Genomic DNA, 57,671 nt, shown 5'->3' on the forward strand with positions numbered 1-57,671 from the left:
CTTGGTGGCCCCGATGAGGGGGATTGCGAACCTACGTTCCCAACCCCCTCATCGGGGAATTCTAAGAATTTCTCCCACAAACATTTTACTCACACTCCATTCAGAAAATACGAAAGCGGATGTCTTGAAGCAAGTCATCCAACTCTGTATTACCTTCCACAATGTTTTGCCTTCGCTTTTAAACGCTTTAACTCTCTTTTTCGCTTGATGAGAGCTTCGCGAAAGCTCCTTGCGCAAAACTTTTCTCTCTTTTTTACGATGCTCCAATTCTAGCTGAAGAGCTGTTTGTGCATATGTGGAAAGCGGCCTTGTTTTCATTTCCTTTGCAGCTTCACGCTGCAGTGGCTTCGGATTTTTGCGCTTTTTCATTTCAAGCGGCACGGCGGTTGTTTTACGGCACTTGTGCAGTATCGATAGCATCGGGCCATTCGCAAATGCCAAAACTTCATCATCTTTTGGCTCTGGACGAAATACGTAGCGAACCGCTTTTAAAGCTTCACCTTCCTTTTGCTCAACCACACCGATCCAGAATTGTCCATCGTAAAAAAAAGTCAACTTCATGAAAGTCCCTCCTTGTAAAACGTAACGACAGCGATGGACATCCCAAGGAGGGGAAGGATACTGACACTCTTTCGGAGTGAGCCCGGACTGCCAACCGGGACTGTGTTTTTATGCTGTCTATGTTTTTATTATATGTTTGTTTATTGGCAATAAGAAAATATTTACACATCGTCTAGGCTATGATTTTGTGTGCTTTGAGCTTTAATTAAAAAAGGTCTAACCAAATAACTCGGTTAGACCTTTTCATAGATAGTGTTATTTTTTCAAGTTATAGAAAGATTTAATTCCTTGGTAAATTGCAGTATCGCCAAGTTGATCTTCGATGCGAAGCAATTGATTGTATTTCGCAACGCGGTCCGTGCGGGAAGGTGCGCCTGTTTTAATTTGGCCTGCGTTTGTTGCCACAGCAATGTCTGCAATGGTGCTGTCTTCCGTCTCGCCTGAGCGATGGGAGATGACCGCTGTATAGCCGGCGCGTTTTGCCATTTCGATCGCATCAAACGTTTCTGTTAACGTTCCGATTTGGTTAACTTTAATCAGAATAGAGTTGCCGACTCCTTTTTCAATGCCTTCCGCTAATTTTTTTGTATTTGTTACAAATAAATCGTCTCCGACAAGCTGAACTTTTCCGCCTAAACGTTCTGTTAACAGTTTATGGCCTTCCCAGTCGTTCTCATCAAGTCCGTCTTCAATCGAAATGATCGGATATTTGGAGACAAGCTCTTCATACCATTGCACCATTTCTTCCGACGTTTTTACAACGCCTTCTCCTTCTAGGTGGTACTTGCCGTCTTCTTTATTAAACAGTTCAGAAGAAGCAACATCCATCGCAAGCTTAACTTGTTCGCCAGGTTTGTAGCCGGCTTTTTCAATTGCTTCGATAATAGTTTGCAAAGCTTCTTCATTTGATTGTAAATTTGGAGCGAATCCACCTTCATCACCAACAGCTGTATTATATCCTTTTCCTTTTAATACAGATTTTAATGAATGGAAAATTTCCGCTCCCATCCGCAGTGCTTCCCGGAAGCTTTCCGCGCCGACCGGCATAATCATGAATTCTTGAATATCAACATTGTTGTCTGCATGAGCGCCGCCGTTTAAAATGTTCATCATCGGCACAGGAAGAGTTTTCGCATTGAAGCCGCCGAGATATTGATACAGCGGAACACCTAAATAATCAGCTGCAGCACGAGCAACGGCCATAGAAACACCTAAAATTGCGTTTGCTCCCAGCTTTCCTTTATTTTCTGTTCCGTCAAGTTCAATTAATAATTGATCGATGGCATTTTGTTCCGTCACATCAAAGCCTAACAGTTCTGGGGCAATAATTTCGTTCACGTTTTTAACTGCTGTTAAAACCCCTTTTCCAAGGTAGCGTTCTTTATCACCGTCACGCAATTCAACAGCCTCGTACTCACCTGTGGATGCACCGCTAGGTACAAGCGCCCGTCCAAATGCACCCGATTCTGTATACACCTCTACTTCAACTGTCGGATTTCCTCTTGAATCAAGTACTTCACGTGCATAAACATCAGTAATAGCTGGCATATTGCTTCATCTCCTTTATTTATGATTTAATAAGACTTTTCCCTGTCATTTCTTTCGGTTTTTCCAGCCCGAGCAGCTCGAGCATCGTTGGTGCTAAATCGCCTAAAATTCCGTCTTCTCTCAATTCGATTCCTTTTTTCGTTATAATAACCGGCACTGGATTTGTCGTATGTGCGGTTTGCGGTTTTCCGTCAAGTGTGACGACTTCGTCCGCATTTCCGTGGTCAGCAGTTATAATAGCTGTTCCGCCTTTTTCGAGAATCAAATCCACCACTTTTCCGAGACATTCATCAACCGCTTCGACTGCCTTTATCGTTGGCTCAAGTTTGCCGGAGTGGCCGACCATGTCCGGATTGGCAAAATTCAATATGATCGCATCATGCTTGTCAGCCTCAATTTCTTTTAAAAGCGCCTCAGTTACTTCATATGCGCTCATTTCCGGTTTTAAATCATACGTGGCTACCTTCGGTGAATCAATTAAAATCCGTTCTTCGCCAGGAAACTTCTCTTCCCGGCCTCCGCTCATAAAGAACGTAACATGCGGATATTTTTCTGTTTCTGCTATGCGCAGCTGCCTCAATCCGGCTTGGGAAATGACTTCGCCAATTGTGTTGTCCAAGTTAACCGGCTTGAAGGCAACATATCCTTTCACCGTTTCGCTAAAATGCGTCAAACAAACGAAGAATAAACGTTTTGGATGTTTCGGTCCCCTATCAAAGGAACGGAAATCTTCATTTGTGAATGTATTCGAAATTTGAATAGCGCGATCCGGACGGAAATTATAGAAAATGACCGCGTCATCATCTTGAATGGTTGCAACAGGACTGCCGTCTTCTTTTGTCATAACAGAAGGGATGACAAACTCATCATAAATCCCGTGTGCATAAGAATCTTCAATACATTCGTATGCGTTTTTATAAGCTGGTCCTTCGCCATACACCATCGCTCTGTATGCTTTTTCTACTCGATCCCATCTTTTATCTCTGTCCATCGAGTAATAGCGGCCTGAAATCGTTGCGATCTGTCCTACTCCGTATTCATTGATTTTTTCATTCAGCTCATCAATATATTGCTTCGCCGTTTGCGGACCAACATCGCGTCCGTCCAAAAATCCATGAATAAACACATTTTTCACTTGCTGATCTTTCGCCAATTTTAACAAGGCGAACAAGTGGTTAATGTGGCTGTGAACGCCGCCATCCGATAATAAGCCGAAAATGTGAAGGTTCGTTCCTTTTTCTTTCACGTGGTTCATAGCTGAAAGAAATGTTTCATTTTCAAAAAATTCGCCTTCACGAATCGCTATGTTAACGCGTGTCAAACTTTGGTATACAATTCTGCCTGCACCGATGTTTAAATGTCCAACTTCAGAATTTCCCATTTGACCTTCCGGCAAGCCGACAGCTTCTCCACATGCTTTTAATGTTGCATGCGGGTATGTATTCCAAAATCGATCAAAATTCGGCTTGTTCGCTTGAGCCACAGCATTTCCTTTCACTTCGTCACGCAGAGCAAAACCGTCTAATATAATTAACGCTACTGGCTTTTTACTCATTTTGGCCTGCCTCCAATAGCTGCAAGAAAGAGCGTGGTTCTAGGCTTGCGCCTCCGACTAATGCTCCGTCAACTTCCGGCTGGTTTAGAAAATCTTTAATATTTTCCGGTTTAACACTGCCGCCATATTGAATGCGAACTTCGTTTGCAACATCATCGGAATAAATATCGGCAATTACACCCCGAATATGGGCACATACTTCATTGGCATCCTCAGGAGAAGACGATTTTCCTGTGCCAATCGCCCAAATCGGCTCATAAGCAATCACGATGTTTTTCACAGCCGACGCATCGACTCCAGCCAACGCTTTTTTGACTTGGTCGCCAACAATTTCATTCGTTTTTCCAGCTTCCCGTTCAGCTAATGATTCGCCTACACATACGATCGGAGTTAATTTGTGTTTGAAAGCAGCCAACACTTTTTTGTTCACGGTTTCGTCTGTTTCGGCAAACATTTCCCGGCGTTCGGAGTGTCCAATGATCACATAATCAACACCGATATCCGCCAATGCAACAGGGCTGATTTCCCCTGTATAAGCTCCGCTTTCTTCAAAATGCATATTTTGAGCGCCAATTTTTAGTTCAGAGCCTTCAGCCAATTCCACAAGCTGACCTAAAAATAAGGCAGGTGCACATATAACGGAATCAACTTTATCCTTTGGGGGAACGAGTGATTTGACTTCCTTTACAAAGCTTTTTGCTTCTTCCAACGTCTTATGCATTTTCCAATTCCCTGCAATAATCGGCTTTCTCATCTTTACACCTTCCTTTTTACAGAAATGGTTGTGGTTATTTGTCTTCCAATATTTGAACTCCCGGAAGTTTCTTTCCTTCCATGAACTCTAAAGATGCTCCGCCTCCGGTTGAGATGTGGTTCATTTTATCCGCAAGGCCGAATTTTTCTACTGCTGCTGCTGAATCACCGCCGCCGATGACCGTATAAGTATGTTCTGCTTTCGCCAAGCTTTCCGCTACAGCTTTTGTTCCCTTTGCAAAAGCATCCATTTCAAAAACGCCCATCGGTCCGTTCCAAACAACAAGCTTTGATTGTTGAATGACATCCGCATAAATTTCAGCCGTTTTAGGTCCAATGTCAAGTGCTTCCCAATCAGCCGGAATGCTGTCAATATCCACTACTTTTGTATTGGCATCATTTGAAAAATCATCTGCTACCACAACATCTACAGGCATATAAAAGCGAACGCCCTTTTCTTTGGCACGTTCCATAAACGATTTTGCCAGTTCTATTTTATCTTCTTCAAGCAAAGACTTGCCGATTTCGTGACCCAGCGCTTTTACAAACGTATAAGCAAGTCCTCCGCCGATAATCAAATTATCTACACGTTCTAATAAATTTTCGATAACTCCGATTTTATCTTTTACTTTTGCACCCCCGATAATCGCTGTAAATGGGCGGTCAGGATTATCAAGCGCTTTAGATAAAACATTGATTTCTTTTTCCATTAAAAATCCTGCAACAGATGGTAAATATTCCGCAATGCCTGCGGTGGATGCATGTGCGCGGTGAGCGGCGCCAAAGGCATCGTTAACATATAGATCAGCCAATTCAGCAAAAGCTTTAGCTAGCTCAGGATCATTTTTTTCTTCGCCAGGATAAAAGCGTACATTTTCCAGAACGAGAATGTCGCCATTGTTTAACTTGTCTACTTCCGCTTTTACAGCCGCACCGTAAGCTTCATCTACTTTGACCACCTTTTTGCCTAACAGTTCTTCTAAACGCTGCGCTACAGGCGTCAATCGAAGCTCTTCCACAACCTGTCCTTTTGGTCTGCCAAGGTGGCTGGCAAGCAATACTTTCGCTCCTTGATCCGCCAAGTATTGGATCGTTGGGAGTGCAGCTCGAATGCGTGTATCATCGGTTATTTTGCCATCCTGCATCGGTACATTAAAATCAACTCGGCAAAATACCGTTTTCCCTTTCACATCGACATCTTTTATCGTTTTTTTGTTCATGGCTCAAGCTCCTCCTTCACAATAACGATCAGGAAAAAATTCTTCCTACATGTTGAAAGGGAAAGGGGAATGTAAACGTCCCCTTCCCCTTCCCGCTTTTCATTATAGCTTTTTAAACAGGCAAGCTACAAGTCCGTATTTAAAGATTATAAACCTTGTTTTGCAATGTAAGCCGCCAAATCTACCACGCGGTTTGAGTATCCTGTTTCGTTATCGTACCAAGAAACAACTTTCACCATGCGGTTTTCAAGCACCATAGTAGAAAGCGCATCAATCGTAGAAGAATGAGTATCACCATTATAGTCTCTGGATACAAGCGGCTCCTCGCTGTACGCTAAAATACCTTTCAATTCTCCTTCAGCTGCTTCTTTAAGCGCAGCATTTACTTCTTCCACTGTTACGTCTTTTTCAAGCTCAGCCACTAAGTCAACGATGGACACATTTGGTGTCGGAACACGCATTGCCATACCGTTAAGTTTTCCTTTTAATTCAGGCAATACGAGCGCAACTGCTTTAGCCGCACCAGTTGTTGTCGGTATGATAGATTCTGCTGCAGCGCGAGCGCGGCGGTAATCTTTGTGAGGCAAGTCTAAAATTTGTTGGTCATTTGTATAAGCGTGCACAGTTGTCATCATGCCTCGAACAATGCCAAATTTTTCATGCAAAACTTTTGCAAACGGAGCTAAGCAGTTTGTTGTACATGAAGCATTGGAAATGACATGATGATTGCTTGGATCATATTTGTCTTCGTTTACGCCCATAACAATTGTGATATCTTCTTCTTTAGCCGGCGCAGAAATGATTACTTTTTTCGCACCTGCTTCAAGGTGTTTTGCTGCATCTTGACGGTTCGTGAAGCGACCAGTAGATTCTACTACAATGTCAACGCCAAGGTCTCCCCAGCCTAATTGAGCTGGATCGCGCTCGGATAATACTTGAATTTCTTTTCCATCCACGACCAAGTTATTTCCGTTTACCCCGACTTCCACATCGAGTTTTCCATGAACAGAATCGTATTGTAAAAGATGTGCAAGCATGTTTGCATCTGTTAAATCGTTTACTGCTACTACTTCTACTTCAGGATTTTTTAATGCTGCGCGGAATACATTGCGTCCAATACGACCAAAACCATTAATACCAATTTTCACTGCCATCTTTAAGTCCTCCTTCAATTTTAGGAATGATGTTTATATTGAGGGAGCTTTACAGTTCCCTTAATAACTCTTTAGCTGCCACTTCGTCAGTTACTAAAATCGTGGCTAATGATTGATTCATATACGCTTTGATCGCTTTTGCTTTAGAGGCTCCTCCAGCAACCGCGATCACATTTCGTATGTTTTTTAAGTCCTCCAGCTGCATTCCAACCGTTTGAACTTTATGGACGACTTCACCTTTTTGGTTGAAGTAATAACCGAAAGCTTCGCCTACTGCTTTTCCTTTTTTAATTTTTTCGAAATCTTCCTTCGGAGTCTTTCTTCGCTCCGCCATTGTTTGAGCATCCCCGATGCCATGAACAAGCATTTTCGCTGAACGTATAATTTTTAAAAGGTCTTTTATTTCCGGTTCTTCGATAATGGATTCATATGCTTCCTTGCTTAGCTGGTCAGGAACATGGAGCAGCCTGTATTTCCCATGTGCACGTTCAGCTATTTTGGCGCAAATCGTATTCGCCTGGTTTTCAACATTTTCCCCTAGTCCGCCTCTTGCAGGGACAAATAAAACATTTCGGCGATGACCTAACGGAATCATCATTTCAGCAACAGCTGCCAGCGTTGTGCCGCCTGCCACAGCAACAACCTCGTCATCCTGCAAATGATTCATAATGCATTGTGCACAAGCTCTTCCCATTTCTTTTTTCACGAGGGGCGAATGGTCGCTGTCACCTGAAACAACAATCACTTCGTCTAAATGAAGCTTCTCTTTTAATGTAGTTTCCAAAAAAGTTAAACCTAAAACATCTTTCATCATTTCTTCCAATGATGAAAGAAGATCATCCCCTTCTTTCGTTAAGGTCATTCCCGAGGGGTGAATATGAATTAAATTTTGTTCTTTTAAAAATTGCACTTCTCCACGCAGAATTCTTTCACTGATGCCTAAATTGTTTGACAAGCTTCGTCTTCCTACAGGCTGCATCAGTCGAATGGACTGCAAAATTTGATAGCGCTTTTGCATAGTTTGGAGAAGATCAGGCAATAATTTTTTTTGAGCTTCAATTAATGATTGCATTTTCAAAACCCTTCAGCTCTTTCTTTCCGGGACTTTTTTTGTCCCTGTAAGACAAATTATGTCCCAATTATAGCAAAAAAATTCACCCCTTGCTACATATATTATTTTAGCAGGAGCGCAAATGTTAATCAACAGAAACAAGTTCCAGCAAACGTTTTCTTAAAGAATTTTCTTCAATTTTCCCAAAAATAACAATCTTTCCATTCACTTCAATCACTGGAATCATTAGTTGATATTTTTCCAGCAGCCGGTCATCTTGATAAATATCTTTTTCTTTCAGATCAAAGGGTATTTCAGCTTGCAGCTTATACAGCAATTCCTTTGCTTCATCACATAATGGACATGTTTGCTTCGTATAAAGAACCACTTGATTCACGAATCCAATTCCTTTCTAATTATATCTTTTTCGCAAATTGGACGAAGGGATATTGAGCTGATCGCGGTATTTGGCCACTGTTCTTCTCGAAACATTCATATTATAATTCTCTTTCAACAGGTTGGCAATTTTTTGATCTGAAAGCGGTCTTTGCTTATTTTCTTGATCAATTAATTGCTGAATGACCTGTTTAACATTCGCACTTGATGTATCTTCTTCTCCCACTTTGTTAGTGAAAAAATATTTCAACTCATATAAGCCGAAAGGAGTTTGAACAAATTTATCATTGACCGCTCTGCTTACAGTCGACTCGTGAATGTTAAGAGAATCAGCGATATCTTTTAATGTTAGCGGTTTCAAAACGTTGTTTTTCAAATAGAAAAAGTCTTTCTGAAATCGTATAATTTCCTGCATAACTTTGACAAGCGTTTCCTTCCGCTGCTCAAGCGATTTTAACAGCCAGCGTCCTTGATGGAGTTTAGTCTGTACATAAGATTTTACATCTTTTTCTGTTTGTACAATCGGTTCATAGTCCCGATTGATTTTAATTTGCGGCAAAAGATCTTCATTATAATATACAATCCAATCTCCATTTCGCTCTTCAATCATTAAATCAGGGATGATATAATTCGGGGTTTCCTCATCAAATTGCAGACCAGGTCTTGGATTCAATGTTTGAACAAAATCGAAAATTTGCTGAAGAGCATTCAGCGACAGACCTGTCTTTTTGGAAAGATCCTTCCAAGCTTTTGTGGCAAACAGATGAAAATGCTCTTTTAACACGAACTCGGAGCCTTCAGGTTTTTCCTCGATTTCTTTAGCCTGCAAAAGCAAGCATTCTTGAAGCGAACGTGCCCCGACGCCAATTGGATCTAATGATTGCAGTACAGACAGCTGTTTTTCCAAAAGATCGATCGAAATTTGGAACTTTTCCGATAGGCGGGATAAGTCTTCTGACATATAACCATTTGAGTCCACTGCATCGATTAAAATATGAATAGCACGCCGTTCGTTTTCGGTAAAACGAAATTCTACGAGCTGATTTCGCAAATGATCTTTTAGCCCCATCCCTTTTTTCGGCATATTTTCGATCCAGCGGCCATCCTCCTTGTTTGCCCTCTGCTGCTTTCTTTGATTATGATAAAATATCGTTGGATGGGATTCTTCCAATTCCACAAAGGGGTTTTCAAGCGTAATTTCCCTCAAGTAAGATACTAAATCGATTGTAGAATATTGCAAAAGCCCAATGGCTTGCTTCAGCTCTTTCGTCATCGCCAATCTCAAGGATTGGTTTTGGACTAAGTCCATTTTTATATGCATCAGAACTCCCCCCCTTTAGTTCTATTTTACATGAAGAATTTAAAAAAAGAATCTAAAATTTTGGAGGAACGAAAATGACACAGCTTTTTTCTGTTTCCTATTTTAAAGAAAACTTTAAACAGTACATTGAAATGAATAAAGAAAAATCTTCAAAGATTGATGCCATGAACAGCTACTACCGATCTGTCGTCTCAACTTTAATTTACGACCAGCTAACCAAAAATGCTGAAATATTGAAAAGACTGCAAAATCTTGATCAAGCATATAATCAAGTAAAAAACGAGGAATAAAAGGACTTTTAAATTTTAATGTATGAGATCAGTTTTTGAAGTCGGCATATAAGCCGATTTCTTTTTTTTGCAGTAAAACTTTTGGCTAAAACAAAAACTGAGCAAATATAAGCTGCCCAGCTTTCGTTTTCGTTTTTATTTCGATTCATGTTTTGGCAAATATTCTGTCGTAAAAATTTCCTTTGCATCAAATGTTTTTTCTAATAAACCGAGATCGTGCAATTGTTTAATTAATGTTGCCCAGCGTTCTTCCGTCATATATCCGACTCCATGCTCTGCTGCATCTCCTCCATATACAAAATCCACTTGTGTTTCGGCTTCAAATTTTAATGATTCTAATTCCATATCAGCGTTGTCTTTCTGAATCACTTTATTAATCTCTTCGTAAGAATCTTTGTATAAATACCATCCTTCGACAAAGGCATCCACAAATGCTTTGACAGTTTCTTTATTTTTTTCTAAATAGTCTTTTGTAACATATAACACAACGTTATAAGGATTATAACCTGCATCAGATATGAGCTTCGTTTCTACATCTACTCCATCTTTTTTTAAGAAAAACGGCTCTGAAGTCACAAAGGCTTGGCTTACGGATTCGACATCGCTAATAAAATTCGAATGCTGTCCTGTATAAGCCAATTCTTGTACATTACTTAAATTATATTTAGATTTCAAAAAGTCCCAATACGTAATACCAGGCTGAATATATACTTTTCTTCCATTTAATTCATCAAAATCGTCAATTCCCTTTCCTTTATGGAACATTAATGCCTGCGGGCTTCCTTGCATGGCAGCAGCTACAGCGACTAATTCAATTCCTTGATTTCTAGCAATAACCATTTGGTCAGCATGTGCAAGCCCAAAGTCAGCACTTCCAGATGCAACCATTTGAATAGACGAGACTTGCGGCCCGCCCGGTTCGATCGTGACTTTTAAACCTTTTTTTTCAAACAATCCGTTTTCTTGTGCTGCATACAAACCGCCATGCTGCGCCTTCGGAAACCAATTTAATACAATTTTTACATCTTTTAAGTCTTTTTTCTCTTCATTCGAAGCGCTGTCTCCCTCGTTTGTTGAACTGCTCGACTCTTGTCCGCCGCAGGCGGTGAGGAAGAACATGAATATAATCCCGATTAATAGAAAACTCGCTTTGCACCATGCTTTCAATTCTTTTTCCCCCTTTTTTCACTTTGTTTCCGCAAAATTAATTTTTTATTGAAGCTGCAGCCTAAACTCAGCAAGGTAATCTTTTGTAAAAAAATCGTTAATTCAAATTGGATCCAAACAGCATCTTTATTTTTTATGCAAAAAAATGGCACAATTCATTCGGATCATGCCAGCAACAGCGATTATGTCGAGTTAAAAATTGAATAGCTTCGTTTTTTATTTTTCTCCCTTCATCGCGGATTCGTGCCATGATCTCAGCATGAAATGAGAAAACAAACTTACGAGTAAGTAAAAGACAATCCCAAAAATAGCAGCGGCAATTCCGCAAGCAAATAAATATGGTGTTTTTAATTGAACGGCTGCTACCGTAATGGCATACCCTAAACCGCCTTTTCCTCCGCCAATTCCAGCTATATATTCACCCGTAATAGCTCCAACGATCGATAGCGTGCTGGATATTTTTAAGCCGGTCATCATGTAAGGCATAGCAGCCGGAATTCGGAGCTTCCACATTTTTTGCCATTTTGACGCATTATATAAAGTAAATAATTCGCTCATATTTTTATCGACTGAATTCAATCCCATTAACGTATTTGAAATAATCGGAAAAAATCCAATTAAAAATGAAATCATCACAATCGAATTGAAGCCCGAGCCGAACCAGATAACAACGATCGGTGCAACAGCTACAACCGGTATCGTTTGTAAAATAACCGCATACGGGTAAATGCTTATTTCTAAAATTTTTGAGCTTGCTAATAAAACCGCAAAGCCAATTCCAATGATGGCGCTTATTACAAATCCGATCACAGATTCAGCCACCGTTATTTGTATGGCTGGCCATAATAACTCCCAATCTTCAACCGCCGCTTGAAGGACGTCCGTCGGTTTTGGAAGTATAAACGGCTGCACGCCAACCATAATCGGTACAAACTGCCATAAAGAAAGAAAAACAACAAGCGCAGCAATCGGACCAATAATCTTCCATTTTGATTTGCTCCATATTTTCAGTTTGCCAGTATTATTTGATTGAGCGACAATTTCCTTTGTTTGAGTGGTTGCTGTTTGTACAGACATTTATACCAACTCCCTTCGGGTTGAACTATTCTCAAGACTTTGCGAGGAAATATCGACATATTCTGTAAACCGTTCATCTGTCCGCTCCCTCGGATAAGGAAGATCGACATCGATGATAGATGATAATCGTCCGGGCCGAGCTGACAACACTGCAATTCTAGTAGAAAGATAGACAGCTTCAAATACATTATGAGTAACGAACAAAATTGTCATTTTCTCCCTTTTCCATATTTCAAGCAGCTCCGTCTGCAAGGTCTGTCTTGTAATCTCGTCTAATGCAGCAAACGGTTCATCCATTAACAGCAATTTAGGTTTTGCAGCCAACGCTCGAGCTATAGACACCCTCATTCTCATTCCGCCTGACAACTGCCTAGGATACGACTTTATATGATCCTTTAGTCCAACCATCTCCAATACTTTGATCGCATCCTCTTTGCGGCTTTTTTTATCCGAACCCCTTAATTCTAAAGGCAGCATCACATTTTCCAGCACCGTTCTCCATGGAAGCAAATTGGCATCTTGGAATACAAACGCAACATCATTTGTATTTTTTATAACTTCTTTCGGATTTTGCCCAAATACCTCTACCTTGCCCTCAGTAGCATCGCCTAAACCTGCCACCATTCTTAATGCCGTTGATTTCCCGCAGCCAGACGGACCGAGGAAGCTTATAAATTCTCCTTCTGTGATGGAAAAATGGAATTGGCTTAAAGCGACTGTGCCGGTATTGTAAATCTTACTAACATGATGAAATGCGACAATCTCGTTTTGAATTGCTTCCACTGCTTATCCCCCCTTACCTAAGTTAGAATAGCTGAGTTTCTTATTCTTGTTTTTTTATAATTGACTTTTGTATGCTCAAGAGCCTCTTCCAGCATTCTTTCAGCAGCTTTTTGCGCCCGCATGGCAAATGATTCTTCATCGATATTGACAAGACGCCCTTTATCTACAACAATCTGTCCGCCAACGATAGTCATATCGACTGTCGGTGTGCCCGCTAGAATCGGAAGTGCCGTATCGTTGAAAAGCGCACCAGCAAATTCTAATCGATTCGTATCAATCATAAACATATCTGCAGCCTTGCCGACTTCCAATGAACCAATGGCATCTTCCCAGCCAAGCACTTTAGCTGAGCCTCTCGTTGCAATCGACAAACAATCTTCAGAACTTAGCGCTGTCGTTCCATGCTGAAGATTATGGAGCAGGTTCATAATTTTTAAATCTAATAATAGATTGGAAGAATCATTAGAAGCTGAACCATCAACACCAAATCCCACTTTTACCCCTGCCTGCAGCATGTCCATAATTCGCATCGTTCCGGATGCCATTTTCATATTGCTGCTCGGACAATGAGCAACTCCGCAGCCACAAGCACCCAGCTTGGCAATTTCTTTGTCATCAAACCAGATTCCATGCGCATACCACACGTCTTCGCCGACCCAACCTGTTTCTTCCATTAGTTCGAAAGGACGCATGCCAAACTTTTCTCTGCAAAAATCCTCTTCATCTATCGTTTCCGCCAAATGGGTATGCATCCGAACGCCATAACTGCGTGCTAAATCCGCTGATTCACGCAGCAAGTCTTTGCTAACCGAAAATGGTGAACAAGGCGCAACACCTACCCGCAGCATCGAATATTTACTAGGATCATGATAGGTTTCAATAATTCTCATGGTATCTCGAAGAATAACATCCTCCGGCTGAACGATTTCATCTGGCGGCAATCCCCCTTTTGATCGTCCTAAACTCATAGAACCTCTAGTTGGGTAAAAACGAATTCCGATCTCACGTGCTGCCCGTATTTCCTCATCAATTAATTCACAGCTGACTCCATTCGGAAAAACGTAAAAATGGTCAGCTGATGCCGTACAACCGCTTTTAAGTAACTCACCTAATCCGACAACAGCACTTAAATACACATCTTCCGGCCTTAGATGGCGCCAAATATCGTACAAAGCGATTAGCCAATCAAACAGCTCAACATTTTGCACCCAAGGGATATTGCGGGTGAAAGTCTGATACAAATGATGATGCGTATTGATTAACCCCGGATAAACAATTTTTCCGCGCGCATCAATGACAATATCCGCTGACTCACAAGGTAAATCATAGCCGATCGCTTTAATCTCTTGACCGACAACATACATGCTGCCGCCTGGATATTCCGTTCGATTTTCATCCATCGTAATAATATTTTTGGCATTTTTTACGAACAACGTCTTCATTCATTCACCCCTTTATAATACGATCAATCCCCTTTATGTTAATTTTTATAACACAATACGTAATGTGTATTTATTATATATTCTTTTCAACTGTATAACATTAGCGAATATTCACAATTTTTAATGTGATTTTGTGTATTTTAACTAAAAATTTACGTATTTGTGTTATATATTCTGACATAAATGACATTTTTTTTAGGTAGACGGTATATGTGGGAGCGGATTTGTTTCCATATTTCAGAAATAAAAAGCCCAGTTTTTCAACTGAGCTAAATAAATAATTTTTCAGTAACCGTCACATATAAGGACTTCCAAACGAACAGGCAATGTTGAATGAATCCGAATGTGACAGTAAAAGAGATGACCAGATTTAAATCTTGTACTCTTCATCCGTAGTGTAATCCCTTTTGCATGCCGGTTGAAATTTTGCAACGTGACTGGTTCATTCGGATGGCCGCCATCAGTAACCGGCTTTGTCCGAATTGTTTTGTCCGAAAAGATTTCCTCCTGCAAATTCGGCTTCCATCAGAACCATTTTATCCGATCACATATAAGGGAATACGCCAGGACGAATGATCGGCGCCGTAACAGTCAGATACCCTTGTGTCTTCTTCGTAATCTTGTATGCGTTTTTCCCTTATACACATTACATCCTTTCTCAGGTAAAATAAAAAGCACTCCTAAAAGGAGCGCCAATTTTTGAAAAATTAATGGAATTCAACATCATCTATCTTCCATGAAAAACGATCAGATCTTGTATCTTCATTTTGTTTTTCTTTTTGATCATCAACAGGTTTATTTTTATTAATAACAACAGGTTCTTTACTATCCTCTTTCATTTTCTTGACCATCTCACATATAAAAAATTGTGATCACTATAATCTGCTTTATTTTAAAAGTCGCTTCTTTATCCAAAAATATTTCTTCTTCTCCCTAATAAACTGATTTGGAAAAATTTTTTCTTCAACAATGCTATTAAACGGTTTAAATTCAACTTTTTCGCTTAATTCTTCATCATCAAATGCTGGGTATCGTAACGTACCTACAACCATATGGATTACCAGGAAGCCCTCCTGCAGGTGGATTATTTACTGTACAAAAAACTTTCCATCTATTTGTCTATGAGCTTTTCTTACTCTTTTATCGTGTGATATCGATTATTGTTTCAAATCTTATGGGTTAGATAAAAACGAAGAGTTGCTTCAGCCTTTCTTGCGGTCTGATACAGTTTTAATTCCTCATAGTTAAGATAAAAACGTTGCCGAATCCGCAGCCGAATCCGAATCCGAACCCGTTTCAATTCCTCATAGTTAAGATAAAAACAGGAGACCGTTTACGAAATGATTAAGGTAGAAATTCGTTTCAATTCCTCATAGTTAAGATAAAAACAGTGGATTTCCAGTTGCAAGTGCTTTGATCTCCGCAGTTTCAATTCCTCATAGTTAAGATAAAAACCAGCAAATCCTCGCTCATCGTTAACCGATTTACAATGTTTCAATTCCTCATAGTTAAGATAAAAACACATTCCCTTTTCACAAATTGCAAAAGTGCATTTGTTGTTTCAATTCCTCATAGTTAAGATAAAAACGTTGCTTGCACTGGGTATTCGTTTCCTTCTAAGTCTAGTTTCAATTCCTCATAGTTAAGATAAAAACGTTTCTTTCGATCGCAAGACTTAATTGGCATGATTGAAGTTTCAATTCCTCATAGTTAAGATAAAAACCCCAAAAAGTTGTTGATATGACTAGATTTTGATAATAATGAAAATTTTGTTATTTCAATTTTAGCTTAAACAGGAATTTTTATCAATTCTTTGTTTTTCGTTTATTTTCTGCAGATTTTGCATCGTTACTCTAAAAAAGAAAGTGTCGTCGATCCCCCGGGATTTTTGCACGATTGGAGGTCGACGACAATTTTTAAGAAATGAGATTTCATTTTATATTGGATAATGAAAATTACTTTATATATTCATAACAAACTTTGAATTTTAGGTACCGTCAAGAATTTTGTGTAATGTAAGATAGATAGGGTATCTCTGAAATGGATTTAGAATAGAGAGGGATATTTCCTCCACACAGGAGACTGAATATTCAGTCTCCTGTGTGGAAAGGGAGAATCCCCTTATTTTGTTTATTTACAATATTTAGTTAACAATAACGTTCTTCAAACATTCGTTGAAGGGTTTCATGCGCTTCGGCAAATCCTCGCAACTTTCGCCCTGCCCATTTCTCATTAAAATCTTGAACAGTCAAATACACGACTTTTTCCGCGGCTTCTAAACTGCTCAAACTGTTCATCGGCTTTAGACGTTTCCGAATCTCAAGTATCCGAGAGAAGTTCAATCTTGGGGAAATGAGTTGGATGTCCTTCTTACCTTTATGAATGATCCAAGCAGTATTCGAAGTGTGCTCGACCATTTTGACTCAAAACAGTTGAAACATCTGTAACGCTATTTCCTTATTCGGTGCGCAAAAAATCAGTTTGAGATCTTCTGCCACTTCAAATTGGTCTTTTTTTCGAACACGACTGAGTGTGTTACGGACTTTGTGAACGACACAACGCTGCACATCGGCTTTCGGATAAACAGTTTTAAAGGCTTCTTCCAGCCCCGGTAGTCCATTCGTTCCAGCCTGTTCAATTTCGAGGAAACTTTTCATTTCTTCTCGCATGATCAGTTCTAATTTTTCCTTTACAAACTGACGAATAACACTTTCCAGTTGATTTGCCCAGTCTACATTCGGTATACTTTTAGACATAGGCAGGGTTCTCCTTTCTCTGGAATGTGTTTTTGTCCAAATCAGAGAATACCCTATTTCCTTTTGGTCTAGCAAAATGCTTTACACAAACTTTTATACATCATCAAATTATTGGTGCTCAGCTATTCAAAGATAAGAAGAGAAATTTTATTTAAAAAGCAGCCTAAAACACGAATATAGAAGGTTTAGGCTGCTTCCTTTTTCTATTGACTTTTAATATTTTAAGAGTGCGGCACTTGTTAAGTATTTTATTAAAGAGATAGACATCATTCTTGCTTCCCTAGTTAATCAATGAACGCTTTTTCACATCATTTTAATAAATTTTAATGTTGCCGCTTGATACGCTTACGTCGATAGGATGTTCACCTGACCCATGGGTACCTTTGATGTTTTTATTATCTATTTTTTTGCTAGTTAGCGGAAAATCACATGTTATATTGCCGCTGTTTGTCTTTCCGTTTAAAGTAAAGTCAGCATCAGTCGGAAGATTAAGATCCACCACTCCTGAACTTACTTCAATATCAACTGAATCTGTTAATTCATCCATTTGTATATTTAAATTTCCAGATGATAGCTCAGCCTCAATAGCTCCGATATAATGCTTTACTTTGAGGTTTCCAGAACTAATATCAAATGATCCTGTTTCTGTCGTTAATGAGTCTATATCGACATTCCCCGATGAACTATCATGCTCAAAATGTTTAACCGATACATTCTTCAGGTTGACTTTTCCCGAGCCTATATCTAATATTAATTCATCTAGTTTCATCGGTTCATTTTTTGAAAGGCCAGAGAAATTCAAATTCCCGGAGCCAAGATTTATAGCCATGTTTCGATCATAATCTTCAGGGATGTAAATATTCAATCTTGCCTTGTTATGAAACAACCACCCAAACCATTTCCATTTCTGTTTCGCACTTACTTTTACTTTGTCTCCATGCTGTTTAACAATCAGCTTTCCCTTTCCATCTAAATCAGCTTTTAAATCTTCTCGATTTTCCGGAATAATCGTTGTGCTAACACCTGAGGCATCAATTTCAATCATTTCAATTCCCTCTGATGTAACGGACTGGGTTCTTTGATTTCCTAAAGGCCACCAACTAAAATTGATTGGATTCAAAAAGATAATATATAAACCAATAAATCCGATGATACCCAACAGAATCGCAAAAAATCTTTTCAATGTTTTCCCTTCCTTCCCAAAAATTTTTCGCAGCTTTATCACTTGATTTGTTTATCCTTTAGCACTCCGCTCAGCAAGGGGCAACAAAGTAGCACCGATCCTCCCCTTGTATACAAAATATTTTGACTAGAATTTTACATAGTCTTCTTCCACATATTGCGAATTTTCATACTAACATGTCAATGAAACAGCTTCATTAACAAATCCCTAGTGCAAGAAGTTCGCCTAAACAAATACAAAAAAAGCAATGACTCTCCAAATCCACAGCCTTTTCGCGTTCTTATTTTAGAGAAGATTTTTAGCCTCATAAACAGCTATTATCCAAAAACTTCAAGCTGGATTGATTAAATGAATTTAATGGAAAAACAAATTCAATTACTTTTCTCTTCCTTAGAATACAGAGAAAAGTGATTTTCCAAAATGGACCTCAAATGTATATTCAACTAAGTCTTGAGACTTATTTATGATGAAATGATTATGGGGCCTGTCCCCCACTACGTGATTGTAATGAGGGAAGACCCCGTATACCGTAAGTTTCTAATCCGTACAATAAAAAATATGGTCTTGATGCGTCTAAAGCCAAGTGATATTGTACTCCCATTTTTCGACTATTAGTACTTTCCTACAGGATGTCAAGCAAAATTCCATCATCATCCTGGTCATTAAAATCCAGAAGAATCAACATGTTGCGCTGGAGTCAGAAAACACTGTCAATGTAAAATGTTTTAATTCCTCGTAGTTAAGATAAAAACGAAAGTACATCCAGACTTGAGGTTTTGGTTGTTGGTGAGTTTCAATTCCTCATAGTTAAGATAAAAACTGTTTTGCCGGTGCCACTTGCTTTTCATTCCTTTCTCTGTTTCAATCCCTCATAGTTAAGATAAAAACTTTATTGGTCGGAAAGAATCAAAGATGTCGATAATTATCGTTTCAATCCCTCATAGTTAAGATAAAAACGCTAGAAGACCCGGCTCACCCGGCTCCGTCTGAAAAAAGTTTCAATCCCTCATAGTTAAGATAAAAACATTTCTCTGATTTTAGCTTTTATTTCACTCTCGATAGTTTCAATCCCTCATAGTTAAGATAAAAACGTCTACACCGGGCGCGGTACAGAATCTCCGGGAGCGAAGTTTCAATCCCTCATAGTTAAGATAAAAACCCCCACCTCGTGGATAACGATAAATTGCTGTTTCTGCGTTTCAATCCCTCATAGTTAAGATAAAAACCTATTTTTTTCGCGAAGTCTAATACGTAAGTCGTGGTTTCAATCCCTCATAGTTAAGATAAAAACCCAAAAAATCATTGATGGTGCAAGGTTTTGATAATAATGGAAATTTTGTTATTTTCATTTTAGCGTAAACAGTCAATTTTATCAATTCTTTGTTTTCCTTGTATTTTCTGTATTTTTTATATCGTTACTCTGAAAAATGAAGTGTCGTCGATCCCCTGGGATTAGTGCGCTATTGAGGATCGACGACAAAGAAAGAAAACTATTCTATGATTTCAAACATACCGAATCCTTGTGAATTTTTGGCCCCGATGCCGACGTCATACATAAATTTCAAATAAGAAGGCGGAGCTTGAATTTCGTAAGTTCCATTCCATGCATTGATACGAAACTCTTTAAACGCTGTAACAACTTTATCTTTTTCCGTTACTTTTATCGGCTTAATAGTTACTCTCTCTGTTGGCTGTTCTTGAAAATAGGCTTGAAACTTATTGCAAAAATTTTTCTCTACCATATCTGAAAAAACAAGATCAAACGGCGAGAAAAAATGCGTTCGCTTTTCACCGTATCGGTTTTCATAAGTGCTATAAACCGTAAGTGGCGATAGCATCCGAATTTGATAAGTATGTTTTTCCGCGATCTTTAATGGTTTTACCACTGTCTCCTCGATATGAATCGGCTGTCCGTTTAACATGAATTGTTCTTTCAATAAATAGTTTCTCGCTAAATCCACAATAAGCGAATCTAACATAGAAGAAACATACCATGTTACTTGGTCAAAAAACTCGATTTTTTTCTCATGACGATGAATGCGGTATGTTCCATACAAACGGCTAAATGTAAACATTTTAAACCGCCGCTTTTCCTTCGTATATCCAACGTTATGCAAAAAATCCGCAAGGTCAAAATCTTGAATGGAGCGGTATAAAAATCCTTGCAATACTTCTTCATAGTTGATAGGTAATATAAGGGTTCCATTTTTTGGTCTAAATCGAATCGTAAGCCTCATCTGTTCCTCCTATAAAATGTTGTCTTCTCCACCTTTGCGTAATCCCATCTCTTCCCGCTTCGAATATTTTTGCGTGCGAAACGTATAAAACACTACAGAATCTGTATCGGGATCCATGATGTTCGCCAGCTCCATTTTTAACTTTACATAGTTTGCTTCGGAAATTTCCCCTTCCAACACCGAGTTTTGCACCCAATATAAATATTTCCTTGCGATCTTTAACGCTTTCGCGACACGTTTTTTATCAAAATCATAGACTAGTATCACAAACATAGCAACACCTACCATAACGAGCGATACGGCTCATATTCTTTTTCGCCGAGAAGATGCTTTTGAATTTTATAAAGCTCGAGACGAATGAGACGACGGTATGAGACAGACTTACCAAGATGCCTGTGATTGACTGTTGTTTTCATGCGCTTGTCCAATTCCTCGATAAATTTTCTCCGCCCCTCCTCCGATAACAAAATTCCTTCCATATGTTTGTCAAAATCTTTTTTCGTAATCATCTTTTTATTTACAAGAGTAAAAATGAGGCGATCGACCATAATCGGTTTAAAAATTTCCGCAACATCTAGGTTTAAAGAAAATTTTCTAAAATTAGTCGCGTGTAAGAATCCGATACGCGGGTCTAAATACGTTTTGTAGATTTCACTTAGCACCGTTGTATAGCAAATCTGATTCCCGAAACTAATCATTGCGTTTAAACGATTGAGCGGCGGCCGCTTCGAGCGCTTTTCAAACAAAAAGTCTCGGTTATGGTTTAAAATATCATCAAACATGCTGTAATATTTCTCGCGTATATGCCCTTCTGTCGACATCATTTCCTCGACGCTTGTCCATTGTTCCAGTTTCGCCCGGCTTGATTGGAAATCCAAAATCATTTCCTTAAACTTCTCGTTATTGGTTTTAACACGGTTTTGATAATATTTCAGCACTTGTATCATTTGCCCGATCGAACCTTCAATGAATTTTCGCGCTAAAGCAAGACGTTTTTCTGGATTCAAATACGCTTCGGCCTGTTTTAAAATGACGTGACCCGCATTTAAATGCTCGCGCGGATAAAACGTTCCCGTGTAATAGCCGTAATGATTAAAATAGTGAATGCAGATATTTTTTTGTGCCATCAGTTCTAAAAACTTCTTCGTTGCATTCACTTCTCCAAAAATATAAATATCATTGATATCTTCAACAGGAAGCTTCCGTTTACGCTCAGTTGTCTCAAAACAAATACTGTTGTCTTCGCGGCTTAGTTCGCCGCTTTGAAAAATATAGAGCGTCTTTTTCATCATGATTCCTCCGCAAAACAATATTCACGATAGGCACAGCTTCGGCAAAATCCTATTTTCTTTGGCTCTGGCGGTACAGGCAAACGGGCAATGCGGCGAATTTCAGCTATCGCCTCTTCCAATACTTTTTTTCCTTCTTCTGTCCATTCCACTTTCGTTACTTTCTTTTCTTTTGGAAATAAAAGCTCCCCTTTTGCCTCAATTCCCATTTTTCGCAATGTGTCAAGATAAAACAATAATTGGTAATAGGCACTTTTTTCATATGTGGATGATTTTTTTACTTCACCGACAACAAGCGTATCCCCTTCGCGGCGAATGCGGTCCACTTTAATATTGCCGATCAGCATTTCTTTCTTCTGACGCTGATAGCTTGTTTCCGAGATAAAACGGCCAATTTCGAGGTTATCATCCTCTTGGTCGGCGGCGATCTGATGTGTAATCAGCCAAACCTCGCGCTTGCAGATGAAGTAGTACCAAATATGTGTTCCATTTACATCCATTACATAGTCCATGCATCCACCATCTCGCTTGAGCGAATCAGTCCATATTCGCTGTTGTAATATTGGTTTAGTATATCGTTGGATAAATGAATCATTCTCGTTTTTTCGTATAAATCCCGATCCAGATTCTTTACAAGTTTAATCGGAGCGGAAATGACATATTGGCGCACGTCTTTTTTCAAACGCAAATAGTTTTCAAACCGAGTTTCTAAGTCTTTCTCCTCAATCACCTGCTGAATATATTGCTGCCAAATGTCCATCGCTTGATCATCTACTTCGACAAACACATCCACTGCTTGATGCGCGTTTTCAATCAATTGAAATTCCGATACATATTTGGGCTTATTTTTCCTTCCCGACTTATCTTTTGTATCAAATTTTAGTTCTTCAATCGCACTTATAATCCCATCGGAAGCATCGAACGATTTTTTGCCGCGCACTTCAGTAAAATATTGCATAATGATATCAAAAAATTGATGCTCAGATACCGGTGTTTTCGGTAGCACTTCCTTCGCTATATTTGTATGAACACCCTTATACACATATTGTGATTCTAACTTTCCATCTCGCTCAATTGGCGTTATATAAACCTTGCCAAGTCCATGTAACTTTCCGTTACGATTGCAGCGTCCCGCCGCTTGGACAATGGAATCAATAGGTCCTAAGTCGCGATACACCACGTCAAAATCAACATCGACTCCTGCTTCGACAACTTGCGTTGAAATAACAACAACTTTCTTCTTCTCTTTTAAAAACTGTCTTATTTGTTCAATGCGGCATTTCCGCTCACAAGGCACAATATTTGTAGAAAGGTAGATTACGTCATAACCGCGTTCTTTTAGCCATTCTTTTATCCCTTCATAAATTTCAATCGATGTTTTAATTGTGTTAAAAATCGCCAAATAAGTTTTTCCATCTTCAAAACGGTTTTGAAACAGTTCCATCCATTCTTCGGGACTGTATGCGCCTTTATCCCCTCCTAGCCAATGAAGCTCGACCCGTTCCATTTCTTTAAAAAAGTCAATTGGCTTTACCATTTCCGCCTCCAAAAGTTCAACCGTTTCACCTTCTGGGAAAATAAGCGGCTGCGTTGCTGTTAACAACAAAATTTTACAGGAAAACAATTCTGCCATTTTGTACAACACGGAACGCAACAAAGGCCAATACTCAATCGGCACGTTTTGGATTTCGTCGAGAATGATAATGCTCCCGGCAATTTGATGGAATTTTTTTAACGCGCGGTTTTCATAGCCAATCAGTGTATGAAACAATTGCACAAATGTCGTGACAATCAGCTCTGCCTCCCAGCTTTCCGTCAGCAACAATGCTTTGCGGAGAGGCAGTTCCTCGTATTCAGTTTTGTATTGAAACGCAGATAAGTGGTGATGCTTAACTAAATACCGCTGCTCATTTGCATGAAAATCATCCAACTGGCTTAACAAATCACGGATTACTTTTTCATTTTGATCGATAACGCTTGTAAACGGCAGAGCGTAAATAATTTTTGGGGTATATCCATGCTGTCGTTCTGTTTGCTCGCGCCATTTTAAAGCAACCGAAAGCGACAGCAGCGTTTTTCCCGCTCCCGTCGGCGCCGTTAATGTGAACAATCGCTGTTCTGGTTTTGTTTTAAAAAGCCCCTCTATTCGTTCCATCACTACGTTGTACATCCGATTGCGCCACCCGTTCGTTCCTTCTGTCACGTTCACATCAAAATTCGCTTCGCGGTACTGGTCAACAAGATGAGCTGGAATGTGAACACGCGGTTTCCGTTCGATGTTAGCCGCCGATAATTTATCCGCATCAATAAGCACAGAATATAGCAATAGCACATAATAATAAAGTTCCCTCGTCAATTCTTGTTTTCTTCGTTTATCGATCAAATAATATTGGCGGTATACCTCATCGAACGTTTTTTCATAGTCTTGAAGGAAGTTGTGCAGTTTTTCAGAAAGGGACAATGGAATGGACAGTTCATCCCATAAAGGAGATAAATCTTCCACAATCGCAGAAGCATGGTTCTTTATATCATCGATTTGCTGTTTTAATGTAATGACTCGGTAATATAATGAATCTTGCACGGTATTTTCTGCAATATGGCGCGATTTTGTTACATCTAAAGAAATATCGCGCAAATTCCCATGATGGTGCATAACGACGAAGTAGCCTAATAGCGGGGCAAATTCAAACCAAGAAGCATTTAAGTTCACCGGATGGCGCAAAAGATGGGCGGCAAACACGGCAGAAATAAAGGAATGATGATGTAAATCTCCCCTTGCTTCACCTGTTTGCAAATAATCCTGAAAGTATGATAAATATTTACCGAAATCGTGTGACACCGCAACAATTTTTCCTATATATTCAAGCGTCGCTCGATCTCCCTTAGACAACGGCACATGCTTAAGCATATCTTGCAAATATTCGTATACTTCCTTTAAATGTACAGTCAATTTTTTCTCTGGATGATTATGAGACAAATACATATGCTTCCCCCCTAGAAATAAAGCAGCGATGAGGTCACCGCTGCCTTACATCCATAAAATGTTTTCTTTTTCTCCCCCATAAGCAACGGATACATATGGTACAGCCGGAATCGCGATGAATTGCCGTGATTGTTCAAACAAGTAATAGTCTGTTTCTTGAATCATCCGCTCATTTGTAAACTGGCGTGTCATAAATTCTTTTAAAAAGCGAGTTTCCTTTGAAAATTGGATCGATCGCTCACGCAAATTAGGAATTCGCACAACAGAATGGATCGGCACCGCATCACGACTTTCCATTACCGTTCCCTCTGCTTCGGCAACCCAGTTTAACTGTCCAAGCAATTCAGAAAGCCCTAAATACGGCGGATAAACATATCGGCTTGATTGGATTCTTCCCCTCACGCTTTCATAGATAGATCGGTCAGAGTGGGAAAAATAAATGCGGTACCGCACATTGGCTTCTTCTCCCCCGGGAAGCACTAACTCAAGGGGAATTTGCGTATGTCCTCCGCTATTGTTTAAATGGGCTTTTGACTTTACAAACATATAATTGACTGTTTGCATCACTTTGCGAATCGGCGTGCGAACAGATAGCGCAATTTGGCATTGATTCGGTGAAAACACTTCATAATAACTGTCGCGCTCCATTCCTAAAATACCAGCGAGTATGCCAACAATCGTTGTTCGCGGCGGAAAGGAGTACGAAAGCGAAGATGAGTTCGTATCGATTTTTCGGAAATGTCCCATCTTCCCGATAAGGTCAAAAATAAGTATCTTCATAAACGTCACCCTTTTTTACAATACAGGAACGAGTTTATCCGCCAACTCGGATGGAAGAAGAGCTGTTAGCATCCCTTTTTGTCCTTCATAATTCAACAATAAATTAGAATCTTGCCAGTAATGGATGCGGGCAATTTCACCATTTACTTCCAAAAGTTTATTCACAAGTGCATCAACATGCAAATTAACTTCGGAAATGCTGCGCAGCCCTTCTGTTTCCTCTAAACTCACCAAATCTCTCAAATCGCCGGCAATAAATTCAGGAGAATGATATTCTACACGTAAGTAAAGACGAGGGTATTGTCCGACTTTGCTTCGTGTTGCGCTCAATGGAATCGCTTTAACAACCGCTTGATCAAATAAACTGACATCTTCTTCGGTCAATCTCGTATGCACCGCGCGATGACCGCTTATGATGCCATGAAACGCCAAAAATGAATAATAGACACGATAGTCTTTGCCGATAGTACCGCCGTCATTTTTATCATCGGAACCGAAATGTGAGGTAATACTTGCCGATTCGACAAGCGTGACTTTATTTAACGAGTAGCCCCAGTTAAACTGAATCGGACCAGTAAACGTCATGGAGCTTCCTTTATCCTCCGATTTAATCGGCATTGTCGCACCGAACATGCGGACATCAGTAAATTGCTCAAGCATCCAGTTTTGTTCCTCTTTTGATAGTTTATTAAGGTTCACTTTTCCATCATACTTTTTCTCAAATAAACGCTTAATGCGTTCTGTCGCATTGACCGTTTCTCCATCGACTTTACCTACAAAAATTTCGTTTCCGAGCTGTTCCAAATAATCGCGAATATATCGTTTTAAACGCACATCACTCACTAAGTTTAATGAACGTTCATAATCCATGCGCGGGCGGTTTTCTTCATCAATATCGCCGTTCGGGTTTGTTAACTTTGCATCATAAAGGAATAAAATATCGCTATTATTCATTTTTTTCATTCCTCCTCGTGTATAATTAATGTTAGAAATGATTTTTTAAGAGATTTTGCAGTTTATCCAAATGCCTTGACCAATTGTTTACTATTTGGAAGGAAGAGCTCCCCTCATCTTATACAGGATTGGACTTTTCGCAGTATTTGGGGAATCTCTTCTTCCTTTCCATTCGTAATACTTTATTTTTCATTTTCAAAATCAGGGTCGGAATTATCCTTTTTGCTGCTGTTTAAAATCCGCTTTGTGCCATATGCGTAGCCTGAAAGCAAATAAAAAACGTTTTCTCGATCACTTAAATTCCATTTTCCCTGCAATGCTGAATCAAAGAGACGTTTATGTTCCACATAAACAGCTTCAATTTGCAAAGAAGCAATTTTCAGTTGTCTCAGCTTTTCAAATACTTCGTTTGAAAGCATGATCAGTTTTTGCCTATTCATACCATGATAATTAATCTTCGATAAAATCGGCTTATTTACTGTTTTGCCGCTTCGGACTTGTCCAAACGCTTCTGCACGTTCTTTTGCTCTACGAACTTGTTCAGTTCCAATTTTTGCAATTAAATACCCAAGTAAAAATAAAGAACTTTGCGCGACGTTATAATTCATGGTTTCCATATATTCGACCATGTGGGCATCAGACAAGTCATATGTTACCTTTGCCATCTCCCTTTCCTCCTTAATTAAGTTAAGGTTTTGCAACAGTTTCAAGAACAATTGCGCTCGCACCATTGCATTCACTAATCGAAAATCATTGGATTCTTCCTTGTCGTTACTATATTGATAAAGGTTATAGTTAGCATACATATGAACTTTGGCAAGCTGCACAAATTGCGTGATCAGCCATTGGTATGAAAGCGTTTTATTTGTCAAAAGCGACTCGTATACTTGTAAAATTTTACGTTTTTCAAAGTTTTCCCTGCGTTGAACACGCATCGGAACTAAGTAGTAGATTGGTTCCAAGCCGAGATTGAATTTTTCATTGCCAAAAAAGTGTTGTCCTATTTCCCCTGCTTTTCGCATCTCGTAACCTAGTCGGCGCAAATGAGTGAGCGGAACATCGGATAACAGTTTATTCACCTTTAAAGCTGACTGCGCTTTTGTGTAAAAAAGAAAATGTAACGAAATATGGTTGTCCATTTGATTATTGAATTCTTTGTAATCTTCTATTTCCCGATGCAAATCTTCCGCTGTTTCAACCGTTTTGACAGTGCGGACAAACTGATGAATGTGCTCACTAATATCTTGAAGCGGGACATTTTCAAACGGCACATCATATAAAAAGTCTGGGATGATATAACAAGGAAGGTCACTGAAACGAGTATTAAAGTTGCGGAGAATGTACGCTTCCCCTGCCATAATTGCCTGATAAGCATCTTTGCTGATGGATAAGTTTTTGACAAATGATTTTTTCTCTAGATCGCTCGCAAAGCTGATTTTATCGTTTATGTAGTAGTTAAATTTCAGTTTTGTCGTTTCTCCTGTCACAAAGTCTTCTTTGTTTGTAAGGGCGCATACTCCCTTTTTCGCCTCTTCAAATACACTTAGTTTCTCAGCGATAACGAGTCGTTCATATTCTGGTTGCGATACGACGAGCTGTCCGTCAATGGCAAGAGAATACAAGAGGACATCTTTGATGCTAACATTGGCTTCTTTTTCAATAAAAGCTTGAAACTGCTTCGCTGCTTCCTTAACCGCTTTTTTCGCCTCTTTTTCCGTCAATTCGCCGCCAACATATGCTGGATTAAAAACATAGCGGTATCGTTCGTCTGATTTTTTGGCCGCGCCAAGATCCAAGAAAAAAACATCTTGTGCTTTTTTTAAAAGAGAATAGTAGGAATCCTCTTGATTCCAACGTTCGAGAAGATTTGTAATTGTTTGACTAAGCAAATATTCGACATTGCTCACCGTTCCAAACCATTGTGGGCTCGCTGCTCCATCCGCTGTACCAATCCATAGCAACTCTAATGAGGTCGATTCGCTTATTTCTTTTGGCGTTATTTTGACTTTTTTATCTTTAATAGAAAAGTCCACAATAATTACATATTTAGTTGTGCCATATGATCTTGCAATGGGCAGCGTTATTGCTTGAATAAGAGATTTTTCTTCGGTTAAATACTTATTTCCAAGGGTGTAAATCGTTTTTATCACCGTCTGCACCTCCTTTAAAGAGAAATATAAATTTTTACAATCCGTTTAAATTCTACCAATTCTATCTTTTATTTCAATATTTTTTGTATAATTTAACATTTTGTTCAAAAATACAAATAATTTCCTAAACTGGCTTAATGTCTTCTAAATATCCAATCATCCTTTTTTATTTCTTCATGTAAGTAAACTTTTTCGATATTTTCCTTACACCATTTCCCTCTTCTATAATTGATATAGTCGACATATTAACAATTGTTCTTTCAAACATTTTTACACCTCCTCATTTTTTTATATAATTACATTTTCAATTAAATTTTATTTATTCAGAAAATTAATGTCAAGAATTTTTTGTTATTTATGAAAATAAGATATCTCTGAAACGATTTGGAATCAATAGAGATATGTTTCACCAAAAAAAAAGACTGAATATTCAGTTTTTTTGTAAGAAGAGAAAATTTCCTTATTCCTTTATGATTAAAATATTCTTCAAACATACATACGTTGAAGGGCCTTCTGTGCTTCGACAAATCCTCTTAACTTTCACCTTACCTATTTCTCAAATCTTGGATACTACTTGATCGTTCACCTCATGGTATTGGTCGTGTACATCACACTCTGAATACTGCTTATATGAATCATAAATTTGGTCTAGCCAAATGCTTGACACAAAAATTTTTATACATCATCTTTGCTATGAAAATTATATTTAGTCCTAAGTAGGTAAGATAATAATTACATTATCAATGTTTCAATGCTTTAATAAGCTAAGATATGGAAAATGATAACTATAATTTGTATTATATATTAAATGAAATATTTAAACAAGCCAGTTGCAAATTATTAAAAATACAATATGATGCACATAAGAAGTAGGATTGGGATATAAAAAATGTTACCGAACATTCATGTATTCTCTAACCTTTTATTTTCTTATTTGAAACAGCCATGTACTAAAAGTAGTTTCTATAAACACAGATAAGGCACGGCTTTATGAATCTTTCCTCGTTCTATTTCGTTTATTGATCGGTGTTATCAAGTTTTTTATGCTTTCTACCACTTCAACATTTCCTAACACAAAAGAAATAGACATATCTAATTCTTTTTAAATCTTATTTTATTCTTCAAATTGCAGAGAATATCGAATTTATCGTACGAGGCGGGAAATTTACTTACAACAGCAACACTTTAACCTAAGAAAGCGACAACTTGATTCAGTTGTTCCAAAGCATGAGGAGGTATTTTCAGTGTTGAGGTTGGTTCTCCCGTTCCTCCGTAAATGAACGGATAGCGAAAAAGTTCTTTATCGATTATACAAGGCAAAGAAAGACCAACTAAAGGAACGCTGCCGACAGTGTATCCCGTTATCTTCTGGACTTCTTTTGGGGGTGCCATTTTTAATTGATTGCATCCCAAGATTTCGGACACTTTTTCCAGATTCACACGACCGCGTCCTCCTGAAACGATTATTGCAAAATAGCCTTTGTCAGACTTAAGTATCAATGTAGGAGCAGTCTGACCTATTTCGATTCCAAAAAAATCCGCGCCTTCCTGCGCTGTGCGAATTGGATTTTCGTGATAAAGGATGTCAAATGGAATTCTATTTTCCTGTAAAATGCTTTTTAAATGATCCATAAGTAAGCCCTCCTATTACAAATTCCACGAAACGGCCTCTTCTACAATTTAATTGCCAACAGCTTACTTCCACATATTAATCCAATTTCCTTTTGAAAAGTGGTTTTCTTTACAAAAAGAAGTGAAATACAGTTGAATGGAACTTTATGGGGATTGTTGCGAGTAAATGCTATTCATAAACTGGAGAGTTTCGTGAGTATCTAAAATGGTATTGAAATGTAAATGAAAACTCCAAGAAGGCTGCCGCAAATTTTTTATCTATATATTATCCGGTTGAAACTTCAAATGAATACAGTAGAAGCCGAATCGGCATTCATTAATAGTTCCGCAATTGCCTATACTAAAAAAGAGAAAGTACCGTAACCTGATGGATCCTGTACATGTTCTTCCCGTTGATTTCAATCGGCAGTATACGGAAAGTACCGTAACCTGATGGATCATGTACCCTTCCGCTTTGTTACTCGTCCAATTTAAAATCTTTTTTTCTCTCTTTAATAATTCTTTCTGAAATTCTTGCCCGTCAAAGCGGCGTACTACAATTTAGCTGTCGGCTCTTTGCAGCTGCAATTTCCGAAGCCTATGACGCCACAGCAGCAGATGTACTGTGCCTTTTCACATTTTTCAATCACTATGCAAAAAAGGCTATCGAATGCACTCGATAGCCTTTTGAAAATGATTGATCTAAGCTTTATGGACTTGGGTTCCTTGCGAATTCATGGATAATCGATACTATCCTTTATGGAACTCGGAAGCAATTCTGTACAGTATCGTACTGTTATCCCATGGATGATCGATCTTATCCTTTCTGAACCTTGATTAATACGTCTTTTCCTCCAACTACGTTGGATGGATAACTACTATGGTCGATTTTAAACTGATCTCCGTTCAGTAAAATAATAGGAGTAATGGTGTTGTACCCTTTTTCGCCAATTTGGTCGATGGCGAATTGTGCGATAAGATCTCCTTTTTTGATTTTGTCTTTAGGTGAAACTTTTATTTCAAAGCCTTCTCCTTTTAAGTTCACTGTTTCTAGTCCCAAATGAATCAACAGCTCTGCTCCTTCATCTGAACGAAGTGTAATGGCGTGCTTGGTTGGGAATACATCGACGATTTCACCGTCAACCGGGGAATAGACATCTCCGCTTGTTGGTTGAACAGCAATGCCGTCGCCCATCATTTTTTGAGAGAAAACTTCATCAGGCACTTCTTCCAAAGAAACAACCTTTCCTGATAATGGCGCTACAAAACTAATAGTTGATTCTTCTTTATATTCGTTTGTTTCCTGATTCATGATATCTAAAATTTGATTTTTTAAAGTGTCTGAAGTAGGTCCAAATATTGCTTGAACTCCATTTCCTACCTCCAATACGCCTGAAGCACCAAGAGCTTTCAGTTTTTCTTTATTAACAGCGCCTTTGTTTTTTACACCTACTCTTAAACGTGTAATACATGCATCAAGATTATTGATATTTTCTTTTCCGCCAAGTGCTGCTAAGACTTCATACGCTTTTTGATTGACAACAGATTCATCACTTTTTCTATTTGTTTTTTCTTCGTAATCTTTTCTAGTATAAAGTCTGTTCGAATCTTCATCTCCGCGCCCTGGTGTAAGGAGATCCCACTTTTTAATAGACCATCTGAATACAATGTAGTAAACAACAGCCATTGCCAGACCAACGATAATGACATACCACCATGGCTCTCCAACACCAGGTAATATACCAAATAAGATAAAATCAATGATTCCGGATCCGCCGGCATATCCAACATTCACATCTAAAACATACATCAGCATAAATGACAGCCCTGCCATTAATGTGTGGAAAACGTATAATAATGGCGCTACGAACAAGAACGTGAATTCAAGCGGCTCTGTAATTCCTGTAAAAAATGCTGTTCCCGCAGCAGTCAACAATAAGCCTGCTACAGCTTTTTTGTTTTTCGGTTTTGCCATGTGATACATTGCTAACGCTACCGCTGGCAGACCAAACAGAACAAACGGGAATTTCCCTGCCATAAATCTTCCTGCTGTTATTTCAACGGCATCATTTACTTGTTTATCCGCAAGCTGAGCCATATACATTGCCGTGTCTCCGGAAACGACAGATCCAGCAAGTGTTGTATACGTTCCGCCAACTTCCGAAAAACGAATTGGGATATAGAAAATATGATGCAATCCAAACGGAATAAGGGCACGTTCTACTAGTCCATAAATGAACATGTAAAGCGGCGGCGTATTTTCTCCTGATAAGGCAGTTCCAAGTGCATAAATGCCGTCTTGTACATGTGGCCAAACAAAGGCCAAAATCAGTGCAATAATGATTGAATAACCTGCTGTTATAATAGGAACAAATCGTGAACCGCCGAAAAAGGACAGCATTTCCGGCATTTTGAAATCATGATATTTTTCATAAAGAACTGCTGCTACAAACCCGATGATGATACCGCCAAAAACACCGATTTGAAGTGTCGGAATCCCTAACTCAAGTACACGCCCTGGTTCCGATACGTTTTCCGGCGTAATTCCAAGGACAATCCCGATAACGGTATGCATAACTAAATAACCAACAAGTGCTGATAAGGAGGCTGCCGCTTTTCCACCGGTCCAGCTCCCCGCTATACCGATAGCGAACAAAACACCTAAGTTCCCAAATATCGCTTTTCCTGCACCCTTCATTAAATCAGAAATCGTTTTCCAAAATCCTGAATCTAAAAAAGGCAAATATTCGATTAAATATGGAGATTGTAACGTTGTACCGATTCCCAACAATAAACCGGCTGCAGGAAGCAAAGAAATTATAACCATAAAAGTTTTGCCAATTCTCTGAAAGAAATCAAAGTTAAATACCTTCTTCATTTCATAGCTCCCCTTCTAGATAAGATATAGAAAACGGATACATTCTAGCTATTTTTCAAGCAGGGAGTCATAACGGCTCCCTGCACGGACAAGTTATTATCGCAATTCCGGCCAGTATTCTTTATTGGCTTCGATTAAGGCATCCAATACCTCTCTCGCTTTTGCTGCAGATACAACTGTACGATTTAAAGTTAAAGCTTGCAGCGCTTTGGCGTATGAGCCTTCCATATATGCTTCCACTGTAAGTTTTTCATACGCATATTGCCCTTCAATCAATCCTTTATAGAATGTTGGAATTTCTCCAACTGCGTATGGTCTAGGCCCGTTTGAGGTTATACTTGCAGCCACTTCAACCATCGCATCATCCGGCAAATTGCTGATGATTCCATCATTTTTCAAAATGACAATAAAATTGTCGCCTTTGTTGTATGCAATGGATTCTGCAACAATTAAGATAAACTCGCCATGCGCATCATTTGCTACTACGTTGGAATCTTTTGCAGTTCCTGTTTCAGCAACGCGCACACAATCTTCAAATACGCGTTTCTCTCTACCGGCTTGTACTTCATTTGCACGCGTAAAATCCGGATTCAATTTTTTCAGCACTTTATCTGGATATAGATAATACTGTAAATACGTATTCGGCAAATAGTCCGGAAAATCTCGCACCATTTGCTGTACCATGGCATACGTTTCGAGCCATGATTTATCCCTTTGCTCGTAGTCAGCCGGACGGAAGCCGTTTTTCAAAATCATTTCCCTTAACTCAGGCAATTTGTCATTGCCTTGCGGATCATATAAATGAGTAAACCAGCCAAAGTGATTTAATCCGAAGTATACAGGATCAAAATCACGTTCATTCATATTTAATAAACGGCCGTACGAACGAAGCAAGTTTTCAGGCTGGTCGCAAATATTGAGGATTCTTTTATCATCAGGAAACATTTGCTGTAACGCAATCGCAACGATAGCAGCAGGATTTGTGTAGTTTAAAATCCATGCGTCTTTCGTTTTGCTTCTGACATCCTTGACCAATTGAACCATATCGCGGATCGATCTCATACCGTAAGCAAAACCGCCCGGCCCGCATGTTTCCTGACCGATAACCCCTAGTTTCAACGGGATCTTTTCGTCTTTTTCACGCATTTCATAGCCGCCAGTACGCATTTGCACAAAAACAAAATCGATATCTTCCGTGAATGCTTCCTCTTTATCTGTTGTATAGCTAAAATGAATGTCAGGGTACTCTTCTTTAAAGAGCACTTTCGCAAATTCGCCAATTATTTTTTGGCGTTCGTAATTGATATCATACATGACCAATCGGTTGATCGGGAAAGTATCTTGACGCGAGCAAATTGCTTTTAAAAGACCTGGCGTCCAAGTACTCCCCCCGCCAACAATAAGTACATTGAATTTTTTCATTGTGTTTCAGCTCCTGGTAGTAATTTTTCATGTAACTGATTCTACCGATATCTTAACGAACGAAAAAACAAAGACAGGAAAAATTTCATTTTATGAAACTTTTTTCATGGTCATTTATAATAGAACGTACAATAAATATGAAATCCGGAGTGATTCGATGTACAACTTTATGGCTAAATTATTAAACTTCATTGAATCTTCAACAGACCAAACAAAATCAGAAATCATTATTGCCGAATATATTTTGAGGAATGTGGAAAAAATCCCGAAAATGTCCATTTATGAATTAGCTGAAGCGTGCCATACATCACCTGCAACGATCACCCGATTTTGCCAGCGCTTTGAAAATATTACGTTTAAAGAGCTTAAAGAATATGCCAGATCATTTATTGAATTTAATGATACTGAAGTAGACTATCAAAACCTTAAAACGAAATTTAATATAAAACAAATAAACGAATATTATGATGAATTACATGCTTCTCTGAAGCAAACAGAGCAATTTCTCCGTTCAAAGGAAATCATTCAAGTTGTTCACGAAATCCATCACTCAAAAAAAGTTGCTTTTTTTGGGGTAACATTTTCGCATCTCATTGCAAGAAATGCACAATTCAAATTTATTCGTCTGGGCAAATATGCTACTGCGTACAGCAACCATGAAAATCAAATTTCCGAAGCAGAATCACTTACGCCCAGAGATTTAGCCGTTGTCATTTCTTTTTCCGGAGAAACAAGATTTATCGTACAGCTAGTAAAGGTATTAAAGAAGAGAGGCATTCCTATCGTTGCGATTACAGGCAATGAAAAAGGCTATTTAGCACAGAATGCGAAACAAATCATCAAAGTGAGCAGTTGCAAACTAGAATCCTTTAAATCACCTATTTTGGAAGAAATCAATATGCTGAGTGTAATTAATTCCATTTATCTCGTTTATTCTATCGTTTTTAAAAATTCGGAAGGATATCAGACAAACAAAGGAGGCAGCTAAATGAATATTGTCGTAGCACCTGATTCTTTTAAAGGGAGTCTGACCTCTTCTCAAGCAGCTAATATTATGAAACAAGCAATACTTGACCTTCATTACGGTGATACAGTAAGAACAAAGCCAATGGCTGACGGCGGAGAAGGAACAGTCGATGCATTGTTAGCCTCTTCAGCCGGGGATCGCATTGAGGTAACCTGTACAGGCCCCTTGGGCAAAAAAATAAAAACATATTATGCCATCCTCGAAAATAATACGGCTGCTATTGAAGTTGCCAATATCGCTGGGCTTGTCCAAGTGCCTCCTTCACAACGAAACCCGGATGTGACCACTACTTTCGGACTTGGCGAAGTGATGAAAGATGCATTGGATAAAGGCTGTAAATCGTTTATTATCGGGCTTGGCGGCAGTGCTACAAATGATGGAGGTCTTGGCTTTTTACAGGCGCTTGGCATGAAAGCTTGGGATAAAGAAGGAAAAGAAGCGGGGATTTTCGGAAAAGATTTATTGGAGGTCAATCAAGTAAGTTTCGACCGTTTGGATCCGAGATTGGAACATATTACAATAAAGGTTGCTTGTGATGTGGACAATCCGTTATGTGGTGAAAAAGGTGCCAGCGCAGTTTACGGACCGCAAAAAGGTGCCAGCAGCAAACAAATACCGATTTACGACGAAGCATTGGCCCGATTTGCTGCTCTTATTGAGAAGCAGAAAGGAAAAGTCTTCAATAACGTGAAAGGTGCAGGGGCAGCAGGAGGCTTGGGATTTGCATTCCTTGTACTAGGCGCAAAGCTTATATCCGGTGCTGAGCTTGTAGCAGAAGCTTCGAACTTGAAGGAAGCAATAGAGCAGGCGGATCTTGTCATTACAGGAGAAGGACAAAGCGATGAACAAACATTATACGGAAAAGCGCCCGGCTATATCGCTGATCTCGCTCAAATATACGGAGTTCCAACGATATTAATATCCGGCTCGCTTGCAGGCAATTTAGATGTGCTCCGCAGCAAATTTCACGGATGCTTTTCGATTATTACTAAACCATTGACGATTGAGGAATGTATGGATCAGGCAAAACAGCTATTGTACAATCAGACGAAGCAAGTGATGCATCTTATTCACTCTTTGAAGATATAATCGGATCCAGGTTTTCGCTTTTATAATCCAGATGGGGAAATTTTTTTTCAGATGTTTATGTTGAATACTGCAAAAATAACTTTCCCCTTATTCCATCTCAATTTTATCTAGAAGATTGACCGGCAAATCTCCAAAATTCCACATTAGAGAGGCATCTAAGATCTTGTTCAACATCTAAGATGCCTCTTTTGTAATGAAGGTAAAAGAAATAATTGATGTATTCCATTAAGCACCGACAATATCTTCACAATTTTGTGTTAAATTATCGAATACAGATCATTTTCCTCACGATCATCCATGTTGTCTTTAAACAAGTCTATAATGCTTCCTGCACTTTTAAACGGTTCTTTCAACTTTTATTCCATAACTCCGTTTTAAACCCATATACTTTTCTTCTTGGTACTGCAAATGCTAAAATTCTTTAATGATTTCGACTTCGATGTTAAATAACCGTTCCGTTAAACTATTTCCTTCCATTCCTTTTGGATTTTCGCAGAAAAACTCAAAATTACCAAACTTGCCAAAAAGGTGAATGCGTATTAACTTCTCCAATCTAGTAAGTCTTTATATAAGCGTGTTCTGAACCCAATTATTTGCCAAAACTTTGATGTCGAACGTCCTTTCTTGAAAAAACACGAGATTGACGACTTCCGGAATATCGACTTCAGTATCAAGTTTATCGGGCTGATACAGCAATTTGCGTCAGAAAAATGATCAATTAACATTAGATACCAGTTGACGCTGTAATCAATAACCCTTGCAAATCCGTCCTTATTCTCAGAAAACAGTTGATCAAAGCGCTCACTATCCGTTCTGTATGATGATTTTCGCAAAAACAATCGTTTTCTGCCTTCAACTCGAATTTATTTTTTATTAAATTTTTCAGTACAGTATCAATTAATAAGTCCATTCGTTTAGTGCTTTTAACGCTAAGGGGGGTGAAAACATTTGTTGTGTGATATCCGCAAAATTGATTTCTAGTTGATAAATTCCTTCTTTGATCAAGCTGTGCCGATCTCTTCTCATGTCTAGAAAATGCACGAATAAATTGTCATCCGATTAAACGCTATGTGCTATCTCTTCACGCATCGTTCCGTTTTTAGCAAAATTTATATGCCATGAAAGAGCTTTTTCTAAAACATGTGGTGTATGCCCTCCTCTTGCAAGAGCTTCCTGATAATATTCCCGAAGCTGGTCGCGATACATCGGATGGGCGCAGCGTTCGATAATCAGTTCCACACGCTCTCTTGGCGCCAAGCCCCGGAGATCCGCATACCCTTGCTCGGTGACAATGACATCGACGTCATGCTCCGTATGGTCAACATGGGAGACAAAAGGAACAATACTTGATATGTTTCCGTCTTTCGCTATTGATTTTGTCACAAAAATCGCCAGGCGGGCATTTCTTGCAAAATCACCGGATCCGCCAATGCCGTTCATCATTTTCGTTCCAAGTACGTGGGTTGAATTGACGTTGCCGTAGATGTCCACTTCCAATGCTGTGTTAATGGAAATCAAACCGAGCCGGCGAATAATTTCAGGATGGTTGGAAATTTCCTGCGGTCTCAGCACTAAACGGTCGCGGTATTTCTTAAAATTCGAGAAAACCTCCTTCATTTTCGGCTCTGAAAGGGTAATCGAACAACAAGAGGCAAAACGGACTTTGCCCGCATCTATCAAATCAAAGACTGCATCCTGCAATACTTCAGAATACACCTCTAAATCCTCAAATTCTGAATCCAGCAAGCCATGAAGAACTGCATTGGCGACGGAACCGATGCCTGACTGCAGCGGGGCCAAACGTTCCGTTAATCGGCCGGCTTTAATTTCTTTACGCAAAAACTCTATCAAATGCTGCGCCATAATGACTGTTTCTTCATCCGGAGGCACAATTGTCGACGGTGAATCTGGCTGATTGGTAAATACAATTCCTTTTACCTTCTCTATATCAATCGGTATTCCGATCGTACCGATTCGATCATTCGATTTTGTCAGCGGAATCGGTTTTCTTTCCCCTTGTTTCTCCGGTTCATACAAATCATGCACTCCTACTAAGTCTGCAGGCTGTGCCGTATTAATCTCTATAATGATCGATTTTGCGTGCTGGGCAAATGTCAACGAGTTTCCAATGGAGGTTGTCGGAATAACCATTCCATCTCTTGTAATAGAAACCGCTTCCAAAATTGCGAAATCGATTGGATCCATAACATTTGAGCGCACTAATTCAGCAGTATGGGACAAATGCTGATCGACAAATAAAAATTCTCCCCGATTGATTCCTTTTCTCATCGTAGGATCCGCCTGAAAAGGAAGCCTCTTGCCTAAAATGCCAGCTTCAGTGAACATTTTATCGATATCAGAACCTAAAGAGGCTCCTGTATACACATTTACTTTAAACGATTCTCGCTCTGCTCGTTTCACCAACGCATATGGAACCGCTTTCGCATCACCCGCGCGTGTAAATCCGCTTAACCCTAAAGTCATCCCGTCTTTGATCCATGATGCGGCTTCATCAGCTGTGACTATTCGATCGCGCAAACGCAAATCTTCAATCCTTTCCAATTTATTGTCCATTTCCCCATCATCTCCCCTTTAATGAATTTAAAATTTATTTTACCGATAAAAGTTAACGGGGCAAGGTTTTGGGGATAAGTGACCGAAAATTCAGATAAACAACTCAATTTCCATACTAAAACAGAACGATTTTTTAAAATCCAAGCAATTTTCGAAAATAACTAGAGTAGGACTGACTGACAGGAATTTTATCACCGTTATTCATCAACAGCAAAAATGTTGAATGCGCATCAGGGTAGATCTCCTTAATATGGTTGACATTCACAATAAAAGCCCGATGACAGCGAATAAAATAGTCCTTTGGAAGCAAGTATTCAAATTCCTGGAGAGAGTATTTATGCGTTCCTGAGCATCCTTCAGTGTACACATAGGTCTTTTTATCTTTTGCTTCTAAATACGCAACTTTCGAAAAAGGAATAGGAACCCATCCATCATCAGTTTTGACGGTCACAACAGATTTTCCATCCGTCAAAGCAGGAAAAATCGCAGTGACGCATCCCTCAAGCTTTCCTTCCCAAAAAAACGGAACAGCCATCCCGTGATAAGGAACGCCAAACACATCGCGGTTAATAAACTCAGAAACCTTTTGTTTGGTGTGCAAAGCTTTATACGCAATCGTTCCTTTTCTCACCAAGTCTCCCGGTCTGATTTTCAAATCAATCCGTTTACTCGGCCGGTAATAGATATATTCCTTTGTATTGGAAACAGCAATCGAAACTTCATCAGAAAACAATTCACCAATAACGTCTAAAATGGAAACTACTGAAATACGTTCCATTCTTCAACACCCTTCGTGATCTATAAATATTGCAAGATATTATTATTTTACATCTTTTTTCACCCTTTTTGGCATAGTTCTTATCGAATGCGACTAATATCGTCACCTTTTTCAAATAGTTTACGATAAAAAATACCCGAAATTTCTGTCTATTCAACTTAGTTTATCCTTTGTTCTCACTCTAACATTAGTTTAATAGCACCATAGTCACGAAATCCCGTAAATACCTATATCTTTGACGTTTCATAGCCTCTTTACTTGCGTGTCTGTAAGCACAAGATTCGTTGTTCATCCTTATTAATTTTGGCATTTTTTGACGAGACTTTCTTCAAATAATACCGAATTTATGTAGCTTTCTAAAAATCGATTTAATAGCACCGAAAAGAATATCCACGGTTACAGATGACGTATTAATGTAACGTCTAATTTGGTCAGTAGTAAGATCTCTAAAACCGACAACATCTATAAAATTTTTTCAAGAACTTCAATAATCGGTACTCGTTCGTCCTGGATAGCTTCCGTTTTGTAAATGATCTTAGCGTATTTTAATCCTTCTGCAACCGTCATATAACCGAGATTACATCTACAATCAGATAGTCTTGAAACTACCTTTCTAGCCTTTTTCGCATAATAAAAACCTCCAAAATTTTTCATTTTGGAGGCACGCGTTCTCTTTGATTCAGAGGGACGGAAACCTTGCGAAAATACGTTGTCCATTTTTCGGTAGTTCCCGTCCGTTGAACGACTTCTAAATCGCTCAAACCCTTGTCGCTCTAGGCTTACGCGCTCGGAGGGACTCGAACCCCCGACGGACGTGGTACCGGAAACCACCGCTCTATCCAACTGAGCTACGAGCGCATTTTTCAAATGTCACGAATTATATTATAATCGAATTGAACAATATATGCAAGAATAAATTTTGTTTAATTATCCATCGTGTCAAAATTATTTTGAAAAATTCATTTTTCATCGTTGTTTGAAAAATGAAAAATAAGGGTATGATGGTACATGTATTGATCTTATAAATAATTATATATAAAAGTTTTTTGTTTGACCTTTATTGACCTTTTATGTATGATGGAATAGAAATGACTTTAACTTTGATGCGAGGGAGGAAACATAATGAATTTAATACCGACTGTTATTGAACAGACAAACCGTGGTGAACGTGCTTACGATATTTATTCAAGATTGTTAAAAGACCGCATTATTATCCTTGGTACGCCAATTGATGATCATGTTGCAAACTCCATCGTTGCTCAGCTTCTTTTCTTGGCAGCGGAGGATCCTGAAAAAGATATTTCCCTTTACATTAACAGCCCGGGCGGATCAATTACTGCTGGCATGGCGATTTATGATACGATGCAATTTATTAAACCTGATGTATCCACGATGTGTATAGGAATGGCTGCTTCCATGGGAGCATTCTTATTGGCGGCAGGTGCAAAAGGAAAACGTTTTGCCCTTCCGAATAGTGAAGTAATGATTCATCAACCGTTAGGAGGCGCGCAAGGTCAGGCAACTGACATTGATATTGCAGCTAGACGAATTCTCTCTTTAAGAGATAAATTGAACAGAATTTTATCTGAAAACACTGGTCAGCCTCTTGAAGTAATTGAACGTGATACGGACCGCGACAATTTCATGTCAGCTGAACGTGCAAAAGAATATGGGTTGATTGACAAAGTTTTAACAAAATAAAAGCTGCCTCAAATAGGAAGACAATAAAAAAATAAACATATCAAGCAGACAGTATAAAAATAAACCGCTGCTTCATACCTTCACGCTTTTGAATGAGGAGCAAATGTCAAGAATGATCTTGACAGCAGCTCCTCATTCAACTTTTTGGCCGGAATCGTCAGCTTGACGTTTTCGAAAAGCCGTTAACTGCCGATATTGCTTTAATCTAAGCCCAAAATGCGGATCGAGCCTGATGAAGGATTAAATATGCTTTCGGAGAGCCTGTGTAAACCGTATTTTGCTGAAGTTTTTTTCTGGACACCTGCTGGCAAAAACAAGTGTTATAATCGATTTTTTCATGTTATAAAAGGGCTAGAATCTCTCATTATCCGTTCAGCTGTAAGTCATTCAAACCACAAAGCACGTTTGTTTTTTCTTGAATGTTGATCGCAGATTTATGAAAAAATAGTATTTACACCAAATATATTGCTCGGATTCGCCCCGATCTTTCGCATGCTTTGAATCCAAAAGTTCCAGTTAAGAACCTTCACGAAGCTCTCTCCCAACATAAGATTTATCACAACTTTTCTATTAATGCACTCGAAGCCATTTCGTCTTCATATCAGTTTTAGCAAAAATAAAGCCCTCTTGTGGCTGACAGCGGTTGTTTCCTGCTTTCTCCCACAAGAGAGGCAATATCCATCCATTGATGAATTTTGCGGCAATTTTTTTGTGTGTTCACATTAATTTTCGTTTTGAATGTAGTTGATAAGCGCTTCTAATGCTTCTTCCTCATCGTTTCCTTCTGCGATCAATGTGATCTCAGAGCCGCTGTTAATAGCTAAGCTCATCAACCCCATGATGCTTTTGGCGTTTACTTTCTTTCCGTCTTTTTCGATAAAAATGTCAGATGAAAACCTGTTGGCTTCCTGAACAAACAATGCAGCCGGTCGTGCCTGCAAACCGGTTTTTAACCGAACTTCCACTTTTTTCTCAACCATATTAATCCCTCTCTTCTTAAAAATTTATTTAAATGAAATCGTTTTGCCAGCCCGCAATTTTTCAGCGATTTCATCGATTTTTCTTAATCGGTGGTTGATTCCCGATTTGCTGATTTTCCCGCTGGACACCATTTCACCTAGTTCCTTCAATGTCACATCTTGATACATAACCCGTAATTCTGCAATTTCCCTCAGCTTTTCAGGTAAGGCGCTTAATCCGATCTTTTCATCAATGAATTTTATATTTTCTACCTGCCGTAAAGCAGCTCCAATGGTTTTATTTAAATTTGCTGTTTCGCAATTGACAAGGCGGTTCACTGAATTTCTCATATCACGAACGATTCGGACATCTTCAAAACGCAGTAGAGCTTGATGGGCACCGATCAATGTCAAAAATTCCCCAATTTTTTCAGCTTCCTTTAAGTATGTAATATATCCTTTTTTCCGTTCCAGTGTTTTTGCATTTAAATAAAACGTATTCATCAAACTGCATAGCGAATCGTTATGTTCCTTATATAACGACGAGATTTCCAAATGGTATGAAGAAGTTTCCGGGTTGTTGACGGATCCGCCCGCTAAAAACGCACCACGCATATACGACCGCTTGCAGCACTTTTTTTTCACAAGGTCTAAAGAGATTTGATGGTTATACATAAAATCCTTGCCTAAAATTCGCAAATCCTCCAAAATCTCTTTTACTTGTTCATTCATTCTAACAATATAGACGTTATTCTTTTTTAATCGCATCTTTTTTCGTACAAGCAGCTTGATCGGAACGTCATATTTTTTTTTGATCAGCATGTAAATGCGTCTTGCAATCGCTGCGTTTTCCGTCTGCACATCCAAAAGCAATTCCCGGTTGGAAAATGACACAGTTCCGTTCATTCGGATGAGCGCGGACAACTCTGCTTTTAAACAACATTGTTTTACTTCCAGTGTTGTCAATTCTTTTTTCGTCTCTGAAGCAAACGACATGTTTCCATTACCGCCCTTTCCGATTACGTTTCTTCCAGAAGCAAATTTTTTAAGATGTTTGCCACTTTATTCGTATCATGTCGAATAACATGTTGATCGAAGGAGACCATGTTGTCCTGCACTACTCGAAGTCCCATATCTTTTAGCGCCTCTGCATCGACTTGGACAGGAAAAGCTGATTCTTTCGCGTAGCGTTTTTGTATGTATTCGGGAATAGATCCGTTGTTCACGAGGATCACATCAATAAACGGACAGTTTAAATGATCGTAAAGAGCCTTCACATGATCGCTCGCTGTATAGTTTAGCGTCTCCCCTGGCTGAGTCATGACATTGCATATATATATTTTTTTGGCCGAGGACTTGCAAACCTCCTCGCCAATTTTCGGAACGAGCAAATTCGGTAAAATGCTTGTATAAAGACTTCCAGGCCCTAAAATGATCATATGTGCCTGTCTGATGACATCGATCGTTTCTTGAAGAGGTTTTACATTTTTCGGGGTTAAAAACACCTTTTTAATTTTTTTTCCTGAAAAAGGGATTTTCGATTCCCCTTTCACAACAGATCCATCTTCCATCTCCGCATTTAATACAACGCTCTGGTTCGCTGCAGGCAAAACAGTACCGCGAACATTTAATACTTTACTCATTTCCCGAATGGCGTGCATAAAGTCGCCGGTGATATTGGTCATCGCTGCAAGTATTAAATTGCCGAGAGAATGGCCAGTCAAATCGTTCCCTTTTTTAAAACGATGCTGGAAAAGTTCCTCGATTAGCGGTTCCACATCGGAAAGAGCAGCTAACACGTTGCGAATGTCGCCCGGCGGGGGAATGTTCAGTTCATCACGAAGTCTACCGGAGCTGCCGCCATCATCTGCAACTGTTACAATGGCCGTGATATCAAAAGGGAGCAGCTTTAAGCCTCGAAGCAGAACAGATAATCCGGTTCCTCCTCCAATAATGACGATTTTCTTTTTATCCATAGTTATCGATAGTTTCTCCTTTCAATATCACGATGGGATACATGCACTTTGTAGTTTTTGCGGAAAAAATCCCCTAAATATTCAGCCAGAGTCACCGAGCGATGCTGTCCGCCAGTGCAACCGATTGCAATGACCACTTGACTTTTTCCTTCTCTTTGAAAATGAGGGATCATAAATGAGAGTAAATCTGTCAGCTTCTCTAAAAATTTAGATGTCTCTGTCCATTTTAAAACATATGATGAAACTTCTTCGTCAAGCCCCGTCTTAGGGCGCATATGATCAATATAATACGGGTTGGGCAAAAATCTCACGTCAAACACTAAGTCCGCGTCGATCGGCAAACCATATTTAAATCCAAATGATAAAACGTTCAACGTAAAGGTTTGATCGCCATTTTCTGCGAACTGTTTTAAAATTTTTTCTCTTAATTCTCTTGGCTTTAAGTTGGATGTATCATATACAATTTGCGCACGTCCCTTTAATTCCTCCAGCATTTCCCGTTCAAGGCGGATCCCCTCAAGCGGAAGACCTTTTGGAGCTAATGGATGGGTTCTTCTCGTCTCTTTATACCGGTTAACTAATACTTGATCATGTGCATCAAGAAACAAAATTTGCGGTGCGATCCACGGGATATCATTGATTTCTTCAATTGCCTGATGGAAAGATTCAAAAAATTCCCTTCCCCTCAAATCCATAACTACAGCTACTTTGTTCATTTTCGTTCTCGATTCTTTCATAAGCTCTAGAAACTTGGACAAAAGAGTAGGTGGAAGATTATCGACGCAAAAATATCCAAGATCTTCAAAGCTTTGAATCGCAACCGTCTTACCTGCCCCGGACATCCCCGTAATAATAACCATCTTAATATTTGAAGTTTCACTCATCATTCAAAGCCCCCCGTTTTTTCAAAAGAAAAATATTCAGTAACAGATGTTGAATAGGAAATATCGGGATTTATTTTTTTGATCTGATAGCTTTTTGATCAAGGATGAGAAGAGTCAAATCATAAATTTATTTAGCGGAAATTTTGAAACTGGCATGTATATCCTCTTCTCTGAACCTTGGCTTCGATTTTCTTGCAGCTGAAGTTTTCTTTATTGTGGATCGAGCCGATAAGACAAAAGCTCATAATCAGGTGTATAGATGAATGTTCCATACATGATTCCTGACCCTTTAATCATATATTCAATAATGTGGTAGTCGCCCGCAGCCATCGGCAATTGTTTAATTTCATCAATCGAGTGCCATTTCAGCTTTCCTTCCTCAGTTTCCAAAACATTTTCCCCGTTAAATTGTGTTGCGAAAAATGTAAACATCATCCATTCTTGAACAACCTTATCTCCATCTTTGACAATGATCGTGAAAATCCCTTTAATTTTTGGATTTATTAAATAAATTCCAGTTTCTTCTCTAAATTCTCTTACAACAGATTCTTTTATCGATTCCCCTTGCTCCATTTTCCCTCCAGGGGCTACCCACCAATTCCGGCGCGGTTTTTGAAGCAAGAGCAGCTGACCTTCATGAACAAGAACACAATTTGTAACCCTTTGCAAAGCAAGTTCACCCCTAGGTTGCGGTACATAAAAAATATTTATTCCTTTTATTATACAATTAAATGCTATAGTGTCTCAATGCGCATGCTTTCCTACTTTATCATACGTTTTTTCTCTTTTAAAGGTTTCAAAAGAAAAGGTGCAACAAAAAAAGGAGCATGGGAAGGGTTGCCCATGCTCAAAAGTATATATTATAAAAGGGGGTCAATTACTACTTTTATAGTAACTGAATTTTATTTCATTGATGTTACAGCACAATTAAATCATAGTTACGATTTTGTTAACAATTTTAGGCATTTTTTAATTTCTCTTTTAATTCTTCAATATAATGTTGAGCACTTTGGGCAGCAATGCTTCCGTCGCCAGTTGCAGTTACAATTTGCCGCAAAGATTTTTCCCGAATATCTCCTGCCGCAAAGATGCCGGGAATTTTCGTTTCCATGTTTTCATTTGTTTCAATATATCCTGCTTCATTTGTAATTCCGAGATTTTCAAAAGGTTTGGACAGCGGCACCATGCCAATGTATACAAATACACCGTCTATCTCTTTTTCTGTTTCTTCATTTGTTATCGTATTTACGAGCGTGACTTTGCCAACCTTCCCGTCGACTTCATGAATTTCTTTTACTGTATGATTCCAAATAAAATCAATCTTTTCATTATCAAAGGCGCGCTGCTGCAATATTTTTTGGGCGCGCAATTGATCGCGGCGATGAACGATTGTCACACTGTTCGCAAAGCGGGTTAAATAAACTCCTTCCTCGACAGCAGAGTCTCCTCCGCCGACAACAATCAAATCTTTTCCTTTAAAGAATGCTCCGTCGCATACAGCACAATAAGAGACGCCTCGTCCGCCCAGTTCTTTCTCTCCAGGCACGCCGAGCTTTTTATATTCGGCCCCTGTAGCGATAATCACTGCTCTTGCTTTATATTCTTTGTTGCCTGTTTTGACGATTTTATATTCGCCTTCATCGACAATTTCCTTCACATCTCCATATTCGTATTCAGCACCAAATTTTTGAGCATGTTCAAACATTTTATTTGATAGCTCTGGACCTAAAATATGATCAAATCCAGGATAGTTTTCAACATCTTCCGTATTGGCCATTTGTCCTCCAGGCACGCCTCTTTCTATCATTAAAGTAGAAAGGTTGGCGCGGGATGTGTAAACAGCAGCTGTCAATCCTGCAGGTCCTGCTCCGGCAATGATACAATCATAAATTTTTTCTTCAGACACGAGACTCACTCCTCATCATATGATCCAATAAATAATACAAAATTATTATTCCCTACAACATATCCTATATAAAATAAATGTCTCGTGCTATTTATTTGCTCACATTTTCAATTTTTTTGCGACGCGCACGTATTTAGACAGCGTAGCTTTGCTGATGTTAAAGTGATTGGCCGCGCCATCTTGTGTGATGTTTTTTCCTATCTGTTTCATCCATAAATAATAGACAGCTGCTGACCATGCGTTGACATTGCGAAATTTTATATCGAACTTGAAGGCATTTTTGAAAAGCCGAAACCAAAATAAAACCAATTCTTTTCCTTCTGACGTTTTGTCCATTAAACTATCGGCCACATGGAAAGCGAAATGAACAGCATGAAAACCTGTCGGCCTTTTGCCATTTAAAACGCTTAAAGCATATTGAACAGCTTCTCTTTCAAGACGAGTTTCAAACTCCTGTTCATTTACTAAATACGCTCGTTCATCCATTTTCATTGCGAAATAGATAGAGAGCAGCCGCTCCGGGACTTGATTTTCCATTTCGTTTAGCCCTTTCATATTCCACGGTTCAGAGCCTTCCTTCCGCGGATTTAAATACAGAACCTTCTTCCATATTTTTTTAGCAAAGTCATAGTGTCCTATAAAATAAGAAGAGTATGCGAGCCAATAATAAAACGTGTCATCCCCCTCAAACCCTTTTCGATACAAGGCATGGAGCCTCTTGAATGCATGAGGATAAAAGCCGATGAGTGCAAACGTCGCCCCCAGTTTATATTGGTGCTCTGAAACAAGCGGATAAACTCTTTTTAGTTTTTCAACTAGCATGCTTATGCTCGCTTCATCACCTTCATAATAAAAAAATACAAGCAAATTGCATAAAGCATGCAAATTCCCTGGATTTTTCCGGAGCACAAGGGAAATCATGTCCTTCGCTTTTTCCACTTCCCCAAGGTAAAAATAGGCAAGCGCCAAATTATTATAAGCGGACCAAAACTCTGGGTAATCAGCTATAATCTCTTTTAAAATGGAAATAGATTCTTGAAACTGTCCATTCTCAAGCAAAGAGCGCGCTTTTTCTTGCTTCACGATTAGATCATCCGAATGCTCAGCCTCTTCTTCCATTTCGATCATTTCAAGAAGATCGCTGTTTTCTACGGAAAATATGCCTTGCGGCGCCTTTTCCTTATATATCATTGCATGTTTATAAGCTTCGTGAAACAAGCCGAGATGAGCATAATTATTTGCAAGAAAATAATAGCATTCTACCGAATGAGGGTGAATATGTTCAATAATATATGTTAATAGTTCGTTTGATTTTTGAAACTTTCCTAATTCGGTATAAATGCTGGCCAGCCTGCAAATCATTTCTTCGTTATACGGATCCAGATCTACTGCCCGCTTGACGAATTTTGAAGCCGACTGCAAATCGCCTTTTTGATAAGCCTTTAATCCCCAGCGATAAAACGTTGCACTGTCTTGGAAAAACGAAACAATTTTTGAATCTTCGTCTTTTTTTACTTTACGGTTTCCCACTCAAACCCTCCATTTCACTTTATTTGCCGAGGGATAGTATACCATATCTTATAAATAGGAAAAACCTATTTTTACTCGCGATTATTTTTCATGTCTTTCTTTTAAAACTGTCAATACTTCATCGAGCGGAAGCTTTTGCTCGCGCAGCAGAACAAGCAAATGAAATAATAAATCCGCGGCTTCCCATTTCAGCTCATCATGGCTGCGGTTTTTTGCTGCAATAATGACCTCTGAAGCTTCTTCTCCAACCTTTTTTAAAATTTTGTCCAAGCCTTTTTCAAACAAATAGGTAGTATAAGAGCCTTCCGGACGCTCAGCTTCACGCTCAGCAATGACGGCCTCCAGCTTGTTAATAATATCAAAACGGCTACCGTCCACCTGGCCGCCATTTTCTTTTGAAAAACAGCTGTATTGTCCTGTATGGCAGGCCGGACCATTCGGGATTACCAGCACGACAAGCGCGTCCTTGTCACAGTCATAGCGTATCTCTTGAACAGTTTGTGTATTGCCGGACGTTTCTCCTTTATGCCAAAGTTTTTGGCGCGAACGGCTGTAAAACCATGTTTCCTTCGTTTCCAGAGTTTTTTTTAGCGACTCTTCGTTCATATAAGCTACTGTTAACACTTCTTTGCTAACAGCATCTTGAACAACCGCAGGAATAAGTCCATTTTCATCGAATTTGAGTTCTGCTATGTTCACCGTATATTCACCCCTTCTTTTTGCAAAAATCTTTTTACTTCTTTGACTGATGTTTCTTTGTAATGGAAAATGGAAGCTGCCAGCGCTGCATCCGCTCGGGCATCGCGAAAAACTTCAAGAAAATGCTCAGCATTACCGGCGCCGCCGGATGCAATGACTGGGACGGGAACTGCCTCGCTTACTTTTTTGGTTAAGTCAATGTCAAAGCCGGATTTTTCTCCGTCCTGATCCATGCTAGTCAGCAAAATCTCGCCAGCACCTCTTTTTACAGCTTCCTTTGCCCACGCCACGACTTCCCATTCGGTCGCTTTTCGTCCCCCGTGCGTATAGACGCGGTGGCTTCCGAGCTGCGGATCGTATTTTGCGTCAATCGCTACCACAATGCACTGGCTGCCAAAGTAATCAGCTCCCTCCATAATCAGCGAAGGGTTTAATACAGCAGAAGTGTTAATGGAAACTTTATCCGCACCAGCACGCAAAATTTTTTTCATATCTTCCAAAGAGTTGATTCCGCCTCCGACCGTAAAGGGAATGGCTAATGTTGCTGCTACTCGTTCGACAACATCAATCATCGTTTTTCTGCCTTCATGAGATGCGGAAATATCTAAGAAGACAAGCTCATCTGCTCCTTCTTCATCATAAAATTTCGCTAGCTCCACTGGATCGCCCGCATCTTTCAACTGGACAAATTGCACGCCTTTGACGACACGTCCGTCCTTAACATCTAGACAAGGAATGATGCGTTTCGTAATCATAGCCCATTCACCTCATGGATAGCATCGCGGAGGCTGAACTTTTTCGTATAAAGCGCTTTTCCGACAATAGCGCCTTTCACTCCATCCTGTTCATATTGCTTTAACTTTTTCAAATCATCAATGGAGCTTACCCCTCCGGAAGCGATGACTGTTTTTCCAGTTGCTTTTGCCATTTCCACAATCGCCTTGACATTTGGTCCCGAGAGCATTCCATCTGTTGCAATATCAGTAAAAATAAATGTTTCTGCACCGCTTTTCGCCAGTTCTTTTCCAAGATCAACCGCTTTAACTTCGGACGTATTCAGCCAGCCTTCTGTTGATACATAGCCATTTTTCGCATCGATACCGATTGCGATTCGGCCGCCGTATTCAGCCAGCATTTTTTCAACAAATGACCTGTTTGAAACGGCAGAACTGCCTAAAATAACTCTGGAAATGCCGTTTTCCAAATATTCGTATACATCTTTTTCTGTGCGAATGCCGCCGCCAACTTGTACCTTTACTTTTAGCTCTTTTGCCACTTTCAAAACATGTTGATGGTTCACGCGGACTCCGTCTTTTGCCCCATCCAAATCTACCATATGAATCCAGTCAGCACCTTCCTTTACAAACGACTCGGCGACAGCAAACGGTGAATCTCCGTAAACCGTTTCTTTATTGTAATCGCCTTGAAGCAGCCGGACGCATTTCCCTCCGCGCAAATCAATGGCAGGAAAAATAGTAAAACTCATCATTAGCTCACATCCTTGATACAAAAGTTAAATAGTTTTTCAAGATGGCTAGTCCCAGCTTGCCGCTTTTTTCCGGATGAAACTGGCAGCCGAATACATTTCCACTTCCTACAATAGCCGGAACCGTCACACCGTATGAAGCGCTAGCGACCACAACGTCCGGATCGTTTACGACCGCATAATAAGAATGGACAAAGTATACGTAATCTTCTTGAAGACCAGTTATAAGAGGATGATCTCGTTGAAAAGCCAGCTTATTCCATCCCATATGCGGGACTTTTACATTTTCTCCTGGAATTCTTTTTACTTGGCCGTTTAAAAAGCCGAGTCCTTCAGTCCAGCCGTGTTCTTCGCTTTCGTTGAACAAAAGCTGCATGCCAAGACAAATACCTAATAAAGCCTTTCCCTTTTGCACTTCGTCCTTCAAAAATTTATCTGTTTTTGTTTCCGTTAAAATAGCCATCGCGTCTTTGAATGCGCCTACTCCTGGCAATATATAAGCTGTTGCCTTTTCAAGCTCGTTTAAATCACTTGATACAAAATATTCCGCATTCATGCGTTCCAAGGCTTTCGAGACGCTGTATAAATTCCCCATGCCATAGTCGATCACGCCAATCATTTTTACAACATCCCCTTCGTTGATGGGACCCCTTTGACTCTGGGGTCGATCATAGTCGCTTCATCAAGAGCTCTCCCCAACGCTTTAAATACAGCTTCAATCATATGATGGGTATTCATTCCATAGTGAATGATTACATGCAGGTTCATCCGTGCTTCAAGCGCCAGCTTCCATAAAAATTCATGAACAAGCTCTGTATCAAATGTTCCTACTTTCCCCTTCGGCAATTCTCCACGCATTTCAAAATGCGGTCGGTTGCTTAAATCAATAACAACCTGCGCTAAAGAGTCATCCATTGGGACAAAGGCATGACCGTACCGTTTAATTCCTTTTTTATCGCCTAGTGCTTGTTGAATCGCCTGTCCCAAACAAATGCCAATATCCTCTGTCGTATGGTGATCATCAATGTCAATGTCGCCTTCTGCCTCAATCTTTAAATCAAAATGGCCATGCCTTGTGAACAGATCAAGCATATGAGTTAAAAAAGGAACTCCAGTTTTTAGATCTGCACGGCCTTCACCATCTATTGAAAATGACAGCTGAATATTCGTTTCGTTCGTTTTTCGAGATATTGTGGCGGTTCTATTCATTTCGATCACTTCCTCTTTTTTCTAGTCGAGCTTCAATTGCTCTTGCATGCGCCTCTAATCCTTCATATCTTGCAAACTTTGCAATTTTTGAAGCATGTGCACGGAATGCTTCTTCACTGTATGAAATGATGCTTGACTTTTTCATAAAGTCATCCACGTTAAGCGGGCTGGAAAAACGCGCTGTTCCATTTGTCGGCAAAACGTGATTGGGACCTGCGAAATAATCGCCTACAGGTTCACTACTATATCTCCCTAAAAAGATGGCTCCTGCATGTTTAATTTTTGGCAGAACACCCGTCGGGTTTTCCGTTAATACCTCCAAATGCTCAGGTGCCAGTTGGTTGACTATCCCAACCGCTTCCTCGATTGAATCCGTTATATAAATAGCACCGAACTGTTCGATCGAAGCAGCGGCGATATCTTTTCGCGGCAAATCGGCCAATTGTGCCTCAACTTCCTTTTGAACTTCCTTTGCTAATTTTATAGAAGGCGTAACAAGGATGCTGGTTGCCAGCCTGTCATGCTCTGCTTGCGATAATAAATCGGCCGCAACTTCATGCGGAACAGCCGTTTCATCAGCTAAGACGACAATTTCACTTGGCCCGGCGATCATATCGATATCAACTGTTCCAAATACCTCCCGCTTTGCAAGAGCGACGAATATATTGCCAGGACCGACAATTTTGTCGACCGGTTCGATTGTTTCTGTACCGTAAGCTAGAGCGGCAATTGCTTGGGCACCGCCAGCTTTATATATTTCCGATACGCCAGCTTCATTGGCTGCCACCAGCACTTCCGCCGGCAGGCTCCCATTTTGATCTGGAGGAGAAACGAGCACGATTCTGCCTACACCAGCCACTTTAGCCGGCATGATATTCATTAAAACAGAAGAAGGATAGGCAGCTGTGCCCCCGGGAACATAAACGCCGACAGCATCTACCGGCGTTAATTTCTGACCGAGCATTGTTCCTTTTTCATCGAAATAAAACCATGATTCTTTCTTTTGTTTTTCATGAAAATGAAAGATATTTTCTGCTGCTTCTTGAACAATGTCAATGAATTCTTTATCTACCGCTTCGTACGCTCGACTAATTTCTTCTTTTGATACGTGCAAAGATTGAAGATCTGCCCCATCAAAACGTTTCGTATATTCGTATAGCGCCTGATCGCCTTCCTTTTTGACTCGTTCAATAATTTCCCTCACAATTTTGCGCTGCTCCTCTGTTCCAGCGTCAATCGATCTTTTCAAGGAATGCTTTTGATCCTTAGTGATGTGAATAATTTTCAATCCGAATCCTCCTTTCCTTCTTCCACTGTTTTGGCAAGCCGCTCCACAAGCATGTCGATCGGCTTGTCCTTCATCCGATAGCTGACGGGATTGACAATGAGTCTTGAAGTGATATCAGCAATATGTTCAAATTCTACTAATCCGTTTTCTTTTAACGTTCTTCCCGTCGAAACAATATCGACAATTCTGTCAGCCAGTCCAATCAATGGCGCCAGCTCGATCGATCCATTCAAATGAATGATTTCGACCTGCTCCCCTTGCTCTCGAAAATATTTAGAAGCCACATTTGGATATTTTGTCGCCACCTTTGGAGCGATGTCATTCATTTTCGTATCAGGCAGTCCGGCTACAGCCAGATGACATTTGCTAATTTTCAAATCAAGCACTTCAAAAACATCCCGCTCTTCTTCCATCATGACATCCTTTCCGGCGATCCCAACATCTGCAACACCATGCTCTACATATGTTCCGACATCCATCGGCTTCGCTAAAATAAAGCGAATATTTTCTTCCGGCACGGTCAAAATTAGTTTTCTTGATTCATCAAATTCGTCTGGCAGCTTGTAGCCTGATTTTCTTAATAGTTCGACAGCTTCTGAAAAAATTCGCCCTTTCGGCATCGCAATCGTTAACATGCTCATCACTCTCTCACCTTTCCTGGTTTTCCGAGGAAATAATAAATATCTGTAAATTGACCAGTAAACCTGTCGATTTGATCGATACCGGAAATATCTTGCATGACAACCTGTTTTCCTTCTTTTCGCAGCTTATTGGCATACCGAAAAGCTTCTTGTCGATTCTCTCTGCTGAATATGATGCAATAGCGATCTTTATTCAATTTTAAATCCCCCAGAGCTTCCAGCAAATTATCTAACCGTATGCCAAAGCCTGTCGCCGGGGCAGGACGTTCAAATTTTTCTAAAAGATGGTCATAGCGCCCGCCGTTTCCGATCGGAAGTCCAACACCGTTCGCATATAATTCAAAAATCACGCTTGTGTAATAACTCATGTGGCTGACGATATTCAGTTCCAATTTGATATATTGATCCACTTCATAAGCTCTTAATTGGATAAGGAGCTGTTTTAAATCTTCCAGCGCTTTCTTCCCGCTGTCACAAGCAACAAGGCTTGAAGCTTCATCAGCCTTCTCAATTCCTCCTTTTAAATCAATGACTCTTAAAAGGCGTTCTTTGTCAATGGTAGAGAGAGATAATCTTTTCACATGCTCGCGGTATCCGACAAAGTTCTTTTCATATAAATAGCGGCGCAGCTTCTCCGCCCGTTCTTCCTTCCCTAAAATTTCTCCGAACAAAGCATTGATAAATCCGATATGCCCAATGGAAATTTTAAAATCTTTAAGGCCAGTATTTTTTAAGGCATATATCATTAGAGCGATCGCTTCCGCATCAGCGCTAATCGTTCCATCGCCAATCAGCTCAATGCCAATTTGTTCAAATTCTGCCGGTCTGCCGCCTTCATGCTGCTGTGCACGAAACACATTTGCAGAATAAGCGAGCCTTAACGGCAAGCTTTCTTTCATCAGCTTGGAAGCCGCAATTCGTGCAATGGGAGCTGTCATATCTGGTCTTAAAACGAGCGTATGCCCCTGCCTGTCAAGAAGTTTAAATAATTGCTGCTCTTGTATCGCCGACTGAACTCCTACTGTTTCATAAAATTCCAACGTTGGAGTCTCCAAAAATTGATAACCCCAGCTTTCAATCACATTCATCATTTTTTTACGAACGCTTTCTTTTATGACATATAAGCCCGGCAATGTATCCCGCATTCCCAAGGGCTTTTCAAACATAAACACTCACTGACACCTCCATGGCGCATTCACTTTAATCCGCTAATATGTTACCATACTACCAAAATAAAGATTTATAATCAATAAGTTTTTGATGTAAACTTCTTTCACAAAGCGCCTTTATTTCACTTTCGCTCAATCCTGCTTAATCAAAAAGCGGTAAGCGACAAAAATTGATGACGCTTACCGCTTTCTTTTTTCCATTTCTTCTTTTGTGTAGATGATTTGCATTGGATTTCCTCCTGCAAAAGAGCCTTCCGGAACATCTTTATGAACTACAGTGCCGGCAGAAACGATAGCTCGATTTCCAATTTTCACACCAGGCAAAATAGTCGTGTTTGCTCCGATCATGACTTCATCTCCAATTTCCACTTCGCCGATGCGATATTCATCGATTAAATATTCATGTGCTAAAATCGTCGTGTTGTATCCGATAATAGAATTGCGCCCAACTTTAATTTTTTCCGGGAACAAAATATCCACCATAACCATAAATGCAAACGATGTTTGCTGTCCGATTTTCATGCCAAGAAATGTGCGGTAAAGCCAGTTTTTGATAGGCATAAATGGAGTGTAGCGCGCGATAAGAATCACGATGACATTTTTGACAACTTTCCAAAAAGAAACCGTCTTGTACACCTGCCAAAGGGAGTTTGCTCCTTCCACAGGAAATTTATCCGTTCTTCTCACAATCTTCACTCCATCACAATGTTCAATAAATCACTCATTTTGTCCAGCACAAAATCTGGCTTTAACGATTCTATATACTCTCTCCCTTTTATGCTCCAAGCAACTCCTGCCGTTAATGTTCCTGCATTTTTTCCCGCCTCTATATCATGAAGGTTATCTCCCACCATTAATGCATTAGACGGCTCGGAACCGAGCAATTTAAGAGCGGACAAGACCGGCTCAGGATGAGGCTTCGCATGCTGTACATCATCCAGTGTGATAATTGCGTCAAAAAATGAATCCATTTCCGTTAATTTCAGCCCCATCATAACAGTGTCGCGAATTTTCGTTGTCACAATGCCCAGTTTCAATCCCTTTTCTTTTAAAGCTCGAACCGTTTCGTGCACATGATCATATTCCTTCACAAGCAGATCATGCTGGGCATGATTAAACTCCCGATATCTTCGGACCATTTCCTCCGCTTTTTCAGGGTTAATACGTTGAAATGTGTCAATAAGCGGAGGCCCGATGAAAGGAAGTATATCTTCCCGTTGATATTTGCCCGGATAATAATAGTTCAGCGTATGTAAAAACGATTCAATAATTAATTCATTTGTGTTTATTAACGTGCCGTCCAAGTCAAACAATACGGTGTCAATGTTCATAAACCGTTCCCCTTTTCCCGATATGTGCTTGTTTTTTCCAGACAAAACCGATAATCATCGTTAAAAGAATGGCTGCGAACAGCCGGATGAGTAAAAGCGGCCAAACTGAACCGACGATCGGAACAAAAATCAATGTGTCTTCTATCACAGCATGGCAGGCAACGAGGAATATAAACGCCAACGTTAAATCGCGATGCTCCACTCCATCTTCTTTTACTGCTTGCAGCATCACGCCAGCCCCGTAGGCAAGCCCGAAAATTAATCCTGCCGCAAGCGTTGTCGAAGTGTTCTTCTTCATTCCCAGCATTTCGGTTACCGGCTCCATCTTTTTTGAGAAAGCGTCGACCCAGCCTAAATCTTTCATAAATTGAATAGCAATCATTAGCGGGATGACGATGGCCGCAAGCTGAATGACTCCCATTGCCGCTTTTTCAAGCCCTTCAAGTAAAATCATTCCCCAGTCTGAAGGCACGGCATCTTGTTGAGTTATAAATCCGTATTGAGCTTTTTCTCCACCGCCGTCCCAAAAAAGATTGATGATAAAAGCCGAAAAAAATGCCAGTCCGAGCCGGACGGACAAGATGATCCACAGTTTCACACCGACTTTGCTTGCTACAGTCGTTTCGATTAATAAGTTGTGGGAAAATGACAGCATGACTGCCAAAATAAAAACTTCTTTTACCGTAAAATCAATGGACAAAATGGCTCCAATCGCCGCATACAAGTTAAGAAAATTCCCAATCACAAGGGGGATAGCAGCATCTCCATTTAACCCGATCACCTTCATGACCGGCGTTATAAAATGCACCATCCAATCAATCAAAGGAGTATGTTGTAAAAATGAAACAATCAACGTTACAGGG

Annotated in this window: 51 protein-coding genes, 1 tRNA gene, 1 pseudogene and 2 CRISPR repeat arrays (1 of these 55 running past the window's edge); of the genes and pseudogenes, 4 read left to right on the plus strand and 49 right to left on the minus strand. The window is 39.6% G+C overall.

What is annotated here, in order from left to right:
* Window positions 1–48: 48 nt before the first annotated feature.
* The 9 genes from FB379_RS05155 to rpoN all read right to left on the minus strand — a co-directional run bounded on the left by FB379_RS05155 (window position 49) and on the right by rpoN (window position 9,559).
* The gene (locus FB379_RS05155) at window positions 49–561 is read right to left on the minus strand and encodes a YjdF family protein (protein ID WP_242009292.1); all 513 of its coding nucleotides are present in this window, start codon (window positions 559–561) and stop codon (window positions 49–51) included.
* Between the two features lie 255 nt (window positions 562–816).
* Entirely contained in the window at window positions 817–2,109 is a 1,293-nt protein-coding gene (eno, locus tag FB379_RS05160; RefSeq protein WP_130156821.1) for a phosphopyruvate hydratase, read from the minus strand.
* A gap of 19 nt (window positions 2,110–2,128) precedes the next feature.
* A complete protein-coding gene (gene gpmI, locus FB379_RS05165) occupies window positions 2,129–3,664 on the minus strand; it encodes a 2,3-bisphosphoglycerate-independent phosphoglycerate mutase (RefSeq protein WP_130156823.1) in 1,536 nt (511 codons plus the stop codon).
* On the minus strand, window positions 3,657–4,418 hold the full coding sequence (gene tpiA, locus FB379_RS05170; protein WP_144597282.1) for a triose-phosphate isomerase: 762 nt from the start codon (window positions 4,416–4,418) through the stop codon (window positions 3,657–3,659). The genes gpmI and tpiA overlap by 8 nt, the downstream gene beginning before the upstream one ends.
* Before the next feature lie 34 nt (window positions 4,419–4,452).
* The gene (locus FB379_RS05175; protein WP_094245232.1) at window positions 4,453–5,637 is read right to left on the minus strand and encodes a phosphoglycerate kinase; all 1,185 of its coding nucleotides are present in this window, start codon (window positions 5,635–5,637) and stop codon (window positions 4,453–4,455) included.
* Between the two features lie 146 nt (window positions 5,638–5,783).
* Entirely contained in the window at window positions 5,784–6,791 is a 1,008-nt protein-coding gene (gene gap / locus FB379_RS05180) for a type I glyceraldehyde-3-phosphate dehydrogenase (RefSeq protein ID WP_063386960.1), read from the minus strand.
* 49 nt (window positions 6,792–6,840) lie between these two features.
* Window positions 6,841–7,863 (minus strand): sugar-binding transcriptional regulator, encoded by a 1,023-nt coding sequence (locus FB379_RS05185; RefSeq protein ID WP_063386961.1) that lies wholly within the window; start codon window positions 7,861–7,863, stop codon window positions 6,841–6,843.
* A gap of 124 nt (window positions 7,864–7,987) precedes the next feature.
* Complete coding sequence (locus FB379_RS05190; RefSeq protein WP_063386962.1) at window positions 7,988–8,239, minus strand: glutaredoxin family protein; 252 nt, start codon at window positions 8,237–8,239, stop codon at window positions 7,988–7,990.
* Between the two features lie 15 nt (window positions 8,240–8,254).
* Window positions 8,255–9,559: an RNA polymerase factor sigma-54 gene (gene rpoN, locus FB379_RS05195; RefSeq protein WP_144597284.1), complete on the minus strand. Its 1,305-nt coding sequence runs from the start codon at window positions 9,557–9,559 to the stop codon at window positions 8,255–8,257.
* A 74-nt stretch (window positions 9,560–9,633) separates the two neighbouring features.
* Here rpoN and yvfG point away from each other — a divergent pair, with 74 nt between their 5' ends.
* Entirely contained in the window at window positions 9,634–9,849 is a 216-nt protein-coding gene (gene yvfG, locus FB379_RS05200) for a protein YvfG (RefSeq protein WP_063386963.1), read from the plus strand.
* 135 nt (window positions 9,850–9,984) lie between these two features.
* On the opposite strand, the gene FB379_RS05205 is transcribed toward yvfG, so the two are convergent.
* The 18 genes and pseudogenes from FB379_RS05205 to FB379_RS05285 all read right to left on the minus strand — a co-directional run bounded on the left by FB379_RS05205 (window position 9,985) and on the right by FB379_RS05285 (window position 34,561).
* Window positions 9,985–11,016 carry an ABC transporter substrate-binding protein gene (locus tag FB379_RS05205; RefSeq protein ID WP_144597286.1) on the minus strand — a complete coding sequence of 344 codons (1,032 nt, stop codon included), beginning with the start codon at window positions 11,014–11,016 and terminating at the stop codon, window positions 9,985–9,987.
* Window positions 11,017–11,232: 216 nt separating this feature from the next.
* On the minus strand, window positions 11,233–12,093 hold the full coding sequence (locus FB379_RS05210; protein WP_063386965.1) for an ABC transporter permease: 861 nt from the start codon (window positions 12,091–12,093) through the stop codon (window positions 11,233–11,235).
* The gene (locus tag FB379_RS05215) at window positions 12,094–12,876 is read right to left on the minus strand and encodes an ABC transporter ATP-binding protein (protein ID WP_144597288.1); all 783 of its coding nucleotides are present in this window, start codon (window positions 12,874–12,876) and stop codon (window positions 12,094–12,096) included. It abuts the gene before it with no gap.
* Window positions 12,877–12,893: 17 nt separating this feature from the next.
* The gene (locus FB379_RS05220) at window positions 12,894–14,318 is read right to left on the minus strand and encodes an 8-oxoguanine deaminase (protein WP_144597290.1); all 1,425 of its coding nucleotides are present in this window, start codon (window positions 14,316–14,318) and stop codon (window positions 12,894–12,896) included.
* Between the two features lie 707 nt (window positions 14,319–15,025).
* On the minus strand, window positions 15,026–15,157 hold the full coding sequence (locus FB379_RS18955) for a hypothetical protein (protein WP_277874793.1): 132 nt from the start codon (window positions 15,155–15,157) through the stop codon (window positions 15,026–15,028).
* Between the two features lie 388 nt (window positions 15,158–15,545).
* Window positions 15,546–16,041: a CRISPR direct-repeat array (repeat unit 30 nt; unit sequence GTTTCAATTCCTCATAGTTAAGATAAAAAC).
* Between the two features lie 424 nt (window positions 16,042–16,465).
* A pseudogene (locus FB379_RS19185) lies at window positions 16,466–17,074 on the minus strand (transposase).
* A gap of 313 nt (window positions 17,075–17,387) precedes the next feature.
* Window positions 17,388–18,257 (minus strand): LiaG family protein, encoded by an 870-nt coding sequence (gene liaG / locus FB379_RS05230; protein WP_242009293.1) that lies wholly within the window; start codon window positions 18,255–18,257, stop codon window positions 17,388–17,390.
* A 722-nt stretch (window positions 18,258–18,979) separates the two neighbouring features.
* A CRISPR array of direct repeats spans window positions 18,980–19,548; the repeat unit is 30 nt; unit sequence GTTTCAATCCCTCATAGTTAAGATAAAAAC.
* Window positions 19,549–19,747: 199 nt separating this feature from the next.
* Entirely contained in the window at window positions 19,748–20,494 is a 747-nt protein-coding gene (gene cas6, locus FB379_RS05235; RefSeq protein WP_144597291.1) for a CRISPR-associated endoribonuclease Cas6, read from the minus strand.
* 9 nt (window positions 20,495–20,503) lie between these two features.
* Entirely contained in the window at window positions 20,504–20,767 is a 264-nt protein-coding gene (cas2, locus tag FB379_RS05240; protein ID WP_144597293.1) for a CRISPR-associated endonuclease Cas2, read from the minus strand.
* A gap of 8 nt (window positions 20,768–20,775) precedes the next feature.
* Complete coding sequence (gene cas1b, locus FB379_RS05245) at window positions 20,776–21,783, minus strand: type I-B CRISPR-associated endonuclease Cas1b (protein ID WP_144597295.1); 1,008 nt, start codon at window positions 21,781–21,783, stop codon at window positions 20,776–20,778.
* Window positions 21,783–22,295 carry a CRISPR-associated protein Cas4 gene (cas4, locus tag FB379_RS05250; protein WP_242009294.1) on the minus strand — a complete coding sequence of 171 codons (513 nt, stop codon included), beginning with the start codon at window positions 22,293–22,295 and terminating at the stop codon, window positions 21,783–21,785. The genes cas1b and cas4 overlap by 1 nt, the downstream gene beginning before the upstream one ends.
* Window positions 22,283–24,766: a CRISPR-associated helicase Cas3' gene (gene cas3, locus FB379_RS05255; RefSeq protein ID WP_144597297.1), complete on the minus strand. Its 2,484-nt coding sequence runs from the start codon at window positions 24,764–24,766 to the stop codon at window positions 22,283–22,285. The genes cas4 and cas3 overlap by 13 nt, the downstream gene beginning before the upstream one ends.
* 45 nt (window positions 24,767–24,811) lie before the next feature.
* A complete protein-coding gene (gene cas5b / locus FB379_RS05260; RefSeq protein WP_144597299.1) occupies window positions 24,812–25,546 on the minus strand; it encodes a type I-B CRISPR-associated protein Cas5b in 735 nt (244 codons plus the stop codon).
* Window positions 25,547–25,561: 15 nt separating this feature from the next.
* On the minus strand, window positions 25,562–26,500 hold the full coding sequence (gene cas7b, locus FB379_RS05265) for a type I-B CRISPR-associated protein Cas7/Csh2 (RefSeq protein ID WP_144597302.1): 939 nt from the start codon (window positions 26,498–26,500) through the stop codon (window positions 25,562–25,564).
* Between the two features lie 182 nt (window positions 26,501–26,682).
* Complete coding sequence (locus FB379_RS05270) at window positions 26,683–28,650, minus strand: TIGR02556 family CRISPR-associated protein (RefSeq protein ID WP_144597304.1); 1,968 nt, start codon at window positions 28,648–28,650, stop codon at window positions 26,683–26,685.
* A 1,185-nt stretch (window positions 28,651–29,835) separates the two neighbouring features.
* Complete coding sequence (locus tag FB379_RS05275; protein WP_144597306.1) at window positions 29,836–30,282, minus strand: aminoacyl-tRNA deacylase; 447 nt, start codon at window positions 30,280–30,282, stop codon at window positions 29,836–29,838.
* Between the two features lie 796 nt (window positions 30,283–31,078).
* The gene (ptsG, locus tag FB379_RS05280; RefSeq protein ID WP_144597308.1) at window positions 31,079–33,139 is read right to left on the minus strand and encodes a glucose-specific PTS transporter subunit IIBC; all 2,061 of its coding nucleotides are present in this window, start codon (window positions 33,137–33,139) and stop codon (window positions 31,079–31,081) included.
* A 96-nt stretch (window positions 33,140–33,235) separates the two neighbouring features.
* On the minus strand, window positions 33,236–34,561 hold the full coding sequence (locus FB379_RS05285; protein ID WP_144597310.1) for a 6-phospho-alpha-glucosidase: 1,326 nt from the start codon (window positions 34,559–34,561) through the stop codon (window positions 33,236–33,238).
* 157 nt (window positions 34,562–34,718) lie between these two features.
* Between FB379_RS05285 and FB379_RS05290 the strand changes: the two genes are divergently transcribed.
* On the plus strand, window positions 34,719–35,549 hold the full coding sequence (locus FB379_RS05290) for a MurR/RpiR family transcriptional regulator (protein WP_242009295.1): 831 nt from the start codon (window positions 34,719–34,721) through the stop codon (window positions 35,547–35,549).
* Entirely contained in the window at window positions 35,550–36,677 is a 1,128-nt protein-coding gene (locus tag FB379_RS05295; protein ID WP_130158641.1) for a glycerate kinase, read from the plus strand.
* Window positions 36,678–37,736: 1,059 nt separating this feature from the next.
* On the opposite strand, the gene FB379_RS05300 is transcribed toward FB379_RS05295, so the two are convergent.
* The 4 genes from FB379_RS05300 to FB379_RS05315 all read right to left on the minus strand — a co-directional run bounded on the left by FB379_RS05300 (window position 37,737) and on the right by FB379_RS05315 (window position 40,887).
* Window positions 37,737–39,251 carry an acetyl-CoA hydrolase/transferase family protein gene (locus tag FB379_RS05300; protein WP_144597312.1) on the minus strand — a complete coding sequence of 505 codons (1,515 nt, stop codon included), beginning with the start codon at window positions 39,249–39,251 and terminating at the stop codon, window positions 37,737–37,739.
* Between the two features lie 133 nt (window positions 39,252–39,384).
* Window positions 39,385–40,029 (minus strand): LytTR family DNA-binding domain-containing protein, encoded by a 645-nt coding sequence (locus FB379_RS05305; RefSeq protein WP_066249117.1) that lies wholly within the window; start codon window positions 40,027–40,029, stop codon window positions 39,385–39,387.
* Between the two features lie 462 nt (window positions 40,030–40,491).
* Window positions 40,492–40,683: a hypothetical protein gene (locus tag FB379_RS05310; RefSeq protein WP_144597314.1), complete on the minus strand. Its 192-nt coding sequence runs from the start codon at window positions 40,681–40,683 to the stop codon at window positions 40,492–40,494.
* Window positions 40,684–40,811: 128 nt separating this feature from the next.
* Window positions 40,812–40,887, minus strand: a tRNA-Arg gene (locus FB379_RS05315).
* Window positions 40,888–41,151: 264 nt separating this feature from the next.
* Here FB379_RS05315 and clpP point away from each other — a divergent pair.
* A complete protein-coding gene (gene clpP / locus FB379_RS05320) occupies window positions 41,152–41,730 on the plus strand; it encodes an ATP-dependent Clp endopeptidase proteolytic subunit ClpP (protein WP_063389160.1) in 579 nt (192 codons plus the stop codon).
* 722 nt (window positions 41,731–42,452) lie between these two features.
* Here the strand turns inward: clpP and FB379_RS05325 are convergent.
* The 18 genes from FB379_RS05325 to FB379_RS05410 form a co-directional block, all read right to left on the minus strand.
* The gene (locus tag FB379_RS05325; RefSeq protein ID WP_063389161.1) at window positions 42,453–42,710 is read right to left on the minus strand and encodes an HPr family phosphocarrier protein; all 258 of its coding nucleotides are present in this window, start codon (window positions 42,708–42,710) and stop codon (window positions 42,453–42,455) included.
* A gap of 24 nt (window positions 42,711–42,734) precedes the next feature.
* Entirely contained in the window at window positions 42,735–43,685 is a 951-nt protein-coding gene (whiA, locus tag FB379_RS05330; protein WP_063389162.1) for a DNA-binding protein WhiA, read from the minus strand.
* A gap of 23 nt (window positions 43,686–43,708) precedes the next feature.
* Window positions 43,709–44,665: a gluconeogenesis factor YvcK family protein gene (locus tag FB379_RS05335; RefSeq protein WP_063389163.1), complete on the minus strand. Its 957-nt coding sequence runs from the start codon at window positions 44,663–44,665 to the stop codon at window positions 43,709–43,711.
* A gap of 2 nt (window positions 44,666–44,667) precedes the next feature.
* Window positions 44,668–45,549 carry an RNase adapter RapZ gene (gene rapZ / locus FB379_RS05340; RefSeq protein ID WP_063389288.1) on the minus strand — a complete coding sequence of 294 codons (882 nt, stop codon included), beginning with the start codon at window positions 45,547–45,549 and terminating at the stop codon, window positions 44,668–44,670.
* 210 nt (window positions 45,550–45,759) lie between these two features.
* The gene (locus FB379_RS05345) at window positions 45,760–46,218 is read right to left on the minus strand and encodes an 8-oxo-dGTP diphosphatase (RefSeq protein WP_063389164.1); all 459 of its coding nucleotides are present in this window, start codon (window positions 46,216–46,218) and stop codon (window positions 45,760–45,762) included.
* Window positions 46,219–46,507: 289 nt separating this feature from the next.
* On the minus strand, window positions 46,508–47,455 hold the full coding sequence (gene trxB / locus FB379_RS05350) for a thioredoxin-disulfide reductase (RefSeq protein ID WP_144597317.1): 948 nt from the start codon (window positions 47,453–47,455) through the stop codon (window positions 46,508–46,510).
* Between the two features lie 99 nt (window positions 47,456–47,554).
* Window positions 47,555–48,985 (minus strand): tetratricopeptide repeat protein, encoded by a 1,431-nt coding sequence (locus tag FB379_RS05355; protein ID WP_144597319.1) that lies wholly within the window; start codon window positions 48,983–48,985, stop codon window positions 47,555–47,557.
* Window positions 48,986–49,066: 81 nt separating this feature from the next.
* Window positions 49,067–49,684 (minus strand): bifunctional phosphoribosyl-AMP cyclohydrolase/phosphoribosyl-ATP diphosphatase HisIE, encoded by a 618-nt coding sequence (hisIE, locus tag FB379_RS05360; RefSeq protein WP_144597321.1) that lies wholly within the window; start codon window positions 49,682–49,684, stop codon window positions 49,067–49,069.
* Complete coding sequence (gene hisF / locus FB379_RS05365) at window positions 49,681–50,439, minus strand: imidazole glycerol phosphate synthase subunit HisF (RefSeq protein WP_063389168.1); 759 nt, start codon at window positions 50,437–50,439, stop codon at window positions 49,681–49,683. Before hisF ends, hisIE begins: the two co-directional genes overlap by 4 nt.
* Window positions 50,436–51,173 carry a 1-(5-phosphoribosyl)-5-[(5-phosphoribosylamino)methylideneamino]imidazole-4-carboxamide isomerase gene (hisA, locus tag FB379_RS05370; RefSeq protein WP_063389169.1) on the minus strand — a complete coding sequence of 246 codons (738 nt, stop codon included), beginning with the start codon at window positions 51,171–51,173 and terminating at the stop codon, window positions 50,436–50,438. The genes hisF and hisA overlap by 4 nt, the downstream gene beginning before the upstream one ends.
* 4 nt (window positions 51,174–51,177) lie before the next feature.
* The gene (gene hisH / locus FB379_RS05375) at window positions 51,178–51,789 is read right to left on the minus strand and encodes an imidazole glycerol phosphate synthase subunit HisH (RefSeq protein WP_063389170.1); all 612 of its coding nucleotides are present in this window, start codon (window positions 51,787–51,789) and stop codon (window positions 51,178–51,180) included.
* Window positions 51,790–51,791: 2 nt separating this feature from the next.
* A complete protein-coding gene (hisB, locus tag FB379_RS05380) occupies window positions 51,792–52,379 on the minus strand; it encodes an imidazoleglycerol-phosphate dehydratase HisB (RefSeq protein WP_063389171.1) in 588 nt (195 codons plus the stop codon).
* Complete coding sequence (hisD, locus tag FB379_RS05385) at window positions 52,372–53,667, minus strand: histidinol dehydrogenase (RefSeq protein WP_144597323.1); 1,296 nt, start codon at window positions 53,665–53,667, stop codon at window positions 52,372–52,374. Before hisD ends, hisB begins: the two co-directional genes overlap by 8 nt.
* Window positions 53,664–54,302 carry an ATP phosphoribosyltransferase gene (gene hisG, locus FB379_RS05390; protein WP_063389289.1) on the minus strand — a complete coding sequence of 213 codons (639 nt, stop codon included), beginning with the start codon at window positions 54,300–54,302 and terminating at the stop codon, window positions 53,664–53,666. Before hisG ends, hisD begins: the two co-directional genes overlap by 4 nt.
* Window positions 54,303–54,307: 5 nt before the next feature.
* Window positions 54,308–55,480 (minus strand): ATP phosphoribosyltransferase regulatory subunit, encoded by a 1,173-nt coding sequence (locus FB379_RS05395; protein WP_199757327.1) that lies wholly within the window; start codon window positions 55,478–55,480, stop codon window positions 54,308–54,310.
* Between the two features lie 177 nt (window positions 55,481–55,657).
* Window positions 55,658–56,164, minus strand: coding sequence for an acyltransferase (locus FB379_RS05400; protein ID WP_063389173.1), 507 nt, complete (start codon window positions 56,162–56,164; stop codon window positions 55,658–55,660).
* A gap of 5 nt (window positions 56,165–56,169) precedes the next feature.
* Complete coding sequence (ppaX, locus tag FB379_RS05405; RefSeq protein WP_063389174.1) at window positions 56,170–56,808, minus strand: pyrophosphatase PpaX; 639 nt, start codon at window positions 56,806–56,808, stop codon at window positions 56,170–56,172.
* On the minus strand, window positions 56,798–57,671 hold the 3' portion of the coding sequence (locus tag FB379_RS05410) for a nucleoside recognition domain-containing protein (RefSeq protein WP_144597325.1). The gene runs 71 nt beyond the window's last position; only the last 874 of its 945 coding nucleotides appear in the window; its start codon lies off the right edge, out of view — the gene reads right to left on this strand; its stop codon occupies window positions 56,798–56,800. Before FB379_RS05410 ends, ppaX begins: the two co-directional genes overlap by 11 nt.

Source organism: Aeribacillus composti (assembly GCF_007827555.1).
Classification (GTDB): domain Bacteria; phylum Bacillota; class Bacilli; order Bacillales; family Aeribacillaceae; genus Aeribacillus; species Aeribacillus composti.

Bases quoted from the DNA above. Each gene is read 5' to 3' on its own strand.
- FB379_RS05155 (WP_242009292.1), bottom strand. From the start codon at position 561: ATGAAGTTGACTTTTTTTTACGATGGACAATTCTGGATCGGTGTGGTT.
- eno (WP_130156821.1), bottom strand. From the start codon at position 2,109: ATGCCAGCTATTACTGATGTTTATGCACGTGAAGTACTTGATTCAAGA.
- gpmI (WP_130156823.1), bottom strand. From the start codon at position 3,664: ATGAGTAAAAAGCCAGTAGCGTTAATTATATTAGACGGTTTTGCTCTG.
- tpiA (WP_144597282.1), bottom strand. From the start codon at position 4,418: ATGAGAAAGCCGATTATTGCAGGGAATTGGAAAATGCATAAGACGTTG.
- FB379_RS05175 (WP_094245232.1), bottom strand. From the start codon at position 5,637: ATGAACAAAAAAACGATAAAAGATGTCGATGTGAAAGGGAAAACGGTA.
- gap (WP_063386960.1), bottom strand. From the start codon at position 6,791: ATGGCAGTGAAAATTGGTATTAATGGTTTTGGTCGTATTGGACGCAAT.
- FB379_RS05185 (WP_063386961.1), bottom strand. From the start codon at position 7,863: ATGCAATCATTAATTGAAGCTCAAAAAAAATTATTGCCTGATCTTCTC.
- rpoN (WP_144597284.1), bottom strand. From the start codon at position 9,559: ATGCATATAAAAATGGACTTAGTCCAAAACCAATCCTTGAGATTGGCG.
- yvfG (WP_063386963.1), top strand. From the start codon at position 9,634: ATGACACAGCTTTTTTCTGTTTCCTATTTTAAAGAAAACTTTAAACAG.
- FB379_RS05210 (WP_063386965.1), bottom strand. From the start codon at position 12,093: ATGTCTGTACAAACAGCAACCACTCAAACAAAGGAAATTGTCGCTCAA.
- FB379_RS05220 (WP_144597290.1), bottom strand. From the start codon at position 14,318: ATGAAGACGTTGTTCGTAAAAAATGCCAAAAATATTATTACGATGGAT.
- FB379_RS18955 (WP_277874793.1), bottom strand. From the start codon at position 15,157: ATGAAAGAGGATAGTAAAGAACCTGTTGTTATTAATAAAAATAAACCT.
- cas6 (WP_144597291.1), bottom strand. From the start codon at position 20,494: ATGAGGCTTACGATTCGATTTAGACCAAAAAATGGAACCCTTATATTA.
- cas2 (WP_144597293.1), bottom strand. From the start codon at position 20,767: ATGTTTGTGATACTAGTCTATGATTTTGATAAAAAACGTGTCGCGAAA.
- cas1b (WP_144597295.1), bottom strand. From the start codon at position 21,783: ATGAAAAAGACGCTCTATATTTTTCAAAGCGGCGAACTAAGCCGCGAA.
- cas4 (WP_242009294.1), bottom strand. From the start codon at position 22,295: ATGGACTATGTAATGGATGTAAATGGAACACATATTTGGTACTACTTC.
- cas3 (WP_144597297.1), bottom strand. From the start codon at position 24,766: ATGTATTTGTCTCATAATCATCCAGAGAAAAAATTGACTGTACATTTA.
- cas5b (WP_144597299.1), bottom strand. From the start codon at position 25,546: ATGAAGATACTTATTTTTGACCTTATCGGGAAGATGGGACATTTCCGA.
- cas7b (WP_144597302.1), bottom strand. From the start codon at position 26,500: ATGAATAATAGCGATATTTTATTCCTTTATGATGCAAAGTTAACAAAC.
- FB379_RS05275 (WP_144597306.1), bottom strand. From the start codon at position 30,282: ATGGATCATTTAAAAAGCATTTTACAGGAAAATAGAATTCCATTTGAC.
- ptsG (WP_144597308.1), bottom strand. From the start codon at position 33,139: ATGAAGAAGGTATTTAACTTTGATTTCTTTCAGAGAATTGGCAAAACT.
- FB379_RS05285 (WP_144597310.1), bottom strand. From the start codon at position 34,561: ATGAAAAAATTCAATGTACTTATTGTTGGCGGGGGGAGTACTTGGACG.
- FB379_RS05290 (WP_242009295.1), top strand. From the start codon at position 34,719: ATGTACAACTTTATGGCTAAATTATTAAACTTCATTGAATCTTCAACA.
- FB379_RS05295 (WP_130158641.1), top strand. From the start codon at position 35,550: ATGAATATTGTCGTAGCACCTGATTCTTTTAAAGGGAGTCTGACCTCT.
- FB379_RS05300 (WP_144597312.1), bottom strand. From the start codon at position 39,251: ATGGACAATAAATTGGAAAGGATTGAAGATTTGCGTTTGCGCGATCGA.
- FB379_RS05305 (WP_066249117.1), bottom strand. From the start codon at position 40,029: ATGGAACGTATTTCAGTAGTTTCCATTTTAGACGTTATTGGTGAATTG.
- FB379_RS05310 (WP_144597314.1), bottom strand. From the start codon at position 40,683: ATGAAAAATTTTGGAGGTTTTTATTATGCGAAAAAGGCTAGAAAGGTA.
- clpP (WP_063389160.1), top strand. From the start codon at position 41,152: ATGAATTTAATACCGACTGTTATTGAACAGACAAACCGTGGTGAACGT.
- FB379_RS05325 (WP_063389161.1), bottom strand. From the start codon at position 42,710: ATGGTTGAGAAAAAAGTGGAAGTTCGGTTAAAAACCGGTTTGCAGGCA.
- whiA (WP_063389162.1), bottom strand. From the start codon at position 43,685: ATGTCGTTTGCTTCAGAGACGAAAAAAGAATTGACAACACTGGAAGTA.
- FB379_RS05335 (WP_063389163.1), bottom strand. From the start codon at position 44,665: ATGGATAAAAAGAAAATCGTCATTATTGGAGGAGGAACCGGATTATCT.
- rapZ (WP_063389288.1), bottom strand. From the start codon at position 45,549: ATGAGTGAAACTTCAAATATTAAGATGGTTATTATTACGGGGATGTCC.
- hisF (WP_063389168.1), bottom strand. From the start codon at position 50,439: ATGATTACGAAACGCATCATTCCTTGTCTAGATGTTAAGGACGGACGT.
- hisA (WP_063389169.1), bottom strand. From the start codon at position 51,173: ATGATGAGTTTTACTATTTTTCCTGCCATTGATTTGCGCGGAGGGAAA.
- hisH (WP_063389170.1), bottom strand. From the start codon at position 51,789: ATGATTGGCGTGATCGACTATGGCATGGGGAATTTATACAGCGTCTCG.
- hisB (WP_063389171.1), bottom strand. From the start codon at position 52,379: ATGAATAGAACCGCCACAATATCTCGAAAAACGAACGAAACGAATATT.
- hisG (WP_063389289.1), bottom strand. From the start codon at position 54,302: ATGTTAACGATTGCGATGCCGAAAGGGCGAATTTTTTCAGAAGCTGTC.
- ppaX (WP_063389174.1), bottom strand. From the start codon at position 56,808: ATGAACATTGACACCGTATTGTTTGACTTGGACGGCACGTTAATAAAC.